General features: G+C 70.6%; 47 protein-coding genes, 2 tRNA genes and 3 pseudogenes (2 of these 52 running past the window's edge). 20 read left to right on the plus strand and 32 right to left on the minus strand.

Features of this window, described 5'->3' with window-relative positions; all coding sequences use genetic code 11:
* A protein-coding gene (locus HNQ79_RS09510) for an alpha/beta fold hydrolase (protein WP_185029052.1) crosses the window boundary here: on the minus strand, positions 1-933 show its 5' portion. It extends 114 nt beyond the left edge of the window; 933 of the gene's 1,047 nt are visible here — the first part of the coding sequence; the start codon lies at positions 931-933; the stop codon falls past the left edge of the window.
* Complete coding sequence (locus HNQ79_RS09515; RefSeq protein ID WP_185029054.1) at positions 930-2,489, minus strand: flavin-containing monooxygenase; 1,560 nt, start codon at positions 2,487-2,489, stop codon at positions 930-932. Before HNQ79_RS09515 ends, HNQ79_RS09510 begins: the two co-directional genes overlap by 4 nt.
* Positions 2,490-2,690: 201 nt before the next feature.
* On the opposite strand from HNQ79_RS09515, the gene HNQ79_RS09520 reads away from it, so the two are divergent.
* Positions 2,691-3,362 (plus strand): MerR family transcriptional regulator, encoded by a 672-nt coding sequence (locus HNQ79_RS09520; protein WP_185029559.1) that lies wholly within the window; start codon positions 2,691-2,693, stop codon positions 3,360-3,362.
* Positions 3,363-3,568: 206 nt separating this feature from the next.
* On the opposite strand, the gene HNQ79_RS09525 is transcribed toward HNQ79_RS09520, so the two are convergent.
* Positions 3,569-4,366 carry an exodeoxyribonuclease III gene (locus HNQ79_RS09525; RefSeq protein WP_185029056.1) on the minus strand — a complete coding sequence of 266 codons (798 nt, stop codon included), beginning with the start codon at positions 4,364-4,366 and terminating at the stop codon, positions 3,569-3,571.
* Between the two features lie 61 nt (positions 4,367-4,427).
* Between HNQ79_RS09525 and HNQ79_RS09530 the strand changes: the two genes are divergently transcribed.
* Entirely contained in the window at positions 4,428-4,961 is a 534-nt protein-coding gene (locus HNQ79_RS09530; protein ID WP_185029058.1) for a GNAT family N-acetyltransferase, read from the plus strand.
* 310 nt (positions 4,962-5,271) lie between these two features.
* On the opposite strand, the gene HNQ79_RS09535 is transcribed toward HNQ79_RS09530, so the two are convergent.
* The 7 genes from HNQ79_RS09535 to galU form a co-directional block, all read right to left on the minus strand.
* Positions 5,272-5,345, minus strand: a tRNA-Ala gene (locus tag HNQ79_RS09535).
* A gap of 75 nt (positions 5,346-5,420) precedes the next feature.
* On the minus strand, positions 5,421-6,794 hold the full coding sequence (locus tag HNQ79_RS09540) for a SepX/GlpR family protein (RefSeq protein ID WP_185029060.1): 1,374 nt from the start codon (positions 6,792-6,794) through the stop codon (positions 5,421-5,423).
* A gap of 137 nt (positions 6,795-6,931) precedes the next feature.
* Positions 6,932-7,537 (minus strand): GNAT family N-acetyltransferase, encoded by a 606-nt coding sequence (locus HNQ79_RS09545; RefSeq protein ID WP_185029062.1) that lies wholly within the window; start codon positions 7,535-7,537, stop codon positions 6,932-6,934.
* A 17-nt stretch (positions 7,538-7,554) separates the two neighbouring features.
* A complete protein-coding gene (locus HNQ79_RS09550; RefSeq protein ID WP_229923555.1) occupies positions 7,555-8,079 on the minus strand; it encodes a MogA/MoaB family molybdenum cofactor biosynthesis protein in 525 nt (174 codons plus the stop codon).
* Positions 8,080-8,360: 281 nt separating this feature from the next.
* Positions 8,361-8,840 (minus strand): cyclic pyranopterin monophosphate synthase MoaC, encoded by a 480-nt coding sequence (gene moaC, locus HNQ79_RS09555; protein ID WP_185029064.1) that lies wholly within the window; start codon positions 8,838-8,840, stop codon positions 8,361-8,363.
* 106 nt (positions 8,841-8,946) lie between these two features.
* Entirely contained in the window at positions 8,947-10,305 is a 1,359-nt protein-coding gene (glp, locus tag HNQ79_RS09560; RefSeq protein WP_229923536.1) for a molybdotransferase-like divisome protein Glp, read from the minus strand.
* Positions 10,306-10,308: 3 nt separating this feature from the next.
* Positions 10,309-11,211 carry a UTP--glucose-1-phosphate uridylyltransferase GalU gene (gene galU, locus HNQ79_RS09565; RefSeq protein ID WP_185029066.1) on the minus strand — a complete coding sequence of 301 codons (903 nt, stop codon included), beginning with the start codon at positions 11,209-11,211 and terminating at the stop codon, positions 10,309-10,311.
* An 82-nt stretch (positions 11,212-11,293) separates the two neighbouring features.
* Here galU and HNQ79_RS09570 point away from each other — a divergent pair, with 82 nt between their 5' ends.
* Positions 11,294-11,968: a 5-formyltetrahydrofolate cyclo-ligase gene (locus HNQ79_RS09570; RefSeq protein ID WP_373312565.1), complete on the plus strand. Its 675-nt coding sequence runs from the start codon at positions 11,294-11,296 to the stop codon at positions 11,966-11,968.
* Positions 11,969-12,048: 80 nt separating this feature from the next.
* Here the strand turns inward: HNQ79_RS09570 and HNQ79_RS09575 are convergent, their stop codons facing one another.
* Positions 12,049-14,925 carry a penicillin acylase family protein gene (locus HNQ79_RS09575; protein ID WP_185029068.1) on the minus strand — a complete coding sequence of 959 codons (2,877 nt, stop codon included), beginning with the start codon at positions 14,923-14,925 and terminating at the stop codon, positions 12,049-12,051.
* Between the two features lie 231 nt (positions 14,926-15,156).
* Here HNQ79_RS09575 and HNQ79_RS09580 point away from each other — a divergent pair, with 231 nt between their 5' ends.
* The 6 genes from HNQ79_RS09580 to mscL all read left to right on the plus strand — a co-directional run bounded on the left by HNQ79_RS09580 (position 15,157) and on the right by mscL (position 20,922).
* Positions 15,157-16,689 (plus strand): potassium/proton antiporter, encoded by a 1,533-nt coding sequence (locus tag HNQ79_RS09580; protein WP_229923535.1) that lies wholly within the window; start codon positions 15,157-15,159, stop codon positions 16,687-16,689.
* A gap of 227 nt (positions 16,690-16,916) precedes the next feature.
* Entirely contained in the window at positions 16,917-18,209 is a 1,293-nt protein-coding gene (locus tag HNQ79_RS09585; protein WP_373312564.1) for an MFS transporter, read from the plus strand.
* A gap of 66 nt (positions 18,210-18,275) precedes the next feature.
* Positions 18,276-18,608 (plus strand): FmdB family zinc ribbon protein, encoded by a 333-nt coding sequence (locus tag HNQ79_RS09590; RefSeq protein WP_185029087.1) that lies wholly within the window; start codon positions 18,276-18,278, stop codon positions 18,606-18,608.
* A 79-nt stretch (positions 18,609-18,687) separates the two neighbouring features.
* Positions 18,688-19,560 carry an S-methyl-5'-thioadenosine phosphorylase gene (locus HNQ79_RS09595; RefSeq protein ID WP_185029088.1) on the plus strand — a complete coding sequence of 291 codons (873 nt, stop codon included), beginning with the start codon at positions 18,688-18,690 and terminating at the stop codon, positions 19,558-19,560.
* A 291-nt stretch (positions 19,561-19,851) separates the two neighbouring features.
* Positions 19,852-20,298, plus strand: coding sequence for an RcpC/CpaB family pilus assembly protein (locus tag HNQ79_RS09600; RefSeq protein WP_308437343.1), 447 nt, complete (start codon positions 19,852-19,854; stop codon positions 20,296-20,298).
* A 156-nt stretch (positions 20,299-20,454) separates the two neighbouring features.
* Positions 20,455-20,922: a large conductance mechanosensitive channel protein MscL gene (mscL, locus tag HNQ79_RS09605; protein ID WP_185029090.1), complete on the plus strand. Its 468-nt coding sequence runs from the start codon at positions 20,455-20,457 to the stop codon at positions 20,920-20,922.
* 13 nt (positions 20,923-20,935) lie between these two features.
* Here mscL and HNQ79_RS09610 read toward each other — a convergent pair whose 3' ends face one another.
* From HNQ79_RS09610 to HNQ79_RS34470, 8 genes are all read right to left on the minus strand, one after another.
* Positions 20,936-21,139, minus strand: a complete 204-nt coding sequence (locus HNQ79_RS09610) for a hypothetical protein (protein ID WP_185029091.1) — start codon at positions 21,137-21,139, stop codon at positions 20,936-20,938.
* Between the two features lie 52 nt (positions 21,140-21,191).
* Positions 21,192-22,622 (minus strand): MFS transporter, encoded by a 1,431-nt coding sequence (locus HNQ79_RS09615; RefSeq protein WP_185029092.1) that lies wholly within the window; start codon positions 22,620-22,622, stop codon positions 21,192-21,194.
* A 5-nt stretch (positions 22,623-22,627) separates the two neighbouring features.
* On the minus strand, positions 22,628-23,074 hold the full coding sequence (locus HNQ79_RS09620) for a hypothetical protein (protein ID WP_260421557.1): 447 nt from the start codon (positions 23,072-23,074) through the stop codon (positions 22,628-22,630).
* Complete coding sequence (locus tag HNQ79_RS09625; RefSeq protein WP_185029093.1) at positions 23,071-23,757, minus strand: Rieske (2Fe-2S) protein; 687 nt, start codon at positions 23,755-23,757, stop codon at positions 23,071-23,073. The genes HNQ79_RS09620 and HNQ79_RS09625 overlap by 4 nt, the downstream gene beginning before the upstream one ends.
* Positions 23,754-24,353, minus strand: a complete 600-nt coding sequence (locus HNQ79_RS09630) for a 4Fe-4S dicluster domain-containing protein (protein WP_185029094.1) — start codon at positions 24,351-24,353, stop codon at positions 23,754-23,756. The genes HNQ79_RS09625 and HNQ79_RS09630 overlap by 4 nt, the downstream gene beginning before the upstream one ends.
* A gap of 6 nt (positions 24,354-24,359) precedes the next feature.
* Positions 24,360-26,693, minus strand: a complete 2,334-nt coding sequence (locus HNQ79_RS09635; protein WP_229923534.1) for a molybdopterin oxidoreductase family protein — start codon at positions 26,691-26,693, stop codon at positions 24,360-24,362.
* Positions 26,690-27,826, minus strand: coding sequence for an MFS transporter (locus tag HNQ79_RS09640; RefSeq protein WP_229923533.1), 1,137 nt, complete (start codon positions 27,824-27,826; stop codon positions 26,690-26,692). The genes HNQ79_RS09635 and HNQ79_RS09640 overlap by 4 nt, the downstream gene beginning before the upstream one ends.
* Positions 27,827-28,190: 364 nt before the next feature.
* The gene (locus HNQ79_RS34470; protein WP_308437342.1) at positions 28,191-28,484 is read right to left on the minus strand and encodes a radical SAM protein; all 294 of its coding nucleotides are present in this window, start codon (positions 28,482-28,484) and stop codon (positions 28,191-28,193) included.
* Between HNQ79_RS34470 and HNQ79_RS09650 the strand changes: the two genes are divergently transcribed.
* From HNQ79_RS09650 to HNQ79_RS09660, 3 genes are all read left to right on the plus strand, one after another.
* Positions 28,476-29,675 (plus strand): low temperature requirement protein A, encoded by a 1,200-nt coding sequence (locus HNQ79_RS09650; protein ID WP_185029095.1) that lies wholly within the window; start codon positions 28,476-28,478, stop codon positions 29,673-29,675. The genes HNQ79_RS34470 and HNQ79_RS09650 overlap by 9 nt on opposite strands.
* Positions 29,676-29,688: 13 nt before the next feature.
* Entirely contained in the window at positions 29,689-30,795 is a 1,107-nt protein-coding gene (locus tag HNQ79_RS09655) for a P1 family peptidase (protein ID WP_185029096.1), read from the plus strand.
* Positions 30,796-30,943: 148 nt separating this feature from the next.
* A complete protein-coding gene (locus HNQ79_RS09660) occupies positions 30,944-31,807 on the plus strand; it encodes a DUF6227 family protein (protein ID WP_185029571.1) in 864 nt (287 codons plus the stop codon).
* 188 nt (positions 31,808-31,995) lie between these two features.
* Here HNQ79_RS09660 and HNQ79_RS09665 read toward each other — a convergent pair whose 3' ends face one another.
* From HNQ79_RS09665 to HNQ79_RS09680, 4 genes are all read right to left on the minus strand, one after another.
* Positions 31,996-34,104, minus strand: coding sequence for a PTS fructose transporter subunit IIABC (locus HNQ79_RS09665; protein WP_185029097.1), 2,109 nt, complete (start codon positions 34,102-34,104; stop codon positions 31,996-31,998).
* A 121-nt stretch (positions 34,105-34,225) separates the two neighbouring features.
* On the minus strand, positions 34,226-35,182 hold the full coding sequence (pfkB, locus tag HNQ79_RS09670) for a 1-phosphofructokinase (protein ID WP_185029098.1): 957 nt from the start codon (positions 35,180-35,182) through the stop codon (positions 34,226-34,228).
* A gap of 160 nt (positions 35,183-35,342) precedes the next feature.
* On the minus strand, positions 35,343-36,104 hold the full coding sequence (locus HNQ79_RS09675; protein WP_185029099.1) for a DeoR/GlpR family DNA-binding transcription regulator: 762 nt from the start codon (positions 36,102-36,104) through the stop codon (positions 35,343-35,345).
* Between the two features lie 180 nt (positions 36,105-36,284).
* On the minus strand, positions 36,285-37,961 hold the full coding sequence (locus HNQ79_RS09680) for an MFS transporter (protein ID WP_185029100.1): 1,677 nt from the start codon (positions 37,959-37,961) through the stop codon (positions 36,285-36,287).
* 63 nt (positions 37,962-38,024) lie between these two features.
* Between HNQ79_RS09680 and HNQ79_RS09685 the strand changes: the two genes are divergently transcribed.
* A complete protein-coding gene (locus HNQ79_RS09685) occupies positions 38,025-39,008 on the plus strand; it encodes a helix-turn-helix transcriptional regulator (RefSeq protein ID WP_229923531.1) in 984 nt (327 codons plus the stop codon).
* A 207-nt stretch (positions 39,009-39,215) separates the two neighbouring features.
* On the opposite strand, the gene HNQ79_RS09690 is transcribed toward HNQ79_RS09685, so the two are convergent.
* Entirely contained in the window at positions 39,216-40,211 is a 996-nt protein-coding gene (locus HNQ79_RS09690) for a sigma-70 family RNA polymerase sigma factor (protein ID WP_185029102.1), read from the minus strand.
* Between the two features lie 457 nt (positions 40,212-40,668).
* Here HNQ79_RS09690 and HNQ79_RS09695 point away from each other — a divergent pair.
* Positions 40,669-41,297, plus strand: a pseudogene (locus tag HNQ79_RS09695) (questin oxidase family protein); the annotation flags it as partial.
* Between the two features lie 140 nt (positions 41,298-41,437).
* Entirely contained in the window at positions 41,438-41,965 is a 528-nt protein-coding gene (locus HNQ79_RS09700) for a MarR family winged helix-turn-helix transcriptional regulator (protein WP_185029104.1), read from the plus strand.
* A 48-nt stretch (positions 41,966-42,013) separates the two neighbouring features.
* Here HNQ79_RS09700 and HNQ79_RS09705 read toward each other — a convergent pair whose 3' ends face one another.
* Both HNQ79_RS09705 and HNQ79_RS09710 read right to left on the minus strand, forming a co-directional pair.
* The gene (locus tag HNQ79_RS09705; RefSeq protein ID WP_185029106.1) at positions 42,014-43,555 is read right to left on the minus strand and encodes an MFS transporter; all 1,542 of its coding nucleotides are present in this window, start codon (positions 43,553-43,555) and stop codon (positions 42,014-42,016) included.
* Between the two features lie 78 nt (positions 43,556-43,633).
* Positions 43,634-44,344, minus strand: coding sequence for a TetR/AcrR family transcriptional regulator (locus tag HNQ79_RS09710; protein ID WP_373312575.1), 711 nt, complete (start codon positions 44,342-44,344; stop codon positions 43,634-43,636).
* 301 nt (positions 44,345-44,645) lie between these two features.
* On the opposite strand from HNQ79_RS09710, the gene HNQ79_RS09715 reads away from it, so the two are divergent.
* Complete coding sequence (locus HNQ79_RS09715) at positions 44,646-46,094, plus strand: M6 family metalloprotease domain-containing protein (protein WP_185029110.1); 1,449 nt, start codon at positions 44,646-44,648, stop codon at positions 46,092-46,094.
* A 97-nt stretch (positions 46,095-46,191) separates the two neighbouring features.
* A tRNA-Arg gene (locus HNQ79_RS09720) sits at positions 46,192-46,264 on the plus strand.
* A 167-nt stretch (positions 46,265-46,431) separates the two neighbouring features.
* On the opposite strand, the gene HNQ79_RS09725 is transcribed toward HNQ79_RS09720, so the two are convergent.
* The 3 genes from HNQ79_RS09725 to HNQ79_RS09735 form a co-directional block, all read right to left on the minus strand.
* Positions 46,432-47,967, minus strand: coding sequence for a DEAD/DEAH box helicase (locus HNQ79_RS09725; protein ID WP_229923530.1), 1,536 nt, complete (start codon positions 47,965-47,967; stop codon positions 46,432-46,434).
* A 227-nt stretch (positions 47,968-48,194) separates the two neighbouring features.
* Complete coding sequence (locus HNQ79_RS09730; RefSeq protein ID WP_185029111.1) at positions 48,195-48,398, minus strand: cold-shock protein; 204 nt, start codon at positions 48,396-48,398, stop codon at positions 48,195-48,197.
* Between the two features lie 399 nt (positions 48,399-48,797).
* Positions 48,798-51,188, minus strand: coding sequence for a D-alanyl-D-alanine carboxypeptidase (locus HNQ79_RS09735; RefSeq protein WP_185029113.1), 2,391 nt, complete (start codon positions 51,186-51,188; stop codon positions 48,798-48,800).
* A gap of 206 nt (positions 51,189-51,394) precedes the next feature.
* Between HNQ79_RS09735 and HNQ79_RS09740 the strand changes: the two genes are divergently transcribed.
* The 3 genes from HNQ79_RS09740 to HNQ79_RS09750 all read left to right on the plus strand — a co-directional run bounded on the left by HNQ79_RS09740 (position 51,395) and on the right by HNQ79_RS09750 (position 53,761).
* Positions 51,395-52,192 (plus strand): GOLPH3/VPS74 family protein, encoded by a 798-nt coding sequence (locus HNQ79_RS09740; RefSeq protein ID WP_185029115.1) that lies wholly within the window; start codon positions 51,395-51,397, stop codon positions 52,190-52,192.
* 290 nt (positions 52,193-52,482) lie between these two features.
* Positions 52,483-53,358, plus strand: coding sequence for a helix-turn-helix domain-containing protein (locus HNQ79_RS09745; protein WP_268253567.1), 876 nt, complete (start codon positions 52,483-52,485; stop codon positions 53,356-53,358).
* Positions 53,359-53,554: 196 nt separating this feature from the next.
* A complete protein-coding gene (locus tag HNQ79_RS09750) occupies positions 53,555-53,761 on the plus strand; it encodes a DUF397 domain-containing protein (RefSeq protein ID WP_185029118.1) in 207 nt (68 codons plus the stop codon).
* Between the two features lie 118 nt (positions 53,762-53,879).
* Here the strand turns inward: HNQ79_RS09750 and HNQ79_RS33585 are convergent.
* The 3 genes and pseudogenes from HNQ79_RS33585 to HNQ79_RS09760 all read right to left on the minus strand — a co-directional run.
* Positions 53,880-54,112, minus strand: a pseudogene (locus HNQ79_RS33585) (hypothetical protein); the annotation flags it as partial.
* Positions 54,078-55,180, minus strand: a pseudogene (locus tag HNQ79_RS09755) (ADP-ribosylglycohydrolase family protein); the annotation flags it as partial. The pseudogenes HNQ79_RS33585 and HNQ79_RS09755, both read right to left, overlap by 35 nt.
* A gap of 216 nt (positions 55,181-55,396) precedes the next feature.
* Positions 55,397-56,598 carry the 3' portion of a flotillin family protein gene (locus HNQ79_RS09760; protein ID WP_185029120.1) on the minus strand. 238 nt of this gene lie beyond the right edge of the window, so only the last 1,202 of its 1,440 coding nucleotides appear in the window; its start codon lies off the right edge, out of view — the gene reads right to left on this strand; the stop codon is at positions 55,397-55,399.

Raw genomic sequence — 56,598 nt, forward strand, 5'->3', positions numbered from 1 at the left:
CGCACCGGCCGCACCCGCGACCACATACGTGCGCACCAGCTCACGGAGTTTCCCCGTGACGACCTCCGGCGCCTCCACCGGCGTCATGTGTCCGACCCCGGTGAGCAACGTCAGCCCGAGCGAGTGCGGCAGCGCGGCCTCGATCTCCCGCGCGTGAACCGGCGGCGTCAGCCGGTCGTCGGCGCCCGCGACGAGAACGACAGGCACGCTCAGCTTCCGCACGTGCGCGGCCAGTTCCAGCTCCGCGAGTACGTGCGACCAGGCGACCCGCGCGTCCGTCGGGCACGCGTGCACGATGCGTGCGCACTGCGCGACCCGGTCCGGGGCCGTGCCGCGCGCCATCGTGGCGTACTTCAGTACGGCCTTGGAAACCGGCGTCACGGGCCCGAGCGGCGCCCGCGCGCCCAGCACGGCGCGCGTCAGCCGCGTCCGCAGGCCACCGGCCCGCAGCGGCAGCACCAGCGACTCGGCGACGAGCCGCGAACTGCCCGTGCTGCACAGCAGAACCGCCGCCGTGCGCCCGGCGACACCGGGCCGGTCGGCCGCCGCCATGAGCGTCATGCCGCCCATCGAGTGCCCGGCGAGCACGGCCTTCTCACCGGGGGCGAGCGTCGCGGCGAGCACGGCTTCGAGATCGTCCGCGAGGGCGTCCGTGGAGCAGGTAACCGAGGCGGGGGTACGGCCGTGGCCGCGCTGGTCGTACGCGACGACCCTGAACTCCGGCGCCAGCTCGCGTATCTGGGCGTCCCAGAACCGGATGGAGCACGTCCATCCGTGCGCAAGCACCACCGTTGGTGCGCCCTCGTTCCCGTACACCTCGACGTGCAGGCGCGCCCCGTCGGCGGAGGTGACGGTCAACTCCCGCACGCCGAGGTCGGGTCGGGGTATCTCCTTGCTCGCACCCTTGGGGATACGTCGGCCGGTGCGGCTCATGCCACGGCCCCCTCGGCGACGGTCCCGGCCCCGGACCCGGCCGCAGCCACCGTCTCCGCCGATGCGTCCGATGCGTCCGCCGTCCGTACCACCTCGTACTCCGCCAGGTTGACTGCCCTCGTCGCGCGCCGGAACTCCGAAGTGGTTCCCGGCCACACGGTGGTGTTGCGGCCGTTGGCGTCCAGGTACCAGCTGTCGCAGCCGCCGGTGTTCCACACGGTGCGCTTCATCCGTTCCTGCACGCGCCGGTTCCACGCGCCGACGGCGGAGGGGCGCGCGGTCAGGGCCACCCGGCCGCCGAGCAGGTCCAACTGCCGCAGGTAGTCGGCCAGGTAGCTGAGCTGCGCCTCGATCATGAGGATCATCGAGGAGTTCCCCAGGCCGGTGTTCGGACCGATGATCGTCATCCAGTTGGGGAAGCCGGCCGCGCTCGCTCCGCGCAGCGACTGCATGCCGTCCTTCCAGGACTCGGCGAGCGTGATGCCGTCCGCACCGACCACCCGGTCGGCAATCGGCATGTCGGTGACGTGGAAGCCGGTACCGAAGATGATCGCGTCGACCTCCGCCTCCGTGCCGTCGGCGGCGACCACGGTGGAACCACGGACCTCGCTGAGTCCGGAGGCGACGACGTCGACGTTCTCCTGGGCCAGGGCCGGGTAGTACGTGCTGGACAACAGGATGCGCTTGCAGCCGATCCGGTACGAGGGCGTCAGCTTGGCCCGCAGCGCCGGGTCCTTGATGGCCCTGGCCATGTTGGCCTTGGCCATGTTCTCGACGAAGCCGAGTTCACGGGGCCGTTTGGTGAAGGCCTGCACCTGGAGTTCGCGAATGCCCCACAGCAGGGCGCGCCGCGCCTTGGCCGTGGCCGGGACCCGCCGGTGCAGGCTGCGTTCGGCTCCGCTGATCGCGCGGTCCGCCCGCGGCATCACCCACGGGGGCGTCCGCTGGAACAGCGTCAGCCGGCCGACCCGGGGCTGGATCGACGGCACGATCTGGATGGCGGAGGCCCCCGTTCCGACCATTGCGACGCGCTTGCCCGTGAGGTCGTAGTCGTGGTCCCAGCGCGCCGAGTGGAAGACCTTGCCGGGGAAGCTGCCGAGGCCGGGGACGTCCGGCGTCTTCGGGTCGGACAGCGGGCCGGTCGCCGAGACGACGACGTCCGCGACAAGAGTCCCGCCGTGGGCCGTCTCGATCCTCCACCACAGCTTCTCGGAGTCCCACGTCATCATCGTCACCTCGTGGCCCAGCCGGATGTGCGGCCGCAGACCGAAGGTGTCCGCCACGTGCTCCAGGTAGGCCCGGATGTGCTCCTGGCCCGAAAAGGTGCGCGGCCACTCGGGATTGGGCGCGAAGGAGAAGGAGTAGAGGTGCGACGGCACGTCGCACGCGCACCCCGGGTAGCTGTTGTCGCGCCAGGTCCCGCCGACCGCGTCCGCGCGTTCCAGGACCACGAAATCGGTGATTCCCTCCCGGCGCAGCCGGACGGCCGCCCCCAGACCACCGAACCCGGACCCGATCACCGCCACTCGTACATGCTCGTGCTCGAACTCGGCCATGCCCGACGCCTCCCGCACTCGACATCCACCATCGCGCCAGCAATCACTGGCATGGTGGGGAGCGTAGAGCAGCGGCGTACTGATCGGTAGGGGTCCGGCGCGAGAAAGTTACCGGGGGTACGACATAGGCTTCCGGGCGTGGAAGAAGCATCCGGACCGACCGAACCGCAGGCCGCGCAGCGCGCATCGCGCGAGTACCGCATGGAGGAACTGGCCGAAAAGGCCGGCATCCCCGTACGCACCCTGCGCTTCTACCGCGAACGCAAACTCATCCCCCCGCCACGCCGCGAAGGCCGCATCGCCTGGTACAACGACCACCACCTGGCCCGCCTGCGCACCATCGCCGCTCTGCTGGAACGCGGCCACACGCTCACCGGCATCGCGGACCTCGCCGCCACCTTCGACAGCGGCCGCGACGTCGGCGAACTCCTCTCCCTCGGCACCCCGGGAACCCCCAGCACCCCGGGTGTCCCGGGCATCGCGGACGCCCCCGGCACCCCGGGGGCCCCCACGGAGGAGGTCCCGGTCCGCCTGAGCCCCGAACAGCTCGCCGACTACTTCGAGGGCGAGGTCACCCCGGAGAACCTGGCATCCGCGATGGCCCTCGGCTACCTCGCCGTCGACGGCGACGAGGTCGTCCACATCAGCCGCCGCCTGCTGGACGTGTCGGCCGCGCTGGTACGGGAGGGCGTACCGCTCTCCGAGGTGATGGCGGCCGGCCTCCGGGTCCGCGAGCACGCCGACGTCCTCGCCCAGGTCTTCATAGACCTGGTCACTACGTACGACGCGGACCCGCGGCGCCTGCGCCCGCTCGCCAAGAGCGTCGTGGAGGCGGAACTGTCCCTGGCCCTGGACCGCCACCTCGCCCCCTGACGGGCCTTGCGCGCAGGGGCGCCGCCGCGCGGACGGGACCTCCTGGACGGCGCCTCCCCCACGCGTCGAGCGCCGCCCGGACGGACGGGGCCTCCCCCGCGCGCCGAGCGCCGCCCGGACGGAGCGCCCGCTGGACGGGACTTCCCACAGGGCGAACGCCGCCCCGGGGGTCGGTGCGGGGCAATGCATTCCGGACGCCGCCCCGCCTACCTCTCGTACACCACCGTCACGGGCGCGTGATCGCTCCACCGCTCCCCGTGCGTCGCCGCGCGCTCGACCCACCCCTTCACCGCGCGCCCGGCCAGTCCGCCCGTCGCCACGTGATAGTCGATGCGCCACCCGCTGTCGTTGTCGAAGGCCCGCCCCCGGTACGACCACCACGAGTACGGACCCTCGACGTCCGGATGCAGCGCCCGTACGACATCCACGTACCCCGCCTCCTCGAAGACCCGCCCGAGCCATTCCCGCTCCTCGGGGAGGAACCCGGACGACTTCCGGTTCGCCTTCCAGTTCTTCAGGTCGGCCTCCCGGTGGGCGATGTTCCAGTCGCCGCACACCACGACCTCGCGCCCGTCCGCCGCAGCCCGCTCCTTGAGCCCCACCAGGTAGAGCATGAATTCGTCCATGAACCGGTACTTCTCGTCCTGCTTCTCGGTCCCGACCTCACCCGACGGCAGGTACAGGCTCGCCACCGTCACACCCGGCAGATCGACCTCCACATAGCGACCGCTCGCATCGAATTCCTCGCTGCCGAACCCGATCCGCACCCGCGTCGGTTCCTGCCGCGAGTACACCGCGACCCCGGCCCGCCCCTTCGCCGCGGCCGGCGCGAACACCACGTGCCAGCCCTCCGGCGCCCGCACCTCCTCCGGGAGCTGCTCGGCCTCCGCGCGCACCTCCTGAAGGCACACCACATCGGCGTCGGACCCCGCCAGCCACGGCACGAAGCCTTTCTTGGCGGCGGCCCGCAGGCCATTCACGTTCACAGAAGTCACAGTCAGCATCCGAAAACCCTACCGACCCACCACTCGCCATCCGTCCGAGCACCACTCGTACGCTCGTTCCATGGACATCCGCCCCATCGCCTACGACCATCCCGACGCGGTCAAACTCAACGACCAGGTGCAGCTCGAATACGCGGAGCGCTACGGAGAGAGCGACATGACCCCGCTCGACCCCGCGATGTTCACCCCGCCCCGCGGTCTGTACCTGATCGCGTACGACAACGAAGGCTTCCCGGTGGCCACCGGCGGCTGGCGCGCCCAGCAGGCGGGCGAGGAGAACTACGCCGACGGCGACGCCGAACTCAAGCGCATGTACGTCGTTCCCGCGGCCCGCGGCAGAGCCCTCGCCCGCCGCATCCTCGCCCTCCTCGAAGCCGACGCGCGCGCCGCCGGGCGCACCCGCATGGTCCTGGAAACCGGCACCGAACAACCCGAGGCCATCGCCCTCTACCTCTCCGCCGGCTACACCCAGGTCCCGCAGGCAAACCGCTTCGGCCTCTACCGCACGACCGACGAAAGCCGCTGCTTCACCAAACCCCTGACCCGGCAGCTCCCGACGACACCGATACCCGCGCCACGCAAGCCGCTGCCGTAACTCCCGCCACGAACTCCCGTCGCGACGAGACGTCCGGACCGCTCCCTCCCGGCCGATCCGTCCCGGTACTCCGGTACACCCGGTAGACCGGTACACCCGTCCCGTGGGCATAGCGCCGTACCGTGCCGCCGCCCGGCAGCAACCGCCCAACGCAGTGGCGGCGCAGCGTTCCTGACGCGGCAGCGCAGAAACCCGCGGCGGCGGCACGTGGGACTCCCGGCGCCCCCGGAAACGACGAAGTCCCGCCCGATCAGATGATCGGACGGGACTCGTGAACCGCTGACGAGCTGACTCGCGAACGGTCCGGTTGTGGACCTGTGGGGATTTGAACCCCAGACCCCCTCGATGCGAACGAGGTGCGCTACCAGACTGCGCCACAGGCCCTTGCAACGAGATGAACTCTAGCACCTCCTGCGGGGTGCTTGGAAATCCGTTCCTACGCCCCTCACCTGCGGCGGGTCACTCGTTGGCGGCGCGGGGGCGTTCGTCGTCATCGTCGTACTGGTCGAACAGCGGGGTGCGGCCGCGGTCGCGGGAGCGACGGCCCGCGGAGGGGAGTCGTTCGGCCTCGGACGGGACGTCCTCGACGGGCGGCGTCGGGTCGGCGGTGCTGGAGCGGGCGGCGCTCCAGGTGTCGGGAGCGCCGAGGTCGAGATCGCCGTTGGCCCGCGGGGCGACGGGGGCGGTGACGTACGTGGGGAGCGGAACGGGCACCGGCTCCCAGCTCTCGCCGCGGGCGGCACCTCGTTCGCGCTCGCGCTGCTGGTCGACCCACTCGGCGTGGTCGGTCTGCTCGACCAGGGCCCGTCGTCCGGCCTCCTGGGGGGAGACGGCGGGGGCGGGCTCCGGTTCGGGGCGCTCACCGGGCTCGGGGCGGCGGTACGGGTGGGCGTGCTGCTGGCGGGGATGGCGCTGGTGCGACTGCTGGTGGGGCTGGTGTGCGTGCTGGTGGGGCTGGTGCGTGTGCTGCTCACCGGGGGCGGTCGGCGTCTGCTGCTGCGGCGGTGCGGGGCGGCGGACCTGCTGGGTGCGCTGTTCCCGCAACTGCTGGGCGGCGAGTTCGGCGCGACGGCGGTCCATGGTGAAGACGAACCGGCGCTTCTCCTGGCCACGCAGGTGCACGATGTACGCGCTGAGCAGGACGGCCGGAATGCCGGGCGCCCAGAGGTAACCGAGGCCGCCGACGGCGGCGACGATCGTGCCGAGGGTGAACGCGGCGAAGAGCATCACAGTGGTGCGTCGGCGGCGGGCGAGCACCTTGGAGCGGCGGGCACGCTCGGCGGAGGCCGACTTCTCCCGGGCCGACTGGGCACCGACGGGCTTCTCGCGCTGCGGTTCGGGCTCGCGGGCGGACTGCTCACGTGACGAGTGGTCACGTGCCGAGTGACCATGTGACGGATGGTCGTGGGCCTGAGGGTCGCGTGCCGGTTCGGGCTCGGGTACGGATTCCCGTACCTGGGCCTTCGCGTGCTCGCGCGCGGGCTGCCGACGGGGCGGGGCCGGGTGTTCGGTCCTGGCCGGGGGCGCCGCGAAGGCGCGGACGTCGACCGAATCGGTCACCGGGTCCGCACTGTTCTGGGCGTCGGGGTCACCGGGCTCCCTACCGTCCGCACCGTCCGGGTCGCCGTGGGCGTCCTCGGCGTCGCGCTGCCGGAGCTCCTTGGCGTACCGGCGCTCCATGGCCGCCCGTCCGGACAGCAGTCGGATGGCGGTGCTGAAGCGTTCCGTCGGACGGGCCTCGTTGAGTTCGTCCTGCCGGCGGAGCCACATCGGCACCAAGTAGGCGGCCCAGGCCCCGACAATGACTGCGTAGATCAGGCCGCTGCTGCTCACACCCCACACCGTAGAGGTGCCCGAAGGGAGGCATCCGCCAATTGGGCCGGTGTGTCGTACGTATCTGTCTGATATTCCGAACTTTTTAGCCGCACGGGATTCCAGCCACGGAGAAATTCGAACATATATTTCATTCCCTAGTGATCGCTCTGCGAGGTGGAGCGGCGCCGCCACCGGCCGAGGACGCCTTCGGGCACCTCCTCCGAGGTCAGGGCGAAGACCAGGTGGTCGCGCCAGTCGCCGTCGATGTGCAGGTAGCGCGGGCGCAGACCCTCCTCGCGGAAACCCAGCTTTTCGACGACGCGACGGCTGGGACCGTTCTCCGGGCGAATGCACACCTCTACGCGGTGCAGGCCGACGCTGCGGAAACAGTGGTCGACGGCGAGCGCCACCGCGGTCGGCATGACGCCCCGGCCGGCCACGTCCCGGTCGACCCAGTAGCCGACGTGCCCGGAGCACATGGAACCCCAGGTGATACCGGCGACGGTGAGCTGGCCGACAAGTCGACCTTGGTAGTCGATGACGAACGGCAGCATCCGGCCGGCGTTCGCCTCCGCCCGCAGATGGCGCACCATCTGGCGGTACGTCGGGCGGTGGGTGACCGGGCCCAGCGGTGCGGGCGGCGGAATGGTCGCCTCCCACGGGCGGAGCCAGTCACGGTTGCGCCGGTTGACCTCGCGCCAGGCCCGCTGGTCGCGCATTTTTATCGGACGGAGGGTGACGTCGCCGTCCACCAGCTCCACGGGCCAGACGGAGCCGTTCAGCGGGGACCCCCGGAGGAACCGGCGGGTCCGGTGGGCCTCGGGTGGTCACCGCCGCGGAGCTGGTCGACGGCGTGCAGCAGGATCCGGTCCAGTACCGCGAGGCCGTCACGGACGCCGCCGGTGGAGCCCGGCAGGTTGACGATCAGCGTCGTACCGCCGCCCGCCACGCCCGCCAGGCCGCGGGAGAGCGACGCCGTGGGAACGTGCGGGCGGCCTTCGGCACGGATGGCCTCGGGGATACCGGGGATCTCGTGGTCGAGGACCTTGCGCGTGGCGTCGGGGGTGCGGTCGGTGGGTGAGATGCCGGTGCCGCCGGTGGTGACGATCGCGTCGTAAGCGGCGGCCACGCCGTCCCGCAGGGCCGCTTCGACGGGATCGCCGTCGGGGACGACCACCGGTCCGTCGACGGTGAAGCCCATCCGGGTCAGTCCCTCGGCGACGAGGGGGCCGCCCTTGTCGGCGTAGACGCCGGCGGAGGCCCGGTTGGAGGCGGTGACGACGAGGGCGCGGTACGGGCGCACATCGGGGCCGGCGTGCGCGGGGTCGCCCGGTACCTGCGACTGGTAGCCGGGTTCGGAGACGGGCCCGGGAACGGTCCGCGGGTGCGCGTGCGCCTCGGAGACGGGCGCGTCGGTACTCACCGGGGAGTCCGGGGCGAGGGCGGTGACGCGGGTGGCGACCCCGGAGCCCTCCGTTCCGGGCGGGCCGACGGTGGCGACGGACGGACCCGTGGCGTCTGCCGACGCGGCCGGCGACGCGGCCTCCGTGGAGTCGGTCGGGGAGAACGTCAGGTGCCAGGTACTCATGAGCGGTTCCAGTCGCCGGACTTGCCACCGGTCTTCTCCTCGACCCGTACGTCCGTGATGACCGCGGCCTTGTCGACGGCCTTCACCATGTCGATCACGGTGAGGGCGGCGACGGTGACGGCGGTCAGGGCTTCCATCTCCACGCCCGTACGGTCCGTGGTCTTCACGGTGGCGAGAATCTCGACCGCGTCGTCGGCAACCGACAAGTCGACTTTGACGCCGGAGACCGCGAGCGGGTGACAGAGCGGGATCAGGTCGGGGGTGCGCTTGGCACCCATGATGCCGGCGATGCGGGCGGTGGCGAGGGCGTCGCCCTTGGGGACGCCCTCGCCCCGGAGGAGTTCGATCACTCGCGGTGCGACGAGAACGCGGCCGCTGGCACGCGCGGTGCGGGTGGTCACGTTCTTCTCGGAGACGTCGACCATCCGGGCCGCGCCGGCCTCGTCGATGTGCGTCAGCCTGCTCTGCGTACTCATGTCTCCGCCTCGCGTTCCGGCGCCGGTCGTTGCCTCGGCAGTCGTGGGCAGACGTTGGCAGTCATTGCCACGGCGCAGCGGCAGACACCGTACCGCCACCGGCGGGTCATTGCGTGAGCAGGACCACCTCGACTTCCGTGCCGGGCTCCACGGCGGTGGTGTCCTCGGGAACCACCAGCAGCGAATCCGCGTGCGCGAGAGCGGCGATCAGGTGGGAGCCGGAACCGCCCACCGGAGTGACAGTGCCCGCGTCGGCGTCGTACGTCGCGCGGAGGAACTGGCGCTTCCCGGCGGGTGACGTCAAGGGCTCCGACGCCTCCAGTTCGGCGCGGACCGTCGTGCGGTGGACGTCCTGCAGCCCCATCAGGGCGCGGATGACGGGGCGGACGAACAGCTCGAAGGAGACGTAGGAGGAGACCGGGTTGCCGGGGAGCGCAAGCAGCGGGGTGTGGTCGGGCCCGATTGAGCCGAAGCCCTGCGGCTTGCCCGGCTGCATGGCCAGCTTGCGGAAGTCGACACCGCTGCCGGGTTCGTCCTCGTCGGCTACGGAGGCCAGGGCTTCCTTGACCACGTCGTACGCGCCGACGCTGACGCCGCCCGTGGTGATCAGGAGGTCGGCGCGGACGAGCTGGTCCTCGATGGTGGCGCGGAGTTCGTCGGCGTCGTCGGTCACGGCGCCGACGCGGTAGGCGATGGCTCCGGCGGCTCGGGCGGCGGCGGTGAGGGTGAAGCTGTTGGAGTCGTAGATCTGGCCAGCCTCCAGCTTCTCGCCGGGCTGGACGAGCTCGGACCCGGTGGACATCACGACCACGCGGGGCCGCGGACGGACCAGCACGGAGGGCCGGCCGATCGCGGCGAGCAGGCCGATCTGGGGCGGGCCGAGCACCGTACCGGCTGCGAGGGCCGTGTCGCCGGCCTTGACGTCGCTGCCGGCCGCGCGGACGTACGCGCGGGCTTCGGCGGGCCGGTGGACGCGGACCTCGCCGGTGGAGTCGTCGGGGTGGGTGCCCGCCGCGCGCATGGTGGTGGCGGGGCCGCCGCCGCTGCCGCCGTCGGTCCACTCGACCGGAACGACCGCCTCCGCGCCGGGCGGCAGCGGGGCGCCGGTCATGATGCGGGCAGCCTCGCCGGGACCGACGTTGATCTCCTGGGCGCCACCGAAGCCCGCCGCCACGTCACCGATCACCGTGAGCACGGCGGGGAACTCCGCGCTCGCGCCGGTGATGTCGGCCACCCGGACCGCGTACCCGTCCATCGAGCTGTTGTCGAAGGGCGGCAGCGCGAGCGGAACGGTGACGTCCTCGACCAGTACGCAGCCCTGCGCGTCCGGGAGTTGCAGCTCGATGGGCTCCAACGGCTGGATCGCGCCGAGCACGTCGTCCAGGTGCTCGTCCACCGACCAGACGCGGTCGGGTCCGCCGCTGTTGTCGGGGGCGTTGGCGGACGGTACTTCGGTTGAGCTCACTTGCTACATCTCCTCGGTGACGTAACTCCGCAGCCAGGTCTTGAAGTCCGGGCCCAGGTCACCACGTTCGCATGCGAGTCTGACAATCGCCCGAAGATAGTCCCCGCGGTCCCCGGTGTCATAGCGCCGCCCCCTGAAGACGACGCCGTGCACGGGGCCGCCGACCTTCTCGTCCTCGGCCAGCGTCTGCAGGGCGTCGGTGAGCTGGATCTCGCCGCCGCGGCCGGGCGCGGTCTCGCGCAGGACGTCGAAGACGGCCGGGTCCAGGACGTAGCGCCCGATGATGGCGAGGTTGCTGGGGGCCTCCGCCGGTTCGGGCTTCTCGACGAGGCCGGTGACCTTGACGACGTCGCCGTCGTCGGACGGTTCGACGGCCGCACATCCGTAAAGGTGGATCTGCTGGGGGTCGACCTCCATGAGGGCGACGACGCTGCCGCCGTACGTCTGCTGGACCTCGACCATGCGGGCGAGGAGGGGGTCGCGGGGGTCGATCAGGTCGTCGCCGAGGAGGACGGCGAAGGCTTCGTCGCCGACGTGCGGGGCGGCGCACAGCACCGCGTGGCCCAGGCCCCGGGGGTCGCCCTGGCGGACGTAGTGCATGGTCGCCAGGTCACTGGACTCCTGCACCTTGGCGAGGCGATGGGCGTCGCCCTTCTTGGTAAGGGCGGACTCCAGCTCGTAGTTGCGGTCGAAGTGGTCCTCAAGAGGGCGCTTGTTGCGGCCGGTCACCATGAGGACGTCGGAGAGTCCGGCCCCGGCGGCTTCCTCGACCACGTACTGGATCGCGGGCTTGTCGACGACGGGCAGCATCTCCTTGGGAGTGGCCTTCGTCGCAGGAAGGAAGCGGGTGCCGAGTCCCGCGGCCGGGATGACAGCCTTGCTGATTCTGCGGTGCGCCTGATTCATGCTGGAACGATATCGGCTGCTGCAGCACGGAAGGTCGGCTTCCGGACACTTTGTTGCTGTATGAGCGAATAGTGGAGGTCAAATGGCTTCGAGTGAGGAAGAGATGACCACAACGGCGGCTGCGAAGTCCGTACTGCGCCGAGAACTTCTGGCTGCGAGACGCCTGTTGTCCGAGGAGGACGCACGGGAGGCCGCCGCGGTTCTCGCCCGGCGCGCGGGGGAACTGCCGGAACTGGCGGAGGCACGCACGGTGGCCGCGTACGTCTCGGTCGGCCGCGAGCCCGGCACGCGCGTACTGCTGGAGGAGCTGCACGCGCGCGGGGTGCGCGTACTGCTGCCCGTACTGCTGTCCGACAACGACCTTGACTGGGCGGCGTACGAGGGCATGGACGGGCTTGTACGGGCGGGACGCGGCCTGTTGGAGCCCAGCGGGCCGCGCCTGGGCGTGGAGGCCGTACGGGAGGCTGAGACGGTGTTGCTGCCGGGGCTCGCGGTGGACGGGCGCGGAATGCGGTTGGGGCGCGGCGGCGGGTCGTACGACCGGGTGCTGGAGCGCCTGGGGCGCGGGGCGGCTCAGGAGGCACGCGCGCACGCACGCGTGGCGGCGACGGCAGAGGCGCGGGCGCCGGAGGGCGGGGCACGGCTGGTGGTGCTGCTGTACGAGAACGAGGTGGTCGCGGAGGTTCCGGCGGAACCCCACGACCACCCCGTTCATGCGGTGGTGACGCCCGGCGGCGTACGCCGGTTCGGGCAGTGACTGCCCGGCGGGTGGTGGCTTGCGGGCGGGTAGTGGCTTCGGGGGCGTGGGGGTGACCGCGAGGCGGGTCACCCGACGCCCTAGGCCGGCTTGAGGACCAGGGTCTCGGTGGTGCTCTTGTCGACGGCTTCCTTGCTGAATGGCCAGTCGAGCAGTTCACCCTTGGCCCACAGGTCCGTCTGGTCGCTGTAGTTCGGGCTGTACGCGTGGCCCGAGGCGCCCGTGAGGTTGATCCAGCGGGACTTGTCGAGGGCTCCGAGGTTGACGACCATGCGCATCGAGGGGACCCAGACGACTTCGTAGCCGGCGGCCGCGTTCCAGCCGGTGGCGTTGACGGTGGCCTCACCGCCGCCCAGGTTCCACGGGCCGCGGTTGAGGAGGTGCTGGACGACACCGGGGCCTTCGACGCCGAGGGTCTGGTTGGTCAGCGTGAGCTGGTGCAGCCGGCCCCACTCCCAGGTGCTGATGTCCTTGCCGAGCTTGGCGGTCAGCTCCCAGCGGGCGTCCTCCATGGCGCGGGCGAACAACTCGTCACGGGTGGTGGTGGCCTTGTCGGTGCGGGAGGCGGGCGAGGACCACCAGTCGCTCTTCTCGTCCTTGACGAGCTTGCGGACGACCTCGAACCAGCGGTCGCCTCCGTCGGGCTGCGCGGTGTCGCCGTCGCGCTCGCCGCACTCCCGGGTCGGCTTGGCGAGGTCGTCGACGGGGCCGGAGCCGTCGGCGGAACGCACGTACAGGCAGGAGCCCTCGACCCGCAGCTCCTTCGGCAGCTTGTTGCCGAAGGAGAGCCGCAGGATGTTGCGCCAGACGCCGTTGAAGTAGGCGGCGGCCGCCGAGTCGGACTCCTGGGTGTAGTCCCAGCCTTCGAGGAGCTTCTGCGCCTCACGGATGTACGGGTCGGAAATGTCGATTTTCAGCAGGTAGGGCGTGAGCAGCTTGGCGATCTCGCTGCTGTTGTCCATCTGCATGGTGCGCATGTCGTCCGAGCTGATCTTGCCGCCGTCCTTGGTCTTGGACTCGATCAGGTCGTTGATGCGCTGGGAGCGGGCGCCGTAGCCCCAGTCCTTGGTGAGGAAGAGCTTGTCCTTCTTGGGATCGATCACGGCCTGGTTGGCAGTGACGATGTAGCCGCGCCTGGGGTTGTACTCGTACGGCAGCTCGTCCTGGGGGATGTAGCCCTGCCAGCCGTTCCTCGACAGCCAGCCCGCGGCGGGCATGCTGCCGTCGCGGCCGCCCTTGCGGACGGGGATCGAGCCGGGGGCCTGGTAGCCGATGTTGCCCGCGGTGTCGGCGTAGATGAGGTTCTGCGACGGCACCTCGAAGTGCGCGGCGGCGGCGCGGAATGCCGTGAAGTCCTTGGCCTTGTTGAGCTCGAAGACGGCGTCCATGGACTTGCCGGGCTCCAGCGCCGTCCACTTCAGGGAGACGGCGTAACCGTTGCCGCGGTCGGGAGCGGCGTTGTCGACCGGCGCCTTCTGGCCGACCGTCTCGATCTGGGGGTCGCGGTCCGAGACCAGCGGGCCGTTCTCGGTGGAGCGGACGGTGATCTTCTTCGGTTCGCCGCCGGCGACCTTGATGGTCTCCTCGCGGGTTCGGAACGGCTTCTCCTTGCCGTCGTACAGGTAGGTGTTATTCGGGCCGACCTTCTCCAGGTAGAGGTCGGTGACGTCGGCACCCAGGTTGGTCATGCCCCAGGCGATGTTCTGATTGTGGCCGATGACCACGCCGGGCATGCCGGAGAAGGTGTAGCCGGCGACGTCGTACTGGCACTGTGCGCTGACCTGGCGGCAGTGCAGGCCCATCTGGTACCAGAGCGACGGCATCTGCGGGGCGAGGTGCGGGTCGTTGGCGAGGAGCGGTTTGCCGGTCGTCGTCTTCGAGCCGGAGACGACCCAGGAGTTGGAGCCGATGCCGTTGCCGTTGGGGCCGAGCATGGCGGGGACCTTGTCGAGGGCTTCGGAGACGCGGGAGAGCTGGGTGTTGAGGTTCTGGGTGGCGCTGCCGACGGAATCGCCGCTTCCGCCGGTGCTGGCGCCCGTGCCGGTTCCGGGGGTGCTGCCGGTGCCGACGCCTGTGCCCGTGCCGGTTCCGGCGGTGCCTGTGCCGTTGTTGCTGCCGATGCCGGTCCCGTTGTTGGTGCCTGTGCCGACGCCGGTGCCTGTGCCGTCGGCGGACAGGCCGTTGCCGCCGCTGCCGGACTCGGCCTTGTTCTCTTCGACGATCGGCTTGTTCCGGTCGAAGGGGTAGGCCGGGTACAGGTCGGCGATCTGCTTCTGGTCCAGACGGCCGGCCAGCAGCGAGCGGTCGATCTCGTCCTGCATGTTGCCACGCAGGTCCCAGGCCATCGCCTTGAGCCAGGCCACCGAGTCGACCGGTGTCCACTCCTCGGGCGTGTAGTCGTACTTGAAGCCGAGGGCCGCGTACTCCACGGAGATGTCCTTGTTGGAACGCCCCTTGAGGTACTGGTTGACCCCGGACGCGTACGCCTGGAGGTACTTTTTCGTCTCGGGCGACAACTTGGTGTCGTACTCCCGCTGCGCGACCTGCCGCCAGCCGAGCGTGCGGAGGAAGGCGTCGGTCTCGACCTGACCTTCACCGAACATCTCCGAGAGACGACCTGACGTCATGTGCCGGCGGACGTCCATCTCCCAGAAGCGGTCCTGCGCCTGGACGAAGCCCTGGGCACGGAAGAGGTCGGCGTCGGAGGAGGCATAGATCTGCGGGATGCCGTTGGCGTCGCGCTTCACGTCGACCGGCCCCGTCAGGCCGTCGAGCGTCAGTTCGCCGCTGGTCTGAGGGAACGAGGCCCGCACGGTGCTCACGCCCCAGTACGCGCCGAAACCGACGCCCGCGACGATCGCCAGCACCAGCACGATCACGAGCAGACGAACGCGGCCCCCCCTCTTCTTCTTGCCGGTGGGGGCGGCTCCGGAAGGGTCTGTGGTGGTGGCGGGCATCGCTGTCCTTCGCGGGGCAGGGTGGTCCTGGAGTGCTGGAGCAACCATAGGCGCAGCCCCGTACCGCTCCCGACTCGGTCTCCGGAACACCTCGTGGGAGAGCAGCGGAGCGGCGTTAAGGAAACATCAAAGATTAGGTAAGGTAATGAAACTACCTCGCCGTCGGAAGGAACGATCCGGCAGGCCCCAGGAAAGGACCGGCCCCTGACTGTCCACCAGCTCAACGAACTGATGCTCATCTGCGCCGTCGTCCTCCTGGTCGCTGTCGCGGCCGTGCGCCTGTCCTCCCGCAGCGGCCTCCCCAGTCTGCTGATCTACCTCGGAATCGGTGTCGCACTCGGTCAGGACGGCATCGGCAACGTCGCGTTCGACAACGCCGAGCTGACCCAGGTGATCGGCTACGCGGCACTCGTCGTGATCCTGGCCGAGGGCGGCCTGGGGACGAAGTGGAAAGAGATCAAACCGGCGCTTCCGTCGGCGGTCGTCCTGTCGACATTCGGTGTCGCGGTGAGCGTGGGAATCACCGCGGCCGGCGCGCACTACCTGGTCGGTCTCGACTGGCGGCAAGCGCTGATCATCGGCGCGGTGGTGTCCTCGACGGACGCCGCGGCGGTCTTCTCCGTGCTGCGCAAAGTGCCGCTGCCCGGCCGACTGACCGGTGTCCTGGAGGCGGAGTCGGGGTTCAACGACGCTCCGGTGGTGATCCTGGTCGTCGCGTTCTCCACGGTGGGCCCCGTAGACAGCTGGTACCACCTGCTCGGCGAGATCGCGCTGGAGCTCGCGATCGGCGCGGCCATCGGCCTCGCGGTGGGATGGCTCGGCTCACTCGGGCTGCGCAGCGTCGCCCTGCCCGCCTCCGGCCTGTATCCGATCGCCGTGATGGCCATCGCGGTGACGGCGTACGCGGCGGGAGCGCTGGCGCACGGCTCGGGCTTCCTCGCCGTCTACCTGGCATCAGTGATCATGGGCAATGCCGGGTTGCCGCACTGGGCGGCGACCCGCGGCTTCGCCGACGGGCTCGGCTGGATGGCACAGATCGGCATGTTCGTGCTGCTGGGGCTGCTGGCCACGCCGCACAAACTCGTTGCCGACATCTGGCCGGCGATCATCGTCGGTCTTGTCCTGACCATGGTCGCCCGGCCCGCGTCCGTCCTGCTGAGTCTGCTGCCGTTCCGCACGTCGATGCGCGAACAGGCACTGCTGTCGTGGGCCGGCCTGCGCGGGGCGGTGCCCATCGTGCTCGCCACCATCCCCATGGTGAGCGGCATCGAGGGCAGCGACCAGATCTTCAACATCGTTTTCGTCCTGGTCGTCGTCTACACCCTGGTGCAGGGGCCGACGCTTCCCTGGGTGGCAAGGCGGCTGCGCCTCCAGGAGTCGGAGGACACCGCGGCCGACCTCGGTATCGAATCCGCGCCGCTGGAGCGGCTGCGCGGGCACCTGCTGTCGGTCTTCGTCCCCACGGAGTCGCGGATGCACGGCGTGGAGGTGGCCGAACTGCGGCTGCCGCCCGGTGCCGCCGTCACCCTGGTCGTCCGCAACGGCACCAGCTTCGTACCGCAGCCGACGACCGTCCTCCAGCGCGGAGACGAACTGCTGGTGGTGGCCACCGACCCGGTGCGGGACGCGGCCGAGAGGCGGCTGCGCGCGGTCGGCCAGGGCGGCAAGCTGGCGGACTGGCTGGGCACGGGCGGGGAACCAGCTCCGACCCCCACCGGAGGAAAAACAACGAAAGCAAGGCCCTTTACTCGGAAGCACCTGTAACATGAAGGTGAATTGATCGACCAACTCTGCCTGACGCAGAGCTGGCGCGACCGCACGGCGGCCGCCCCTGCCGCTTGAACCCGTGGCAGGGGGCCTGGTACCTACCGCCGGTCCTGCGCAAGAGGACAGCTCTCGGCGGATCCCGCACGCGATGCGTGCCCATGTACGGCGACATGTCGCCCGTAAATGCAAGGGGAGCGCTACCAGGCGGCAGAAAGGCAAGGGCCGTGACGAACACGGTCACGACCGACGCCACCGCACCCAAGAGCGGCAAGCGCCCCAGCTACGGGCAGCTGCTGCACACCCCCGGGGTGTGGGGCTACCTGATCCCAGGCTTCCTGGCCCGGCAGCCCTTCGCGATGCTGACCATCGGCATCGTGCTGCTGGTGCAGCACACCACCGGCTCGTACGGCAGCGCCGGCATCGTCGCTGCCGTCACCGGTGTCTCCATGGCGCTGTTCGCCCCGCAGAGCGGAAAGCTCGCCGACCGCTTCGGACAGCGGGCGGTACTGCTGCCGGGCGTGCTGGTGCACGCGGCATCCGTCGGCGCGCTGGTCACCCTGGCGCTCTCCGATGCGCCGATGTGGGCGCTGTTCGCGGCGGCGGTCCCGGCCGGTGCCTCGGTACCGCAGGTCGGTCCGATGGTGCGGGCGCGCTGGGCGGCGAAGCTGGACGGCTCGCCGCTGATGTCGACAGCCGCGGCCTTCGAATCGGTGACGGACGAGTTCACCTTCGTGGTCGGCCCCGTGCTGGCCACCGCCCTGTGTACAGGCGTGCACCCGGCGGCAGGTCTGATCGCCGAGGCGACCCTGACCCTGGCGGGCGGCCTGTTCTTCGCGGCGCAGAAGCGCTCCCAGCCGGCCCCCAGCCACACCAAGGGCGAAGCGCGCGTCAAGCACGCTTCCGCGCTGTCCGTGCCGGGCGTGCGCGTCCTGGCGGTCGCCTTCCTCGGCATCGGCACCGTCTTCGGTGGCATGCAGGTCTCGCTGACGGCTTTCTCCGAGGAGATCGGCAACCCGGGCATCAACGGGCTGCTGTACGGAGTCTTCGCGGCCGGAAACATGCTGGCCGGCGTCGCTTGCGGCACCATCGCCTGGAAGGTGGGCCCGCGCCGCCGCCTGATGACCGGCTACGCCGGCCTGACACTGTTCGCATCTGGACTGTGGGCCGTGCACTCCGTGCCCCTGCTGGCCGGACTCGGTCTTCTGGTCGGCCTGTGCATCGCACCCGCGCTGATCACCGGCTACACGATGGTGGAGACGCTGGTCCCGGCCACCGCGCGCACCGAGGCATTCACCTGGCTGACCGGCGCGGTGGCGTTCGGACAGGCCATGGCCGTGACGGTCGCCGGGCGGCTCACCGACGCCTTCGGGTCGACTGCCGGTTTCCTGGTCCCGTTGGGCGGCACAGCGCTCGCACTCACCGTGCTGATCGTGCTGCGCTCGCGACTGCTGCCGCCCTCGACCGGAAGGGTCGCGGCGCGTGGCATGGGTCACCGCGTGCCGGTCACGGTGGACTGATCCAGCGGAATACGTCACTATGGACCGTCGTTAGCACTCAACGAGTGAGAGTGCCAGGAGGAGCAAGTGCCGACCTACCAGTACCAGTGCACGGCGTGTGGCGAAGGCCTTGAGGCCGTTCAGAAGTTCACCGACGACGCACTGACCGAGTGCCCGAACTGCCAGGGACGCCTGAAGAAGGTCTTCTCTGCGGTCGGCATCGTCTTCAAGGGCTCAGGTTTTTACCGGAACGACAGCCGTGGCTCGTCGTCGAGCAGCACGGCGGCGTCCTCGGCCTCAAAGGCCGCTGCGTCGTCCACGTCGGGCAGCACATCGGATGCGAAGCCTGCGGCTTCGTCGTCGACGTCGTCCTCTGCGAGTTCGTCGAGCTCCTCCTCGGGGTCCTCCTCGGCCGCCTGAGAATCGTTTCTTCCCGGAGTCCCCGCCGTTCCGGACGGCGGGGACTCCGGCGTTTCGAGCCGGGGCTAGGGTGACGGCCATGGCGAACACAGCGCAGGCACCGACCACGCGGAACGAGAGCTGCCAGGCGGAGATCGGCGTCATCGGCGGCTCGGGCTTCTACTCTTTCCTGCAGGACGTGACCGAGGTGGAGGTGGACACCCCCTACGGCCGCCCCAGCGACTCGTTGTTCCTGGGCGAGATCGCCGGCCGGAAGGTGGCGTTCCTCCCTCGGCACGGGCGCGGCCACCACCTGCCGCCGCACCGGATCAACTACCGGGCCAACCTGTGGGCGCTGCGCTCGGTGGGCGCACGCCAGGTGCTCGGGCCGTGCGCGGTGGGCGGTTTGCGGGCAGAGTACGGGCCGGGCACGCTGCTGGTGCCGGATCAGCTCGTCGACCGTACGAAGGCCAGGGCGCAGACGTACTACGACGGTGAGAGCGCCGTCGACGGGAAGCTCCCCGAGGTCGTGCACATGTCGTTTGCCGACCCGTACTGCCCGGTGGGCCGCACGGCGGCGCTGGCCTCGGCGCGCGGGCGGGACTGGGAGCCGGTGGACGGCGGGACGCTAGTGGTCGTCGAGGGCCCGCGCTTCTCGACCAGGGCCGAGTCGGTGTGGCACGCGTCGATGGGCTGGTCAGTGGTCGGCATGACCGGCCACCCCGAGGCGGTCCTCGCGCGTGAGCTGGGGCTTTGCTACACGTCGATGGCGCTGGTCACCGATCTGGACGCGGGCGCGGAGACGGGTGAGGGCGTCAGTCATGAAGAGGTGCTGAAGGTGTTCGGTGCGAATGTCGACCGGCTGCGCGGTGTGTTGTTCGACGCGGTGGCGGGGCTGCCCTCGAACGCGTCGCGGGACTGCCTGTGCGCGCATGCTCTGGACGGGATCGAAACGGGGATCGCGCTTCCCTGAAGTTGGCGGAGGGCCTCCCGGTATGCCTCGCGAGTATGAGGGAGTTGTCCACAGTCAGAGGTCTGTACACAGGCTCCAGCGGGACGGGCAGGGAGCGGGGATCGTGAGTAGTGCTCAGTCCGAGCACCCCTTGCGACCAGGTGGTGATCCTTCATGTCCTCCCCTTCGCTTCCGCCCTCGTTGCTCCCCTCGCTCCCTCTTTCCCTGCCCCCGCCCGAGCCGTTCGGTGTGCCGGAGTTCGCGCCTCTGCGGGTACGTGGCGGCGGTGGCCGGCACAGGTTGGGGCGGGCCTTGCGGCGCAGGCGACGGGTGGTGGCGGCGGGGCTTGCGGTGACCGCCGCGGTGCTGGTGTTCTCGGCGCCGCATGTCTCGGAGCGTACGGAGGCGCACATGGAGGCCTCCGGTTCGGACGTATCGGCCGGCCGCCGGGCGGTTGTGCCTGCGGAGTTGGTGTCCGCGCCGGTGCGGATCGCGGACGCGGCGACGGTTCGGCTGTTGCGACGCGGGGACCGGGTGGACGTGATCGCGTCCGTCAACTCAGCTACTGGCGCGGAGAGTTCGGCGGCGAGGGTGGTGGCGTCGGGGGTACGCGTGGCTGATGTGCCGAGGCCGGGAGAGATGTCCTGGGACGGTACCCCGGACGGCGGGGCCTTGGTGGTGCTGTCCGTCTCCCGTGCCACCGCAACGCAGTTGGCAGGCGCGGGATCGACGTCGCGACTGGCGGTGACACTGTGCTGACCATTTGCGTTTCTTGCGCAGTTCGTGCACCGAATTGCACTGACGAACAGTGTGGTCACCGATACGGGTTGGCAGATTGGACAGCGGCCACAGGTGCTGCCTTAAGTGGCGGAGAAGTCTGCTCAGCCCCCTGCACATGCGAAAAGAGGCTCATTCGTGAGCGACGAGAAGACCAGCCTGCTGGAAGGCTTCAAAGCCTTCCTGATGCGCGGCAACGTGATCGATCTCGCGGTTGCTGTGGTCATCGGTGCTGCGTTCACCAACATTGTGAACTCGATCGTCAAAGGCGTGATCAATCCCCTTGTCGGCGCCTTCGGCACGCAGGATCTGGAGAAGTACAGCTCCTGTCTCACCACGTGTGGGAAGGCCCCGGACGGCACGGTCGAGGGCATTCAGATCATGTGGGGCTCCGTGCTCAGCGCGGCGCTCAGCTTCCTGATCACCGCGGCCGTCGTCTACTTCCTGATGGTGTTGCCGATGGCGAAGTACCTCGCCCGGCGGGCCGCCCGGGAGAAGGCGAAGGCAGCAACCGAGGAGGTCATGGAGGCCACCGAGATCGAGTTGCTGAAGGAGATCAGGGACGCCCTGGTCGCGCAGCGCGGGTCGGGGCGAAGCAACCCGTAGGGTCTCGTCCGGATCAGACGTGGTGCGGCGGCTTCTCGTCGAGGAAGCGGGCGAGGTCCGTCGTACCACCGCTCGCCGTGGGCCGATCGCCCCAGCCCCGGTCCGAGTCGTCCGACGACTGCTGGTCCAGCGGATCGTCGAAGATCAGCCCGGGTTTGCGGCCCGTCTCCGGTTCGGGGCGGGCCGGGGCGGGGGCGGCGTGGTCGGAGGTGTTCATTCCTCAAGGGTACGGCGGACAGCCGACCCGCCCCGCGGAGCCGGCCGCCCGGTCAGCTGGGGGCCTCGGCGCCTTTACGGGCGTAGAACCACCAGCAGACGACCAAGCACGTGACGTAGAAGGCAACGAACACCCAGAGCGAGTTGACCACGGGGAAGTTCGCGAACATCGCGGGGATGAAGAAGAAGCCGTAGGCGGCGATACCGGAGCTGAAGCCGGTGACCGCGCCCGCCTCCATCTCGGACTGCTTGAGCGCCGCCACCCGCGCCTGTTCGCCCTTGCCCTCCGCGTCCTGGAGGTGCTGTTCGCGGAAGATCACCGGGATCTGCCGGAAGGTCGAGCCGTTGCCCAGGCCGCAGAAGAGAAACGCGACGAGGAAACCGGCGTAGAAGACCCAGAAGTTGCCGTTGTCACCGCTGTGCGGGAGAGCGGTGATGACGACCACCAGGGCGATTCCCATGCCGACGAAGGACAACACGGTGACGCGGGCGCCGCCCATTCTGTCCGAGAGCCAGCCGCCGCCCCAGCGGGCGAGGGCCCCGACAAGCGGGCCGATCCAGGCGTACGTGGTGGCCGAGTAGTCCGGATTGATCGGCGTGAACGTGGTGTGGATCAGGTTGGGCAGGGCTGCGGCGAAGCCGATGAACGAGCCGAAGGTCCCGACGTACAGCCAGGTCATCAGCCAGTTGTGCTTACGCCGGAAAATGATCTTCTGCTGGCTGAACGGGGCTGCGGCGACTTTGAGGTCGTTCATCAGGAACCAGGCGAGCAGGGCCATGATCACCAGCAACGGTACCCAGAGGAACGCGCCGTTCTGGAGCCAGACGTCCTCACCGGTCTCCCGGCTCTTCAGCGGGCCGCCGGCCGGAGCCAGAAGCACCGCGGCCGTAATGACCAGCGGAGCGACCAGCTGGACGACGGACACACCGAGGTTGCCGAGGCCACCGTTCATGCCGTTGGCGTTGCCCTTTTCCCGTTTGGGGAAGAAGAAGCCGATGTTCGCCATCGAGGAGGCGAAGTTCGCGCCGCCGAGACCGCAGACCGCTGCGATGAGCACCATTTCCCAGTAAGGGGTGCCGGTGTCCTGGAGTGCGAAGCCGAGCCAGAGCATCGGGGCAATCAGGATGATCGTGGAGAACGCGGTGAACTTGCGCTCGCCGAAGATCGGCCCGATGAAGGTGTACAGGATCCGGAAGGTACCGCCGGTGATGCCGGGGATGGCGGTCAGCCAGAAGAGCTGGGACTTGGAGTAGTCGAAGCCGACGTCGGCCAGTTTGACGACGGTGACCGACCACACCTGCCAGACGACGAAGCCCAGCATCAGTGCGGGAACCGAGACCCACAGATTGCGCTTGGCGACCCTGCGGCCGGTGGTCCGCCAGAAGGACTCGTCCTCGGGACGCCAGTCGTTGATGGTCGTGCCCGGTCCGTACGTGTCGGCGCCGGTCCCTTGGCCTTCCCCGGTGGATGTTGCCGTCGCCATGGAGGTCACCGGTCCTTGGGGTCGAGGAGCCAGAGGAGGAGGACGGCGAGGAAGGAAAGACAGAGGAAGCCCGCCCCCCACCAGGCGGTGCTGGTGTCCCCCTTCATCCACTCGTTGACGGTGATGGTCAGGGCCCAGAGCTGGCCGATCACCACGGACAGGGCGAGTACCAGGCGGGCGGTGAGCTTGGCGGAGCGCTCCGGCTCCTGTTCGGACCCCGCACCCGGTCCCGGCCCGGTGTGACGGACTCGGGGGTCGCCGTAGCCGCTGGTGGCCCGGATCTGCGGGTAGCGCTCACGCATGGGCCGGTTGAGGCGAGGGTCGGCGCTGCCGGGACGGTAGTCAGGGCGGGCCGGGGCGTCGGCGGGGGTGTTCGGGAGAGGCGGTGCGCCGGCGGAGGTCTCCGGGTGCGGCGGGCCACCGGGGCTGGGGGGCAGGTGCGGGTGGGTCATGTCTGCCTGCTCTGCTGGCGGGGGTCGACACCGGGGGCCTGCTGGGTGGCAGCCCCTGGGCAGCCGACGCGGGCGGCGAAGTCCGGTCGTTCGTCAAGGAGCTGGCGGCACAGGCCGGCTTCCACGCTCTCGCCGGAACGGGTCGTACCGATCGCCCAGATGCTGCCGTTCTGTTCCTCGACGACGACGACCTTGGGCAGCCCGCGGGGCGGTGGCCCGGCGGTGACCTCGCCGGTACGGGCGTCGAAGATCCCCTCGTGACAGGGGCAGTAGAGCTCGCCCTCGCGCCCGCGGTCCTTGCGCCACAGGACGGCACAGGCGAGGTGGGTACAGACCGCGGAGTAGCCCACGAGTGAGCCGTCCTCCAGGCGTACGGCGACGGCGCGGTCCTCCTCGCCGGGGTAGCGGAAGGAGAGCGACTCGCCGGGAGGCAGCCCGTCGGCGATCTTCTTCGCCTGGGGAACGCCGCCTCCGGCGGGTTCGCCGTGCCGGTGCAGCACTCCGCCGGCGACCGCCAGGCCGCCGACAGCGAGGCCGCCGGAGACCGTAGCGACGATGCGGAGGTAGTCGCGACGGGTGGTGAGGGAGTCGGCGCTGATCCGGTCGTGCAGGGCCGCTTGGGCGTCGCCCGCCCCCGGAGGGGTCTCGATGTCGCCCGGCGAGGGCGGCTGGACGGTACTCATCGGACGTCGATTCCGTTCACCTCGACGACCGGGAGCCCGCCGGGCACCGGCCACTGGACCTTGTCGGCGGGGACGACCATCGCGACCCCGGTGGAGACCATCACGTCCCCGAACGCGAACGAGTCGGCGACCTGCACGCCGGGCCTCTCGGCCTGGAGCTCTTCGAGCGTGCCGTAGAAGAGCGCGCCGGTCGGGCAGACCGTGGCGCACATGGGGGCGAGACCGTAGGCGGTGCGGTCGTAGCAGAGGTTGCACTTCATCTGGAGCTTGGCTTCCAGATCGATCTTGGGTACGCCAAAGGGGCAGGCGTTGACGCAGTTCGCGCAGCCGATGCAGCGGGTGGTGTCCGCCTGCTGCACGACCCCGTCGGCGGTCACCAGGATCGCGTCGGCGGGACACACCTCGGCGCAGGGTGCGACCGGGTCCTCGCAGTGCATGCAGACGGTGGGCAGCGAGGCGACGGACTGGCCGGGCTCGGTGTAGTCGAGGTGGATCATCGACTTGCCGCGGTGGGAGTCGCATTCGCGGCAGGCCGAGACGCAAGCCTGACAGCCGATGCAGCGACCCGGGTCGATGAAGATTGTTTTACCCATCATGGCTGGTCAGCGCCTCTCTTCTGCGGTCGCCCGGCCCTGTGGGGCGGTGGGCGGCAGGATGTCGGTGCGGGAGACCTGGGTCTCGGGGTACGCCTGGTGGCCGGGGGCGACCGGTGGTCCCGGGACCTCGTCGACGTGGTCCGCGCGCTCGATGCGGCAGGCGCAGACCTTGTACTCGGGGATCTTGGACCGTGGGTCGAGGGCGTCGATGGTGAGGACGTTGGCGGCCGTGGGGGCGGGCCAGTGGTAGGGGACGAAAAAGGTGTCCGGACGGATCGCCTCCGTCACCAGCGCCGGGAAGACCGCGCTCCCCCGCCGCGTGACGACGCGCACCGGGTCCCCGTTCTTGAATCCGTGCGAAGGGTGCACCTCCACCCACGGGCGCGGGGTCTGCTCGACGAGTGCGCCCAGGCGACGGGTCTGGTTGCCGGAGAGGAAGTGCGCCACGGTGCGGCCGGTGGTGAGCGACATCGGGAAGTCGTCGTCGTACGGGTCCATAGGCTGGTGCCACTCGACGACCTGGAGGTGGATCTTGCCGTCGGGGTGGTACGTCTTCCCGTCCTCGAAGAGGCGTGGGGTACCGGGGTGGCCGATGTCCGGGCAGGGCCAGGCGATGCCGCCGGTCTCTTCCAGGCGCTCGTAAGTGATGCCGTAGTAGTCGTTGACGGTGCCGGCGGAGGCGGTGCGCAGTTCCTCGAAGACCTCGCGGGACCCGGCGAAGGCAAATTTGTCACCCGTGCCGAGACGTTGGGCGAGCTGGCACATCACCCAGGTGTCGGTGCGGACGCCGACCGGGGGTTCCTGGGCCTTGTTGTGCTTGACGACGCGGGCCTCCGCGTTGGCCATCACGCCTTCGTCCTCGGCCCAGGTGGTGACGGGGAAGACGACATGCGCGTTGGCGGCCGTCTCGGAAAGGAAGAAGTCGAACTGGGCATGGAACTCCGTTGCGTCGTACCCCTCCTTCACCACCCGGTAATTGGGGAGGGAGACGAAGGGGTTGTTGCAGACGCCGATCAGTCCGCGGATCTCGCCGCGCTGCATCTGCCAGACCATTTCCATCATCGAGGTTCCGGCGGGAGGTAGTTCGGACTCCTCAATGCCCCAGATCTCGCAGATCTGCCGGCGGTGTTCGTCGTTCATGATGGAACGTCCGCCCGGCAGCAGGTCGGATTTCTGGCCGTGTTCGCGGCCGCCCTGCCCGTTGCCCTGGCCGGTGATGGTGCCGTAGCCCGCGCCCGGCTTGCCGATGTGGCCGGTGGCGACGCAGAGGTTGATGACGGTCAGGCAGTTCTCCACGCCCTGCGAGTGGTGTTCGATGCCGCGTGCGTGCCAGGCCATCGCCTTACCGGCGTTCGCGAAGGTGCGGGCGACCTGCACGACCTGCGAGGCGGGGATCCCGCAGATCTCGGCGGCGCGTTCCGGCGGGTACTCCGCGACTTTCTCCTTGACCTCCTCCCAGCCGGTGGCGTGGGCGGCCAGGTACGCCTCGTCGACGAGGTTCTCCCGTACGACGACGTGCAGGACGGCGTTGAAGAACGCGGCGTCCGTACCGGGCTTGAGGGCGACGTGGATGTCTGCGGTACGCGCGATGGCCGTCTCGCGCGGGTCGATGACGATCAGGGTGGCTCCCCGGTCCCGGGCTCCCCACAGGTACTGGGTCATCACCGGAAAGCACTCGCCGACGTTGGAGCCGGCGATGAGCAGGCAGTCGGAGAGGAGGATGTCGGAGAACGGGTTGCCCGCGCGGTCGATGCCGAAGGCGAGTTTGTTGGCGCCGGCGGCGGAGACCATGCACAGGCGACCGTTGTAGTCGACATGTCGTGTTTTGAGGGCGACGCGGGCGAACTTGCCGACCAGATACGTCTTCTCGGAGAAGAGGCTCGCACCACCGAGCATGCCGAACGCGTCGTTCCCGTACGTCTGCTGGATGCGGCGTACCTCGGACGCGGTGAAGTCGAGGGCCTCCTCCCAGGAGACCTCGCGGAACTCCTCGTCGCGCGAGCGGCGCATCAGCGGTGCGGTCAGCCGGTCGGGGTGGTTGACCTGCTGGTAGGCGTTGATGCCCTTGGGGCACAGCCGCATCCGGTTGATGTCGTGGTTGCGCGGTTCGACGCCGAAGACCTTGCCGCCCTTGTCGACACGCAGGTACATGCCGCACTGCACGCCGCAGAAGCAGCAGTGGGTGGGGACGAGGGTCTCGCCGTTCTGGTCGGCGTGCCACTGGTCCGCCGGGATGCCGCCGGCGTCGCGGAAGCCGCGGGTGCCAGGAGGTGCGATGGACGGGTCCAGCGGGACGTGCGCCCGTACGGTCGGTCCCAGCGGGACGTCTTGCGCGGTCACTTGAAGCCCTTCTTGACGTGCGAGAGGTAGGCGTTGCCGCGCAGCTCGCGCTTGCAGCGCGGGCAGTACTCGGCCCACTGGGCGAAGTCGAGCTTCAGGTCGCGCATGGTGGATTCGAGGTTCTCGACGTACGGCGCGGTGTCGATCGGGGTGTCGCAGCGGCGGCAGCGGAAGATGTCGTCGTTCTGCCGGGCGGTGTACTTGAACAGCTGCATACCGACGGCGGCCGGCCGTTGCACGATGTGGAAAAACTTCCCGAACGGGATGTAGATGAGTGTGAAGACCACCGACACCATGTGCAGGAGCGCGAGGAACTCGTAGCCGCCGCCGTGCAGGAAGATCGACGAGAAGGTGAGCAGCAGGCCGGTCACCGAGATGATGATCAGGGCGATGAGCGGTACGAGGTCGTAGGCGAACCGCTGGCCGGTCATCGCGCCGCGGTCCTTCATGCGTCGCCACAGGAAGTACGAGGCGCCGGGGATGACCAGGACCGCGGCGATGTCGAGGCCGTGGAACATCAGCCAGCCGAGGATGTTCGCCGAGTTGAAACCGAGGATCTTGACGCCCCAGACGCGCATCTCGTAGCCGGGGCCCGAACCGCTGCCGGAGGTGAAGGTGAACCAGCCCCAGGTGAGTGGAAAGGTGATGGCGGCGGCCAGCAGACAGCCCCAGAACATGAGCTGGTGTGCCGCCCAGCGGGCGTGCGAACGGGCCCCGAGGAACTTCTGGAAGCCGAGGTAGGTGGCGATCATCCTGGGCAGCGCGGTGGGCGCCTTGCGGAAGTTCTCGGCGGAGAAGAGGCTGCCCCAGCCCTTGGTGAAGAGGCGGCGGGCGCCGGGGGCGGAGACCCAGACGGTATACCGGTAGGCCACGCCGAAGGCGAGGAAGACGGTGGCCACCGCGTACGGCAGGAGCGCGGAGTCGAAGTCCCTCAGCATCCGGCTGCCGAAGTAGATGGCGAGGATAAGAAGTACGGAGACCACGGTGCCGGCCAGCGTCGCTCTTCGGGTGACGGAGGACGGGGCGGCGGAGGCGGCGGACAACGAGGGGACGGCGTCCACCGGTGACCTTCCCGTGCCGTCGGGGCTCGGGGAGGGGGGCGCGGGCGGCGGCGAGGGCATGGGCTCGGTCACGCACTCAAATTAGGGCGAATACGGACCTCTCACCCGCTGGGTGAATCAAATGGCGCACAGACCGTGTGCCGTGAAGATCTCGCGGGCGGCCGCGCCGCGACCTACGCCGGCCGGTAGAGGGAGTGCCGCGGAGCGGGAAGGTATTGCCCAGGGCATCCCGCTTCGCCTCGCCCAGCTTGTGGAAGGGCAGGATGTCGACACGGGAGACGACGCCGAGGGACGCGGCGCAGGCGGCGACTCCGTCGGTGTTCGCGCGGTCGTCGGTCGGTCCGGGGACGAGAACGAACCGTACGTGGATCTACTTGTCCAGGTCGGCCAGGCGGCGGGCGAACGCGAGCATTGGAGGCGAGTTTCGGCCGGTGACCTAGGTGTACGTGGCCGGGTCGCAGGACTCGATGTCGAGAAGGACGAGGTCGGCGTCGCGGAGCAGTGCGTCGGTGGCACGTGCGCCGAGGTAGCCGGAGGTGTCGAGTGCGGTGTGCAGGCCGAGCTCGTGCTTGCGGCGGTGGAGGAGTTCGCCCGCGAAGACCGGCTGGAGGAGGGTTTCGCCGCCGCTGAGGGTGGCGCCGCCGCCCGCCGCGCGGATGAACGTCGTGTACTTGGCCGCCTCCGCGCGCGCCCGGCCGCCGCCTCTGGTCTCTTGGTACGCATGACCCACCCCACCGCGCCCGCCGGGCTTCTGCGCCGGATGACGTCACGCAGTCCCTACGAGCAGCACCGCGCCGCCACCCCCCTGGAACTGTTCTTCGACCTGTGTTTCGTGGTCGCCGTCGCCCAGGCCGGGGTCCGGCTGGTGCACGCCTTCGCGGAAGGCCACTTCGGCTCGGGCGTACTCGGCTACGTCCTGGTCTTCTTCGCCATCTGGTGGGCGTGGGTGAACTTCACCTGGTTCGCCTCCGCCTACGACAACGACGACGTGTTCTACCGGCTGGCGGTGCTCGTACAGATCGCGGGCGTCCTGGTGCTGGCGGCCGGGGTGCCGCGCGCCTTCGACGACGCCAACTGGGCGGTCTGCATCGCCGGCTACGTGGTGATGCGCCTCGCGATGACCTGCCAGTGGCTGCGGGTCGCCCGGCACAACAGCGGGGCCGAGCGCGCCACCGCCCTCAAGTACGCCGTCGGCCTCGCGCTCGTCCAGGTGGGCTGGTTCACCGTTCTGTTCGTGCCCGAGGGCACGCGGCTCTACCTCTTCGTGGTGCTGGCCGCCGCCGAACTGAGCGTGCCGCTGGTCGCCGAGCGGGGCTTCCACACCGCCTGGCACCCGCACCACGTGGCCGAACGCTACGGCCTGTTCACGATCATCGTCCTCGGCGAGACGGTGACCGCCGCCACCGTCGCCGTGCAGGAGGGCCTGGACGAACACGAGGCGCTGGGGGAACTGCTGTCGATCGCCGGCGGCGGCCTGCTGATCGTCTTCGCCGCCTGGTGGATCTACTTCGCCGCACCCGCACAGGAACGTCTCACCTCGATGAAGCGGGCGGTGCAGTGGGGCTACGGTCACCTGTTCATCCTCGGGTCGGCGGCGGCCATCGGTGCGGGCATTGAGGTGGCGGTGGAGCAGGTGACAGGGCAGGCGCACATCTCCCCGGTGGCGGCGACCGGCACGGTGACGGTCCCGACCGCACTGTTCCTGTTCACCGGCTGGTTCCTGCAGGCGCGCCACGTCAAGCGGGACGTGGCGGAGAAGGCGCTGATGCCGGTGACGGTCCTCGCCGTCCTGGCCTGCACCTTCCTGGGCACCTGGGGGGTACTGGCGGCCGGCCTGGTGATGTCGGTGACCGTGGCGTTCGGCGTGGCGCTGTCCGCCCGGCCCGACTCCGACGCCCTTCGCAAGCCCCGAGCGGCGTGATACGCAAGGCACCATGGCAGACCTCACCGGCAAGCCGGGACCGAACGACGCACTGACGGACGTGGCCGGACTACGGGTCGGCCACGCGCGCGTGGCGGCAGCGCACGCCCTGACCGGCACCACCGTCGTCCTCGCCCCCGAGGGGGGAGCGGTCGCCGCCGTGGACGTACGGGGCGGCGGCCCCGGTACACGGGAGACGGACGCCCTGGATCCGCGCAACCTGGTTCAGCGCACCGACGCCGTCGTGCTGACCGGCGGCAGTGCCTATGGGCTCGACTCCGCCTCGGGGGTGGCCGGCTGGCTGGAGGAGCGGCAGCGCGGGTTCCGGATCGGGCCCGACCCGGCGCAGGTGGTGCCGGTGGTGCCCGCGGCGTGCCTGTTCGACCTGGGGCGCGGCGGCGACTGGCGGGCCAGGCCGGACGCGTCGACGGGGCGGGCGGCCGTGGTGGCCGCCGCGGGTACCGACGTGGGCGTTCCGGTGGAACAGGGCGTGGTCGGGGCCGGTACGGGGGCGGTGGTCGGCGGGCTGAAGGGCGGTGTCGGCACGGCGAGTGTGCGGCTGGCCTCCGGGGTGACGGTGGCGGCGCTGGTGGTGGTCAACGCGGCGGGTTCGGCGGTGGATCCGTTGACCGGGGTGCTGTACGGGGAGTACCTCCAGGGGCGGGTCGACTATCCCGCCGAGGAGATTCATCAGGAGGCCCTGGGGCGCGTGCGGGCGGCGCGGGAGGAGTCCGGGCGCCGGTACGCCGCCTCCGTGCGCCCGCCGCTGAACACGACCCTCGCGGTCGTCGCCACTGACGCCGGACTGACCCGTGCCCAGGCGCAGAAGCTGGCGGGGACGGCGCACGACGGCTTCGCGCGCGCCCTGCGGCCCGTGCACTTGCTGACGGACGGGGACACGGTGTTCGCACTGTCGACGGGGGCCGTTCCGCTGCTGCCGGGGGACCAGGGACCGGCGTTCGTGGAGCAGTTGACCGCGGCTGCCGTCAACGAGGTGCTGGCCGCCGGGGCGGACACGGTGACCAGGGCGATCGTGAAGGCGGTGCGGGCGGCTTCGGGGGTCGACGGGCCGGGCGGGATTTTCCCCGCGTACCAGGACCTGTACGCCGCGGGCCCGTGAGAGGAGAAATTGGGGGAGACCGGGGGCGGTTTGCGGGAACCTCTCGTACGCCGCCCTTCGTTTTCCTGCAAACCGGGGCGCGATGTCAGACCTAGTGGCTACTTTGAGTACCACGAGCATTACCCGCGGCGACGGCCTGGAGAAGTCCTTGAACGATCCGCACGAGTACGAGAGCGACGGCCTCGAAACGACCGAGGATCACCTCGGACGGCTCCTGGGCCGCGCGCTGAACTCCTTCGACCTGCCCGACGAGACCGTGGAGCGGTTGGACACGGCGTTGGCGCACAGCTCGTCGCTGCGTTCCTCGCACCACAGCGCCGGGCTGCGCCGGTCCCTGTACCGGCACGCCTTCCTGCTGGCCGACGGCTCCTCGCTCACGCTCTGGGAGCTGGTGCACAACGCGGGTCGTGACCGCAGCACCGAGCACGAGCTGTACGTCGACGTGGGCGAGGCCAGGCTTGCCGCCAATCGGCTGCCGAGGGAAGCCGGTTCGCCCGCGGGCGACCTGCCGCTCCCCTCGGAGTACGGGGACGGCTCCGTCGGCTTCTCGCCCCACGGCTTCTCCGACGACCTCTGCGACGGCTTCTCCGACGACCTGTCGTGCGGTCAGGCGGGCGGGGTGGAGACGGATCTGGAGACGCTGGCCGGACTGCTGGCCCATCCGCACCGGCAGGCCAGGCGCGCCTACGTACCGGACGAGTCTGCCGACCACGCGCGCCGCGTCCTGCGCCGCGCGGAGAACGCGGACCGGCCCGGTCCGGAAACCGCCCGGCTGCTCGCGGACGCGCTGGCGCACGAGATCACGCAGGTGTACGGCCGGCAGTGCCGCATCAAGGGGAGGGCGGTGGGGTTCACGCTCTACGAGCACGCGTTCCTGTTGCTGGACGGCAGTGAGGCCAGCGTGTGGGAGGTCGAGCACACAGCAACCCCCGACGGCCGGCACATGTGTGAGGTGTACGCCGACGAACGGACCGCCCGCGAGGCGATGGAGCCTCGCGGACGGGTGGGCTGACCGGTGACTGTGATTCGGACGCGCGGCACATCGGACGGTTGATCACCGGGTGGGCACCGGTGGGCGACCCACGGACAGGCGCAACACCGGGCGATTGATCCTCGGGTCGGTTGGTCAAGGGGCGCGTTGACCAACCCGGCCGACCGCGCGCTCCTGGGCCCGGGGTGCGGTTTCGTACGGTGTCGGCGTCAGGCCGCGACGGCCGACTTCGCGTCGGCCTCGGTCCCCGCCTCGTGCCCGACGGCGGTCCCGGGCTGCTTGCGCATGCCCTTCAGCAGTACGACCAGGCCCGCCGCGACACCGACACCGGCCGCGATCGCCACCACGTAGAGCAGCGGATTGCCGATCAGCGGGACCACGAAGATGCCGCCGTGCGGGGCGCGCAGAGTGTTGTCGAAGGCCATCGTCAGCGCGCCGGTGACCGCGCCACCCGCCATGGAGGCCGGGATGACCCGCAGAGGGTCGGCCGCCGCGAACGGGATCGCGCCCTCGGTGATGAAGGAGGCCCCAAGCACCCAGGCGGCCTTGCCGTTCTCCCGCTCGGTCCTGGTGAAGAGCTTGCCGCGCACTGTGGTGGCGAGCGCCATCGCGAGGGGCGGAACCATGCCCGCGGCCATCACGGCGGCCATGACCTTGAGGTTGCCGTCGCTCGCTTCGGCGGAGAGGCCGCCGATGGCGAACGTGTAGGCGACCTTGTTGAAGGGACCGCCGAGGTCGAAGGTCATCATGAGGCCGAGGACGATGCCCAGGACGATCGCGTTGCTGCCGTTGAGCCCGGACAGCCAGTCGGTCAGCGCCGACTGCAGCTTGGCGATGGGTTCGCCGACCACCAGGAACATCAGGAAGCCGACGACGGTCGACGACAGCAGCGGGATCACGACGACCGGCATGATCCCGCGCAGGGCGGCCGGAACGCGCACCTTCTTGATGGCCATGACGACCGCGCCGGCGAGGAGACCCGCCACCAGGCCACCGAGAAACCCGGCCTTGATCGTCACGGCGATCGAGCCGCCGACGAAACCGGGCACGAGTCCGGGCCGGTCGGCCATTCCGTACGCGATGTATCCGGCGAGCACCGGGATCAGGAAGCCGAAGGCGAGCCCGCCGATCTGGAACAGCAGCGCCGCCCAGCTGGTGTGGTCGCCCCACGCGAAGTGCTCCATCACGGAAGGCGCTTTGTCGATCTGGTAGCCGCCGATGGCGAACCCGAGAGCGATCAGCAGACCGCCGGCCGCGACGAACGGCACCATGTAGCTGACGCCGGACATCAGCCACTTGCGCAGCTTGGCACCGTACCCCTCCCCCGCCTCCCCCGACTTCTCGACCGGGCTGCCCTTCGCGGGTGCGGTGGAGAGGTCGCCGCGGGCTGCTTTCTGCCGGGCTTCGGCGATGAGTTCCAGTGGGCGGTTGACGCCCGCCTTCACTCCGACGTCCACCGTCGGCTTCCCGGCGAACCGCTCGCGGTCCCGTACCGGCACGTCGTGCGCGAAGATCACCGCGTCGGCGGCGGCGATGACGGCGGGGTCGAGACGGGTGAATCCTGAGGATCCCTGGGGCTCGACGGTGAGCTGGACCCCGTCCCGGTTGCCGGCCTGCTCCAGGGCTTCGGCGGCCATGTAGGTGTGCGCGATGCCGGTGGGGCAGGAGGTGACGGCGACGATACGGAACGGCTCGGCCGCCCCCGCATCGAGAGGCGCCTCCCCAGCGGAAGGAACCTCCGCATCGGAAGGCGCCTCCGCTGCGGAAGGAGCCTCGCCGACGGGGGAAGTCTCCTGGGCGGGAGGTGCTGCGGAGGTCGGCGTCGGGGCGGCCGGGGGTGCCGTGGAGGCCGGAGCCGCGCTCGCCGCCTCCGGCGCTGCGTCCCCACGGATCAGCGCGGCGGCCGACTCCGCGTCGCCCGCCGCCCGCAGCGCGTCCCTGAATGCGGCGTTCATCAGGTGTCGCGCCAGGCTGGAGAGAATCGTCAGGTGCGCGTCGTCCGCGCCGGCCGGGGCCGCGATGAGGAAGATCAGGTCGGCCGGGCCGTCGGGGGCGCCGAAGTCGACCCCGGCGGTGCTGCGGCCGAAAGCCAGCGTGGGCTCGGTGACGTGTGCGCTGCGGCAGTGCGGGATGCCGATGCCGCCCTCCAGGCCGGTGGGCATCTGCGCCTCGCGGGCGGCGACGTCGGCGAGGAAAGCGTCCAGGTCGGTGACCCGGCCGAGCCCCGCCATCCGGGCGGCCAGCGCTCGGGCCGCCTCCTGCTTGCTCTCGGCGGCCAGGTCGAGGTCGACCAGGTCCACGGTGATCATCTGGCTCATCGCGGGCTCCTTCGCACGGATGCGGAATCGGGGAAGGCAGGGAGGGGAGCGGGGGTGCGGGCCGGGCGCACAGGAGCACTCACTGCGCCTGCGGTACCCGCGCTTTGTGCTCTGGTCGCGCTCATCGCGCGTACTCCGCGGGTTGCGTCAGTACGCGGTCCAGGGGGATGTCGGCCGTGACCGTCACGCCCGCGGGGTCCAGGTCGTCCGGGGTCGGCATCACGCTGCCCGGCAGCTGTACGGCCGCCGCACCGTGCGCCACCGCCGCCGCCAGCGCCCCGGGGCCTTCGCCGCCCGCCGCGAGGAACCCGGCGAGCGAGGCGTCCCCGGCGCCGACGTTGCTGCGTACCGCCTCCACGCGCGCGTGGCCGAAGTACGTACCGGAGTCGGCGACCAGGAGCTGGCCGTCGGCACCGAGGCTGGCGAGCACGGCGCGCGCGCCCCTCCCGCGCAGTTCCTCGGCCGCCCTGAGCGCCTGCCCAACCGTCTTGAGCGGACGCTCAACCGCCTCGGCGAGTTCCTCGACGTTCGGTTTGACCACGTCGGGGCGTTCGCGCAGGGCCGCGAGGAGGGAGGGTCCGGAGGTGTCGAGTGCGATACGGGCGCCCGCCTCGTGCGCGCGGGCGGCCAGGGCCGCGTACCACTGGGGTCCGAGCCCGCGCGGCAGGCTGCCGCAGCAGGCGATCCAGCTCGCGTCGGCCGAGTGCGCGCGTACCGCGGTCAGCAGTGCCTCCGACTCGGCGGCGGTCAGCTCGGGTCCGGTCGCGTTGATCTTGGTGAGGGTGCCGTCGGGTTCGGCGACGGCGATGTTGGAGCGGGTCTGCCCGGTCACCGGGACGGGTGCCACCTCGATGCCCTCGGCGCCCAGGAGTTCGGCGACCAGTGCACCGGGTGCGCCGCCCAGCGGGAGGACGGCGAGTGTGCGGTGACCGGCCGCGGCGACCGCACGCGAGACATTGACGCCCTTGCCGCCCGGATCCATCCGGTCGCAGGTCGCGCGCAGGACTTCGCCGCGCATGAGGGCGGGGACCTCGTAGGTGCGGTCCAGGCTGGGGTTGGGGGTGACGGTGAGGATCATGGGGCTCGCACTCGTTTCGGGCGCACCGGGCCGGCCGGTCGCGCCGGGTCGTTCCATCGCACCGGGCCGGTCCACAGCACCGGATCGGTCTGGCACCCCGGGTGGGTGGGCCGCGCGGGACCGGTCGGTCGTGCCGAAGCGTTCACCTCTGCGGGGCTGTTCAGACACGTCGGACCTCCGTTCCGGCCGCTTCGATGGCGGCGGCGTCCGCCGCGCTCAGTCCCGTGTCGGTGATCAGCAGGTCCACATCCGTCAGGCTGCCGAACCGCGCGAAGTGCTCCTGACCGTGCTTCGCCGAGTCGGCGAGCATGACGACCCGGCGCCCCGCGGCGATCACCGCCCGCTTCACGGCGGCTTCGGCGAGGTCAGGAGTGGTGAGGCCGTGGGCGAGGGAGAAGCCGTTGGCGCCGAGGAAGACGACGTCGGCGCGGATCTCTCCGTACGCCCGCAGCGCCCAGGCGTCGACGGCCGCGCGCGTGCGGTGGCGGACCCGCCCCCCGACGAGGTGCAGATCGATGCCGGGGTGGTCGGCGAGGCGGGCGGCGACCGGCAGCGAGTGCGTGACGACGGTCAGGCCGCGCTCCAACGGGAAGGCGGCGGCCAGCCGGGCGGCGGTGGAGCCCGCGTCGAGCGCGACGCTGCCCTCGTCGGGCAGTTCGCCGGTCGCGGCCCGCGCGATGCGGTCCTTCTCGTCGGCGGCGGTGGACTCGCGTTCGGCGAGGTCGGGCTCGAAGTCGAGCCGTCCGGCGGGAATGGCGCCGCCGTGCACGCGTCGCAGCAGGCCGGCCCTGTCGAGGGCCTTGAGGTCGCGCCGTACGGTCTCGGCGGTCACCTGGAAGGTGTCCGCGAGGGAGAGCACATCGACCCGGCCGCCCTCGCGGGCGAGACGGAGGATCTCCTGCTGACGCTCCGGTGCGTACATGTGGCTTTACGTCCGTTCCGTGCCCGACCCTGTGGATTACACGCCAGAGTATGCCTACGACTGCCGCAAGTAAACTCATTCGGGCATCCGCCGCAACGGGTCGGGCAGCAGAAAGGGTGGGGGCCCGTGCCGGTCCGTCTCCGGACCGGCACGGGCCCCCACCCTCCCGCGGTACGTCGCTCACACAGTCAGCGCCGCTTCCTTCTCCCCGGCTATCGCACCGGGTCCGGTGCGCGCGCCGGGTACGTCGAATCCGCCGGGTACGTCGCCCGCGCCCCCCGCACCGGTCGGCGCGTCCGGCCCGCCCTCACTCCGTGCCGTCTTCCTGGGCAGCGCGAACATCAGCAGGAAGATCACGACCATGACGCCCACGACCCAGCCCATCGCGTGCTGGAAGGCCTCCGCGTAGGCGGTGGGCACCGCGCTCTGCGCACCCCGGGCCGCCTCGGCCTTGTCGTCGACGAGCCCGAAGAAGACCACCGACACCAGACCGATGCCGAACGCGTTGCCCGTCTGCCCGGTCGTGTTGATCAGTCCGGACGCCGAGCCCGCGTGCTCCTTGGGCACCTCGGAGAGCACCGCGTCCGTCAGCGGCGCCACGATCAGCCCCATGCCGAGGCCCATCACGATCAGCGGCAGCGCCATCTGCCAGGAGGTGATGTCCGCGCCGAAGTGTCGCGCTTCGAAGATGTACAGCAGCATGCCGACCGCCATCGTCAGCGCACCCGCCTGCAGCACCTTGCGCCCGAAGCGAGGGACCAGTTTCTGTACGGAGAGGCCGGCGGCCACCGACACGGCGATCGAGAACGGGATGCCGGTGACACCCGCACGCAGCGCGCTCCAGCCGAGGCCGATCTGCATGTACAGCGTCCACACCATGAAGAAGATGCCGCTGAAGACGCCGAAGGTGAGCTGCACGGCGATGCCCGCGGCGAAGCTCTTCACCCTGAACAGCGACAGTTCGACCAACGGTGAGCCGTCCCTGCGCGTCTTCGCCTTCTCGTACGCGACGAAGATCGCGAGCACGCCCAGGCTGCAGGCCATGGACACGTAGCCCCACACCGGCCAGTCCAGCTCGCGGCCCCGGATCAGGGGGTAGATCAGCGCGAGGAGGGCGAGGGTCACCAGGCCGACGCCCGGCAGGTCCAGGCGCAGCGCCCGGGGTGCCTTGGACTCGGTGATGAACTTGTGGCCGAGGATCAGGCCCGCGATACCGACCGGCAAGTTGATCAGGAAGATCGGCCGCCATTCCAGACCGAAGAGGTTCCACTCGGTGAGCAGCGCGCCGAGCAGCGGACCCATCACCGCGCCGAGGCCGACGATCGCGCCGAACAGGCCGAAAACCTTGCCGCGTTCGTGGGCGGGGAACGTGGCGTGCACGATGGAGAGCACCTGCGGGACCATCAGGGCCGCCGTCGCCCCCTGGAGGATGCGCGCGGCGACCAGGATGTCGGGGTTCGCGGCGAAGCCGCAGAGCGCCGAGGCGACGGTGAAGCCGCCGATGCCGATGAGGAACAGCCGTTTCCGGCCGTAGATGTCACCGAGCCGGCCGCCCGTGATGAGACCGGCGGCGAACGCGAGGGCGTAACCGGCGGTGATCCACTGGATCGCGCTGAAGGACGCACCGAGGCTGCCCTGGATGCTGGGGATCGCGATGTTGACGATCGTGACGTCAACAAGGTCCATGAAGGCGGCGGTCATCACGATGGCGAGCGCGAACCAGCGGCGGCGGTCGGCGGGTGCGCTGCCCGACGGGGCGGGCCCGGCGGCGGAAGCGGGGGTGGGAGTGACGGCGGAAGCGGCGACGGCGGGTATCGGAGACCCTGCGGGGGTCTCCGACGGAGGTGCTGGAGTCATGCCGACGACATTAGTCCCTATATAGGACACAGAATGGCCCACATCGCGCGCATCCTTGACGTCATGACCGACACACCGGCACGGCTGCTGCAACTGCTCTCGCTGCTCCAGACCCCCCGCGAATGGCCGGGCAGCGAACTCGCGACCCGGCTCGACGTCTCGCGCCGCACGGTGCGCAGGGACATCGACCGGCTCCGCGACCTGGGCTATCCCGTCCAGGCGTCGATGGGTGCGGAGGGCGGGTACCGCCTGGTGGCGGGCAAGGCGATGCCCCCACTGGTTCTCGACGACGACGAGGCGGTGGCCATCGCGGTGGGGCTGCGGGCCGGGGCCGGGCACGCCGTGGAGGGCATAGAGGAGGCGTCGGTACGGGCGCTGGCCAAGCTGGAACAGGTGCTGCCGTCACGGCTGCGCCACCAGGTGGCCGCGCTCCAGGCCGCCACGGTCCCGCTGACCGACGGCGACGGCGCGAGCATCGACCCGCGGACACTGACCGTGATGGCGGGAGCGGCGGCCGGCCAGGAGCGGCTGCGGTTCGGCTACCGCTCGGGCGACGGTACGGCGTCCAAGCGCCTCGTCGAGCCGCACCGCCTGGTCAGCACGGGGCGCCGGTGGTACCTGGTGGCCTACGACATCGACCGCGAGGACTGGCGCACTTTCCGGGTGGACCGGGTCGGCGAACCCTTCGCGACGGGTGCGCGGTTCGTGCCGCGCGGGGTGCCGACGGGCAACGCGGCGGACTTCCTGCGGCAGTCGATGCACAGGATGGGTGACGGGCGACCGGAGTCGTACCGTCTCGTGGCGACGTTCGACGCGTCGGCGGAGTTCGTGGCGGCGCGGCTGCCTGCCTCGCTGGGGGCGCCGGTGGCGACCGGCGACGAGAGCTGCCGGCTGGAGACGGACTTCGGGGATTCGGTGGAGTGGCTGGGGGTGCGGCTGGCCATGGTGGGCTGCGAGTTCGCCGTTCAGGAGCCGCCGGAACTGGTGGACTGCCTGGCGGCGCTGGGCGACAGGATCAGCCGCGCGGTCACCAGACGGGAGGGATGAGCCAAGGGCTGAACCCCTGCCCTGCCCGCACGGCAGTTGGGGGTGATCCCTTGCCCTCTACGGTGTTACGGGGCCACCCCATTGCCCGTACGGCAATTGCTCGCACCCCGGCCAGTCCGGCGCCGGGGCGCCTTGCACCGGAGAGGATGCGGCAACCTGACGGACCCCGCGTCCCGGATCCGCCCCTGCCGCCGCAGCAGTCGCCGGTTACGCCGCCGCGTCGAAGCCCGTGTCGCGGGCCATCTTCTTGAGCTCCAGCAGGGCGTGCTTCTCTATCTGCCGGATGCGCTCGCGGGTCAGCCCGTGCTCCTTGCCGACCTCGGTAAGCGTGCGCTCCCGGCCGTCTTCGATGCCGTACCGCATGCGGATGATCGACGCCGTGCGCTCGTCGAGCTTCCCGATGAGGTCTTCGAGCTCCTCGCTGCGCAGCATGGACAGCACCGACTGCTCGGGCGAGACCGCGGAGGTGTCCTCCAGCAGGTCGCCGAACTGCGTGTCACCGCCGTCGTCGACCGGCATGTTCAGCGAGACGGGGTCACGCGCCCAGTCCAGCACGTCGCTGACGCGCTGCGGCTTTGAGTCGAGCTCGCGCGCGATCTCCTCGTGCTCGGGGTCGCGCCCGTTCTCCCGGTTGAACTCGCGCTGCACGCGCCGGATCCGGCCCAGCTCCTCCACGAGGTGGACGGGCAGGCGGATGGTGCGTGACTGGTCGGCGATGGAGCGGGTGATGGCCTGGCGGATCCACCAGGTCGCGTACGTGGAGAACTTGAAGCCCTTGGCGTAGTCGAACTTCTCGACCGCGCGCACCAGGCCGGCGTTCCCCTCCTGGATGAGGTCGAGCAGCGGCAGGCCACTGCGCGGGTAGCGTCGGGCGACGGCGACGACAAGGCGGAGGTTGGACCGGATGAACAGGTCCTTGGCGCGCTCACCCGCCTCGTACAGCGCCTCCAGCTCCTCGCGGGAGGCACCCGCGGCTTCGGAGTCCGCGATCTCGCCGTCGAGGATCTGGCGTGCGTACACACCGGCCTCGATGGTCTGGGACAGCTCCACTTCCTTGGCGGCGTCGAGCAGCGGCGTCCGTGCGATCTCGTCGAGGTACATGCCGACCAGGTCGCGGTCGGCGATCTCCCCGCCTACGGCGCGAAGGCTGCTGGCCCGGGTCGATCCGGTCGATGACCGACGGGCGACGGCACGGGTTGCCATGCTTGGTGCTCCCTTGCGTGAGTAGGTCGCGTGTGGTGTGACTGTGGCTGCCGGGACACCTTCCGGGTTCCCCGCTTCCAATGGATCCAACGGTTGGAATCGGGACAGAATTCCCCGCACCCGCGCTCAATTTCCTGATCTTGCAGTACCCTGTCGCCCCACCGCGGCGGACTCTTGCCCTACATCACCACAGAAACGCAGGTCAGCCCGGGTGTGGCGGCGTTGCCGACGGAGCTCGCAGAGTTCTACAGCCACTTCATCGCCGAGGCCTCGATCACGTCCGCCACAGCCACTTCACGCCCGACGAGCGTCGTCCGCGGCTGCCCTCCCACCCTGAAGACGGCCCCGGCCGGCCGATGGTTGCTCGCGATGTCCGGACTGCCGGGGTGGGGCCCGTCCCGCGTCCTAGGTCTGCAGCCCGTTACGGAGCGCGCGCCGGCCGCCTACTGTCCGCCGCATGGACACCACCGGCATCCACGACGAGGCCCTGGCTCGCCTGCACTGCTCGGGTCCGGAGCGGCTCGGCCGGCTCTCCAACCACGCGCCGATGGCCGTCGAGGCGCTCGCCGCCCGCGGCCGGGCCGCCGCCGTGCACCACTGGCTCGACCTCTACGCCCGCAAGCTGGAGGACTTCCCCGCCGGCCACGCGCGCGTGACGCACGCGAACTGGCCGCAGGCGCTGGGGGACCCGCGCCGGGCCGCCGACTGGATCGCGTACTTCCGTGAGCTGCTCGCGCAGCGGCCCTGGCGCGACGTCCTCGCCGAATGGTGGCCGCGGCTGCTGCCCGGCATGTACGGCGGTTCCACGCACCCGGTGATCCGGGTCGGCCACGCGGTGCGCGGCCTGCTCGCGGGAGGCGGAGGCGACGCGGAGACCGTCGATGCCACCGCGCCCCGGCTGGTCGAGCTCGCCCACGGCCTCGGCTACTGGGCCGCCCGCCACCACCCCGCCCCTGCGGTCCTCCCCCTGCCCGAAGCGGCCGACGCCGTTCGTGCCCTGCACGCGGTACCGCCCATCGGTGTACGGACGGAGGCTTCCCGGAGCGCCTCGCGCGCGTCACGCACATGCCCGGGTGGGCGGCGTCGCCGGTGACGGTGTTTCACGCCGTCGAGCTGACCGGGCCAACGACCTGAGGGCGTGCCCGCCGGGGGCGCAGGGCGTGCGCGCTCGGCACACCGGGTCAGTCTAGTTTAATCTTCAAGTAGATGGCCTTACAGTGGAATGCATGAGCACCGACAAGAACGCGACCCGCACAGATGCGCCCCCGGCCGGGCCGCGCTGGCTCAACGACGAGGAGCAGCGGGTCTGGCGCGCCTACGTCCACGCCACCACCCTCCTCGACGACACCCTGGACCGCCAGCTTCAGCGCGACGCGGGCATGCCGCACGTCTACTACGGCCTGCTCGTACAGCTCGCCCAGGCCCCGGGCCGCAAGCTGCGGATGACCGAGCTGGCGAAGAACGCAAAGATCACGCGCTCCCGGCTCTCGCACGCGGTCGCCCGGCTGGAGAAGAACGGCTGGGTACGCCGCCAGGACTGCCCCTCCGACAAGCGTGGACAGAACGCTTTCCTCACCGAGGAGGGCTACCGCATCCTCGTGCAGGCGGCCCCCGGGCACGTGGAACTCGTACGCAGGGCGATGTTCGACCGGCTGAGCTCCGGGCAGGTGCGGCAGCTCGGCGAGATCATGTGCACGATCGCCGACGGCCTGGAGCCGACGGGCACGGGCGCGGATCTGCCCTGGCTCCGCTGAGGCCGCGACTCCTCGGCGGAACCGGGGCAGCTCCCGGACAGGTACAGGTCAGTGCGCGACCACCGGGATCCTCAGCTCGTCCTCGGCGTCCTGACCGTCGCCGGAGGCCACCGGGTGCGTGCCCGGCCGTCCGGTGTTGATCAGCGTCAGCGCGATGCCGGCCGAGACGACGAGGATGCCGACGGCCCACCAAATGGCACTGGCATAGCCGTGCACCATTGCCTGCGCCCGGAGCAGCTGCTCGCTGGTGGCGCCGGCCGCGTGGGCGGCGACGTACGCGGTGGTGGCACTGGCCGCGATGGTGTTCAGCAGGGCGGTGCCGATCGCGCCGCCCACCTGCTGCGAGGTGTTGACCATGGCGGAGGCGACTCCGGCGTCCCGCGCCTCGACGCCGTGCGTGGCCAGCGACATGGCGGGCATGAACGCCGTACCCATGCCGAGGCCCAGCAGCAGCTGCGCGGGCAGGATCAGTCCGGCGTACGAGGAGCCGATCTCCAGCTGCGTGAGCAGCAGCATGCCGAGCGCGGCGGTCAGGAAGCCCGGCCCCATCAGCAGGCGCGGCGGCACCCGGGTCATCAGGCGGGCGCCGATCTGGGTGGAGCCCGTGATCATGCCGACGATCATCGGCAGGAACGCGAAGCCGGTCATGACCGGCGAGTACCCCTTGACGATCTGGAGGTAGTACGTCAGGAACAGGAACAGCCCGAACATCGAGATGACGGCGAGTCCGAGCGAGAGGTAGACCCCGCCCCGGTTGCGCTCCAGCAGGACTCGCAGCGGCAGCAGCGGGTGCTTGACCTTGGCTTCGACGGCCACGAAGGCGGCCAGCAGGACGACAGCGGCGGCGAACGTCCCGAGGGTCATCGTGGCCGTCCAGCCGTCCGCCTCGGTCTCGGCGAGCGTGAAGGCGTACACGAGGGCCACGAGGCCGGCCGTGGACAGCAGTACGCCGGGGATGTCCAGCGGGGAGCGGTTGCGGCCACCGGCGGGCTCGCGGACGACGAAGTACGCGCCGACGCCGGCGACGACCGCGAAGGGGATGTTGACGAAGAAGGTCCAGCGCCAGTTCAGGTACTCGGTGAGGAAACCGCCCAGGATGAGGCCGACCGCACCGCCGCCGCCCGCGATGGCGCCGAAGATGCCGAACGCCTTGGCGCGCTCCTTGCCGTCGGTGAACGTCACGGCCAGCAGGGAGAGCGCGGCGGGTGCCAGCAGGGCGCCGAAGACGCCTTGGAGGGCGCGCGAGCCGAGCATCATCGCCTCACCGGACGCGGCGCCGCCGAGCGCGGAGGCCGCAGCAAAACCGGCCAGGCCGATGACGAAGACGCGCTTGCGGCCCCACAGGTCGGCGAGCCGTCCGCCGAAGAGGAGCAGCCCGCCGAAGGCGAGCGCGTAGGCGGTGATGACCCACTGGCGGTTGGCGTCGGAGATGCCGAGGTCCTGCTGCGCGGAGGGCAGCGCGATGTTCACGATCGTGGCGTCGAGCACCACCATCAGCTGCGCGAGCGCGATGAAGACGAGCGCTTTCCAGCGGTTCGGATCCGGTATCGCGGTCCCCGTCTTCGACAGGGGAAGGTCTGTTTTTGGCATGGGAGTGGCCACCTAGGAAGTTAAAGACAGAAAAAAGGGACGGTTGCCGCGTCGGTGAGGGCGCGGGAGGTCGTGCTTCTACTGGGGTCGGCGGAGGTCTTCGAGGGTTGCCGCACAGCCGGGAAGTGCGGAGCGTGCGGGAGCTTCGAGGCCGTCGAGGAACAATTGCAGGTGGCGGTGGACGAACTGGTCGAAGTCCACGCATCCGCTGCCGGGCAGTGGGCGGGTGAGCTGGGACAGCGCCACCATGAGGTCTCCGACGGCGACGTCGGCACGGAGGCGGCCGGCCTTGCGGGCCCGGCCCATGAGGTCCTCGACGGCCACTTCGAGGCGCTCGCGTCCGGCGAGCAGGTCCGCGTGCTGGGCGTCGAAGCCCTCGGCGAGCATGGGGCACAGCGCCCCGATCCGCTCGTCGGCGGCCTCGTGCACGAAGCGCCGCAGCGCCCCGAAGGCGTCGCCCCGCTCCTCGGCGATCTCCATGACCGCGGACTCGGCGATCTCCGCCGTGCGGGACAGCACGGACACCACGACCTCGTGGACGAGGTCCTTGCGGTCGGGGAAGTGCCGGTAGAGCGTGGCGTTGCCGACGACCGCCCGGCGGGCGATCTCGTCGAGCGGCACGTCGGGCCCGAACTCGACGAGCATCTCGCGCGCCGCGCTGACGATGCGCTCCCGATTGCGCAGCGCGTCGGCGCGCGGACGCCCCCCGCGCCTCCGCGCGACGGACGCACCGCTCCGCGCCTCCCCGCACGCGCCGCTGCGCGCGGCAGAGGTACCGGCTTCGCTGATGGCCACGACTCTCCTTCCGACTGCCGCTCCCGTACGGGACGTGTAACGGCCCGCGCAGAAACGGGGACGTCTTCCCCGTTTCCCGCGGTCTCACCTACAAACGGGGAGACGCTCCCCGTTTATTTCCACCTGGCACTCCTGGGTTTCTGTGACCCGCATCACACGAACCGCGTCCGGAAACCCACCATCGGCCCACCCAACGCGCGCCGTCGCGCCACCCGCCGGAGGGTGGGCGAACAGGAGCAGTCGAGACTGTCCGGGACGGCACGGACGGGGCTGCGCGGAGCGGAAGGCGACCTCGATGCAGCACCCCCGCCCCCGCCCCGACATACCCGACGGCCCCCACCCGCCCCCCGCGCCCCATGCCGCCCCGTCCCGGGAACCCCGCACCGACCGCCGCACCCGTCGCTCACCTCGCCCGCGTCACCCCCGCGCTCTCAGCGCCCTGACCGCCGTGGCCCTCGCCACCGTGGCCACCGCGAGCACTCCCCTCGCCGACTCCGGCCGCGCCTCCTGGGGCCCCTCCGGAAACCCACGCGCCGCCGACACCGCCGACGCGCCTGGCCTGCTCCACGCGAAAACGGAACCCGCGGGCCCGCCCGGCTCCCTCGAAGCGGCCGAGGCAGCGGCCCGGCCGTGCCGTCTCACCGGCACCCGGGGCATCCAGATGTCGGAGGGCATGCCCACACCCTCCGGCTACTCCCGCTCGACCGGCGAGGTGCGGGCCCTCAACCTGATGATCGACTTTCCGGATGCCCCGGGGCAGGGCAGCGCGCTCGACCGCTTCCAGGAGTTCGCACCGCAGACCGCCGCCTGGTTCGACGCCAGCAGTTACGGCCGCCTGCGCTACGTTCCCGAGGCCCCGGTCACCGAGTGGCTGCGCATGCCGTTGGCCTTCTCCGAGTACGGGATAGAGCGCGGCGCGCCCTTCGAGCCCGGCTATCAGCAGCTCGTCCGGGACATCGTGTCCCTGGCCGACCCCCAGGTCGACTTCTCCGCCTACGACTTGGTGAACATCCTGGTCACCCCGAACGCCGGCCCCTCGGCCCTCGACACGGTCCTGTCGGTCACCTTCTCCGGCAACCACGAGGCCCCCGTAGCCGACGGCGTCCCGCTCGCCAACACGTCGTTCGTCTACAGCCGGCAGGACGACGGGTCCGGTTCGTACGCCGAAACCGGCTTCCGCGTCCTGCCCCACGAGAACGGTCACGTCTTCGGCCTGCCCGACCTCTACACCGAGGACGGCGGCGGCTCGGTCGGGCACTGGGACATCATGTCCGAGGACTGGGGCGCCAACAACGACATGCTCGGCTGGCACAAATGGAAGCTGGGCTGGTTGGACAGCCGTCAGATCGGCTGCGCCGCCCGGGGCGGCACCACCGACCTCACCCTGGCCCCGCTCGCCTCCCCCGCCGACGGCCGCAAGCTCGCCTTCGTCCCCCTCACTCCCAAGACCGGCTACGCCGTCGAGGTCCGCACCCGCGCCGGCAACGACGAGGCCGTCTGCAAGCCCGGCGTCCTCATCTACCGCGTCGATGCCGACGTCGACACCGGAAACGGCCCCATCACCGTCGCCGACCACACCCCGGGCAGCGCCGGCTGCACCCGCCGCCCCAACGTCCACCTCGAACTCTCCGACGCCACCTTCACCCCCGGCGCCTCCTTCATCGACGCCGCACGCGGCGTCCGCATCGACGTCCTGGACCGCGACCACTCCGGCAACCACCGCATCCGCATCACCCGCCCCTGACCCCAGGTACACCCCCACCCCCGCAACGCCCTCCCCTTCGAGCGAGCCGCCCCGTCCATCCGCTAACCTGTCCTGAGCTGTCCCCAGGGGCAGTGTCGCCTCCGTAGCTCAGGGGATAGAGCACAGCTCTCCTAAAGCTGGTGTCGCAGGTTCGAATCCTGCCGGGGGCACAGCGAGAGGGGCCGGTACCCGGGGTGTGATTCCCGGGTACCGGCCCTTCGCTGTACTGTCCTTCGCTGTACTGGCCCTTCGGCATGATCGCGACCACGCCACTCACGCCCCGCCGGGCGGCGGCCGGCCCGTGCACGATTGCGGGCCGGGCCCCCGAAGCCGTGGGTTACGAAGCCCTGCGCACCGCAGCCGCCTTGCGGGCCGCGGCCATCTCCGCCGACTCTCGGCGTCCGCGCGAGGGGGCCGGGGAGCGGCGGGCGCGCGGAGCACGGGTGCGCGTCTCCTCCGGGGCGGAGGACTTCGGGGCGCGGACCGGTACGCCCGACGGCGCCTGGGCGCCGGTGATCCGGCTCAGTTCCGCGTCGCCGGAGCGGACGGCAGCGGTCTGCGGGTGGATGCCGGCTTCGCGCATCAGCCGGTGCAGGTCGCGGCGCTGGCCGGGGGTGACCAGGGTGACGACGCGTCCGGACTCACCCGCGCGGGCGGTGCGTCCGCCGCGGTGCAGGTAGTCCTTGGGGTCGGTCGGGGGATCGACATTGACGACGAGGTCGAGGTTGTCGACGTGAATGCCGCGCGCGGCGACGTTCGTGGCCACGAGGACGTTGACCTCGCCGGTCTTGAAGCGGTCGAGAGTACGGGTGCGCAAGGGCTGCGACTTGCCGCCGTGCAGGGCCGCCGCGCGTACCCCGGCGTCCTGAAGGTCCTTGGTGAGGCGGTCGACGGCGTGCTTGGTGTCCAGGAACATCAGGACGCGGCCGTCGCGGGCCGCGATCTCGATGGTGGTGGCGTGCTTGTCCGCGCCGTGCACTTCGAGGACGTGGTGCTCCATCGTGGTGACCGCGCCCGCCGACGGGTCCACGGAGTGGACGACCGGGTCGGTGAGGAACGTACGCACCAATTTGTCGACATTGCGGTCGAGGGTGGCGGAGAAGAGCATCGTCTGGCCGTCCTCCCTGACCTGCTGGAGCAGTTCGGTGACGTCCGGCATGAAACCCATGTCGCCCATCTGGTCCGCTTCGTCGAGGACCGTGATGCGCACCTGGTCCAGGCGGCAGTCGCGGCGCTCGATGAGGTCCTTGAGACGGCCGGGGGTGGCGACGACGACGTCAGATCCGCGGCGGAGCGCGGAGGACTGCCGGCCGATCGACATGCCGCCGACCACGGTGGCGATGCTGAGGTTCAGGGTCTTCGCGTACGGCGTGAGCGCGTCCGTCACCTGCTGCGCCAGCTCTCGCGTCGGTACGAGGACGAGCGCGAGCGGCAGCTTGGGCTGGGCGCGCCTGCCGTACGCGGCCGTACGGGTGAGCAGCGCGAGGCCGAAGGCGAGGGTCTTGCCCGAGCCGGTACGGCCACGGCCGAGGACGTCGCGTCCGGCGAGGGCGTTGGGGAGGGTCGCGGCCTGGATCGGGAAGGGCTCGGTGACGCCTTCGGCGACCAGTGCCCGCTGCACGCTGTCCGGCATGTCGAGTTCGGCGAAGTCCGTGACCGGGGGCAGTGCGGGGGTGACGGAGACCGGAGGGGCGAACTCGCCCTTCAGCGGCACCGGACGGCGCGACCGGCCGCCACCACCGCTGCTGCCACCGGTGCGGTTGCCGCCACGACCGCCGACGCCCGCGGCAGCACGTGTGCCGCTCCCGCCGCCGCTCTTCTTGCCTGCGCTGGTGTCACGGTTACCGCCGAAGCGGGCGTAGTTCGTACTCACGGAGATTCCTCCTCGATACGGCACGCATCGAGGAAAAGCCGGTCCCGCCGGGCGGGCCGCATTTCAAGAACGAGCCGAAATGAATTAAAAACAAAAAGTAGGTCCGGTTCGTATGAACAACGAACGGACCCGTTTGATTCCCTCAGGCGCAAAAACGGGCTGGGACCTGCACCCGAGGTGCAGGTCCCAGCCGCGCTGTCACCGCTGATCAGGCACGAAGCCGATGATCAGGCGGGGGTGATGTTCTCCGCCTGCGGGCCCTTCTGGCCCTGCGTGACGTCGAAGTTCACCTTCTGGCCTTCCTGGAGCTCACGGAAGCCAGAGGTGGCGATGTTCGAGTAGTGGGCGAAGACGTCGGCGCCGCCGCCGTCCTGCTCAATGAAGCCGAAGCCCTTTTCCGAGTTGAACCACTTCACGGTGCCAGTAGCCATGTCAAATCTCCTTCGGGGTGAAAACCCGGGGAACACACACTGTGCATGTCCCACGTCGCGCGATGATGACCCCGTCCGGGAGAAAAGCACCGGAAATACAAAAGAAAAGTGCGCCCAACGGAGACGAATGTGACGAATCCGAGGAGAGCACTTGTAAGTCTTTTCGGGAACCACAACTGCAACTACGAAAACCGTAGCATGCCGCGAGCCTCTCGGCACGGCGAGAAATGAAGAAGTTCGTCCACGCCTCGTCACCCCGCGGAGTGCGCGGATGAATGTACCCCCGAGTGCGCGAACCTAACCTCCTTCGCCGCACCGATGTGGCGGGGACGCCCGGAACGCACGGGGCGCGGGTGACGTGCGTACGTCACCCACGCCCCCGCCCCCGCCCCGACCGGGTCACCCCAGCCGGGTCAGCTTCGCTCCGATGCCCGGCTCCGCCAGGTCGCTCTGCAACGCCACCGGCGCCCGGACCTGCCCCGGACCGGTACCGACCGTGACCTCGCCGACCACGTCGCCCTTCTTGCCGGTGTGCGGCACGGACTTGCCGGCCGCGGCGCCGATCGCCAGGTCGACCTTCAGCCCCGGCCAGCCCACCGCCTTGAGGTCCTTCGTCGCGACGACCTGCGTCCTGCCGCCGAGCCCGTCGTCCACGTATCCGACGACGTCGCCCTTCTTGACGACCGTCGCCGACGTGACGGCCTCCTGGGCCTTCTGGATCAGCTTCAGGCTGTCGAAGATCGCCTTGTCGAGCTTGTCGTCCAGCACGGCCCCGCTGGTCTGATGCATCACCGCGCCGATGATCCTGCGCGTCTCGCCGTCGACGACCGTGCTCGCCGTGAACAGCAGGTTGCCGCCCGCCGGCGTCGTCGAGCCGGTCTTGATGCCGTTGACACCCGGCTTCAGCAGGATCTTGTTGTTGTTGTAGATCTTCTTCGGCAGGCCCGGAATCTCGACTTCCGGCATGTCCACGATCTCGCGGAAGACGTCGTTCTTCATCACTGCCCGGCCCAGCTTGATCTGGTCGACCGGGGTGCTCACGGTGCCCGTGTCGAAACCGCTGGAGTCGGTGTACTTGGTGTTGGTCATGCCGAGGTCCTGGGCGGCGGCGTTCATCTTCTCCAGGAACTTCTCCTCCGAACCCGCGTCCCAGCGGCCCAGCAGCCGCGCCACGTTGTTGCCCGACGGGATCATCAGCATCATGAGCATCTGCCGCTGCGTGTACTCCTGACCCGCCTTGACCTGCGCCGTCGACTCGTCGCCCTTCTTGCCGTCGTCCTCGGCCTGCTGGTCGACCTTGATCTTCGGGCCGTTCTCCTTGCCCTTGATCGGGTGATCCCTGAGGATCACGTACGCCGTCATGACCTTCGCCACGCTCGCGATCGGCGCGGGTTTCTGCGGGCCCTCGGTGCCCAGGCTGCCGACACCCTCGACCTCGATGGCCGACTGCCCCTCGCCGGGCCACGGCATCTCGGTCCTGCCGCCTTCGAAGGTGTACGACGGCGTGGCGCTGAGCCCGAGCTCGGCGTCCGGCGGCGGACGCAGGAGCTGCACGGCCGCGAAGACGATCACCAGGAGCAGGAGCAGCGGCGTCCAGATCTTGACCCGGCGCACGGTCGTCCGTACCGGCGTCTCCGGCGGCGCGGGCTTGTTGGTCAGCTCGGCGAGCAGGTCGAGCGGCGGCTTGGGGGGCAGCGGCTGCTGCTTGGTCCGCTCGGCCTCCGGGAGCCCCGGGGCACCGGCTCCCGCACCGGCTCCCACGGCGGCTCCCGCACCGGCTGCCGGTCCGGGCCGCCGGTCCGCGGGACGCGCCTGCGCCCCCGTACGGGCCGCCGGACCGAGCTGCTGTCCGGTCCGGTCCGGCCGGGCCGGCTGCCCCGGCCGCGCGGCGGTCTCGCCGGGCCTGCGGGGTGGGCCGGCCGGTCGTTCGTCGGCGGGCTTGAGCGGTACGAACGTGCTGGTCCGCTCGACGTCCGACTCCGGCTCGGCTCGCGTTCCGCCCTTCGGGTCCTTGGCGGGGAGCTTGAGCATGGCCGTCGGCTGATCGACCTCCTCGGCTGCCGGAGCGGGCGGTACGGCCTTGAAGACAGCGGTGGCCTGATCGGTCCCGCCGTGGTCCTCCCCCGCGTCGGCGCCGTCACCGGCACTGCCGTCGGCGGAGTCGCCGCCCTTGGCGGGAGCGGGCTCGGCGGAGGCGCCGCCCTTGGTGCGAGCGGGCTCGGCGGAGTCGCCGCCCTTGGTGCGAGCGGGCTCGGCGGAGGCGGGTTCGGCAGCGGCGGGCTCGGCCGGCAGGTCCTCGGCCGGGACGTCCTCGGCGTCGAGAGCGTCGGCGTCGTCCGGGGCCGCGTCGTCCGCGGTCGCCGTTGCGTCCTCGTCCGGTTCGTCCGCCGTGGCCACCCAGGCGGCCACCGCCGCGCGAAGACGGGAGTCGTCGGGCTCGCCGGGCTCAGCGGGGCCGGAACCCTTCTCGGGTTCCGGGTCCGGTTCAGCTGATGCTCCGGGCGGTCCGTCATCACCGTCGGCGCCCACCGCCGTCCGCGCCCCCGCGGCGGAACCGGGTTCGGGTTCGGGCGCGGATCCGGGCTCCGACGCCTGGTCCGCCCGTACGTCCGGAACGGCTGCCGCGTCCGCAGAAGCGTCCGCTTCCGCGCTCACGGGGCCGTCCGCAGCCCCTTCCGTGGACTTCGCCGACCTCTCGCGGAACATCGCGAGCCGGGGATCGCGTTCGTTGTCAGCCGTCTCCCCCGACGACTTCCGCTGCTCCGACCTGCCGGGGGACTCGCCCGCCACCGATGCCTCCTGAACGCCAACACGCCGTGTACGGGGGCCGCCCCCCGCCTGTCCGATCCATGAACCAGTGTCCCGCTACGGGCACCGGACCCCTGTGCTAGACGAGAACGACATACCTACTGGTTCCCGTCCAAAGCACACAGGCACTCTCGACAGATGAATGTGAGAGGGGTCACCCTGTCATTCATCCACGCGGGGAGGCATGGATGGGCAGGAGCCGCAGAACAATTCCGGAGGAGCTTCTGTTGCTCGCTCTGGACCCGGCAACGGGTACCACAGCGCAGCCGCAGTCGCTCGACCTCGGCCTGGCCGGGGCACAGCTAGTGGAGCTGGCTCTGGCAGGACGGATAGCCCCTGACGGGGATCGTATCGCCGTGGTGATGCCACGGCCGACCGGAGATCCGACACTGGACTCCGCACTGGAACTGCTGCGCCGTCGCGGCAGCCCGGTTCGGGCGGTCCACTGGATCGGCGGGCCCCGGCTGGGGCTGCGCCAGATCTATCTCGCGCATCTGGAGCGCTGCGGCATGGTGCATGCCGTCTCGGGCCATATGTGCGGGGTCTTGCCGACGACTCGCTATCAGGCGACGGACACGGCAATCAGCCGGGACATCCGTGCCCGGCTGGACAGTGCGATCCGCACCGGCGTTCCGCCGGACCCGCGGACCGCGGCGCTCGCCGCGCTCGCTCACGCAGTGGGGCTCGGCAAGCACCTTTACCCCGGCAATGAGGGCCGGTCGTCCAGGTCCCGTCTGCGGGACCTGATTCGGCACGACCCGATGGGCGGACTCGTGGCGCACGCCGTGATGGACGTCCAGAACGGCGTGGCCGCACAGCCGCGTCGTGCCGCACCCGGCACCTCCGGCGCTCCGGGCAGTCCGGGCGGCGGCGGCAACGGAGGCGGCGGCACGCGTCAGCCGGCGCACCCGTCGGAGCGGGCGGCGTCACTGGCCATGCAGCAGCAGCCGCATCGCGGCAGCATGGCGAGGGCGGTCGCCCACTGACGCACCGCACACCGAACAGGCATTGACGCACCACCCGTTGCACACCGCCGCACCGTCGTCCCCCAGGGCCCGGTTCGGAAGCCGCACCCAGCGCGCGGGGCACGTGGACCGGCCGTCCGGAAGGAGGGCCGGTCCACGGCCCCGCGCGTGCGCGTTTTCGCGGCCCGTGCCGGTACGGACGCGTGCCCGTCGCCCCACCCTGTGTTGACGTTTACCAGCGCGCCCAAGCAAGTTGGTGGCAGTCTGCTGGTCAAGAGACAAGCGCAGCACGCAGCCGGAGGTGCAGTTCCGTGGCGTCCCCCAATGTCAATCCCACCGTCAGGCGACGCCGACTGGGTCAGGAGCTGCGTCGGCTCCGCGAGTTAAAAGGCATGACGGCGGAAGGGGTCGCCGAGCGGCTCCTGGTGTCCCAGTCGAAGATCAGCCGGCTGGAGAACGGCCGCCGCAGCATCAGCCCGCGGGACGTCCGCGACCTGTGCGGGGTGTACGAGGTGGAGGATCCGAGGGTTGTCGAGTCGCTGATGCAGATGGCCAAGGACTCGCGCCAGCAGGGCTGGTGGCACGCGTTCGGCGACATCCCGTACAGCGTGTACATCGGCCTGGAGACCGACGCCGACAACCTGCGCGTGTACGAGCCGCAGGTGGTGCCCGGACTGCTGCAGACCCCGCAGTACGCGGAGGCGGTCATCTCCGGCAGCCTGCCCGAGACCACCCCGGAGGAGTGGGCCAAGCGCGTCGGTGTCAGGCTGCGCCGGCAGGAGCGCATCACCACGACCACATCGCCGCTGCGCCTGTGGGCGGTGATCGACGAGGCGGCACTGTGCCGGGTGGTCGGCGACCGGCACCTGATGCTGGCGCAGCTGGAGCACCTGCAGGAGCTGTCCAAGCTGCCCCATGTCACCATCCAGGTACTGCCGTTCAGCGCCGGTGCGCACACCGGGCTCAGCGGTCACTACGCGATCCTGGAGTTCCCGGAGACGACCGACTCCAGCGTCGTCTACATCGAGGGCGTGACCAGCGACCTGTACCTGGAGAAGACGCCCGACGTGCAGAAGTACACCGGAATGTACGAGCACTTGAGGGCGAAGGCGCTGAGCACGGAGGAGTCCCAGCGGCACATCGAGAGGATCGCCAAGCGGTACGCGAGCGGGGAACCGGCCGCCTGACCCGTCGGCCCGACGACCTCGGGCGCGTACCGTACACCCTTCTCCCACACCGCCGGTAGAGCCTCCGGAATATGCCATCCGGTCGAGTGAACCGCTCCTGTGGACACGGGAGTTGAGGCGTAGCGTCGATCACGCCAAGCAAGCCCGTTGGCAGCTCGAAAATGACCGACGCACGACTGGTGAAGGCGGTAGGGACATGGCAATTCTCAAGGGCGCGACGGCCGAGTGGACGAAGTCCTCGTACTCCGGTGGCAACGGAGCGTGTGTGGAAGTGAAGTCCCCGGCGGTGCACGCCATCGACGTGCGGGACTCGAAGGCCCCCGAGGGCCCCTCGATCTCGTTCGTCCCCGGTTCGTGGACCTCGTTCATCACGGAAGTCGGCCAGGGCTCCTTCGGCCGCTGACGCGCCGAGCGACGAGCGCGCCACACAGGCACCACCTGTACGACCGCAGAGCCCTCTCGACTGGCCCGCCGTCCTGGCCGAGGGGGCTCCTCGTCGTCACCACCCCGTCGCGGAGAACCTAACGGAGCCGATCGACGTACCGGTCCGTCCCCATCACCGTCGGGACGAACGGCGCCACCAGTTCCACCCGCCCGAGCCCCGTTCCGGCGACCGCCTCCCCGTGTCCGCCGAAGCGTTCCCGCCACTGCTCGCACGGGGGAACCACCGCAGCGTCAGCCGGGTGCCGACGCCCTCGACCTGATGGACGGGTACGGACTCACGCGCGCGGGTAGCGGGCCAGCCAGCCGGGCGCGCTGGTCGTCGGGCCGTGCAGGGCCGGGCCCTGGGTCATCTCCATGGCGAAGTCGTCGGCGAGTTCGAGGACGGTGGGCCGGCCCTCCAGTTCCGCGACCCAGTCCGGGGGCAGGGCCGTCTCGCCGTGCATCGCGCCGAGCAGCGCCCCGCAGAGCGCGCCGGTGGTGGCGGACGCCCCGTCGTGGTTGACCGCGAGCCGTAGCCCGTGCCGGAGGTCCGCTCCGACGAGGGCGCAGTACAGCGCCACGGCGAGGACCCCCTCGGGCGTCCGCGCGTCGCCGAGGCCGGCCACCTGCTCGGCGGTGGGCGGGCCCTGCCGTACGGCGTCCAGGGCGGCCCGCAGCGCGTCGGTCACGCTCTCGTGCCCCGGACGTGCGGCGAGCTGTCCAGGGCCCGCTGGACGGCCGTGGTGGGGCCCTCGCCACGGGTCAGGCCGTGCACGAGGACGGCGAACGCGCCGGAGGCGAGGAGCGAGGCGGGGCTGCCGTGGGTCTGCGCGGCGCATTCCGCGGCGAGCTGGAAGACGAGCTGCGGATCCCAGCCGACCAGCAGCCCGAAGGGTGCGGAGCGGGCGACGGCGGCCGGGGCGGCCGAGCCGGGGTTCCTGGGGTCCGCCAGGGTGCCCATGGTGGGCTCCCGGAGGGCTCCCAGGGTGTCGCGGCCCGGCGATCTGCGCTGGTACAGCCATTCCTCGCGGGCCAGCCAGCCGTCGTCGGCGCGGCGTTCGTCGGGGCCCCAGTCGTGCTGGGTGGCCGACCAGCGGAGGTAGGCGCGGTAGAGGTCGGTGGGCGGGTGCCAGGCGCCGGTGTCGCGGCGGACCTGGGCGCGGATGAGACCGTCCACGGTGAAGAGGGTGAGCTGGGTGGTGGCGGTGATCGCGCCGCGTCTGCCGTACGCGGGGAGCAGGTCGAGCACTCCGGCAGGGCCGTGCGCCTGGCGTATCTCCGCGAGGGGCAGGGGGTCGACGGCCGCGCCGAGTGCGTCGCCGACGGCGCCGCCGAGGAGGGCGCCGCGTACCCGGCTGCGGAAGTCCTGCTGTTCGGCGCGCCCCCAGACGACGGCGGCCGTTCTGCCGGGGGAGCCTGGTGAGGGTGCAGGGCCGGCGGGGGCGTGGGCGGGGGCGGTGGCGCCGGTGGGGGCTGCCGCACTGCTGGCACGACTGCTGCTCATGGCGCGCCACGGTAGCCGATCGACTTGTGGCTCCCCAGGCCCCGTAACGGTCGGTTACAGGTCCTGAGGAGCCACGGGTCGGTCAATTGTGTGCAGCTGGTGCTCGGCCAGTCAGTCGGTGATCGGGATCTGACCGTTGGGCGTGTTGGACGCGCCGGCCGGCTCCGCCGCCGCGGGGCCGGCCTTCTTCTGCGCGATGCCCTTCAGCAGTTCGCCGAGGTCGACGCCGGTGGTGGAGCTGAGCAGCTCCATGCCCTGGGCGACGTTGTCGGTGACCGTACGGGAGAGCTGGGAGGCTCCGTCCGTGGAGATCACCGTCATCTTGTCGATGGCGCTGAGCGGCTCGGCCGCCTTGGCGACGACCTGCGGCAGCGCCTCCACCAGCATCTGGATGACGGCGGCGTCGCCGTACTGCGCGAAGGCGTCCGCCTTCTTCTGCATGGCCTCGGCCTCCGCCGAACCCTTCGCGAAGATCGCGGCGGCCTCGGACTCGCCCTCGATGCGCACGGCCTCGGCGAGCGCCGCACGGTGCAGCTTCTCGCCCTCACCGGTCAGGCGGGAGCGCTCGGCGTCCGCCTCGGCCTGCTTGACCAGCGCCACCTTGCGCGCCTCGGCCTCCTGCTCCGCCTGGTAGCGGGCGGCGTCGGCGGGCTTGCGGACCTTGGTGTCGAGTTCGCGGTCGGTCAGCGCGGCCTGCCGCTGGGCGACCTTCTCCTGCTCGGCGAGGACTTCCTGCTGGCGGGCGGCGTCGGCGAGGGGACCCGCGGCGTTCGCCTTGGCGGCGGCGGCCTCGGTCTCGACGCGGATCTCGGCCTGCTTGAGGTAGAAGGTCCGCTCGGCGATGGCGATCTCCTCGGCCGCCTTCAGCCGGGCCTGCTCCGAGGCCCGCTTGGCGATGGCCTCGGCGATGTCGGCCTCCTGGCGGGCACGGGCGGCCTCGGGCCGGCCCAGGTCCTCCAGGTAGGAGCCCTCGGTGGTGATGTCCTGGATCTGGAAGGCGTCCAGGATGAGGCCCTGCCCGGACAGGCTGGCCTCCGCCTCCTCGGCGACCTGGCCGGCGAACGCGGCCCGGTCCCGGATGATGTCCTCGACGGACATCCGGCCGACGATGGCGCGCAGGGCGCCGGAGAGCACTTCCTGCGTGAAGCCGACGATGCCGTCCTGCTGCTGGAGGAAACGCTGGGCGGCGGCCCGGATGGCGTCCTCGTTGCCGCCGACCTTGACGATCGCGACGCCTTCGAGGTTGGCCTTGACGCCGCGCAGGGTGACCGCGCCGCGCACGGCGATCGGGATGTGGCGGCTGGACAGGTCGA

This window comes from Streptomyces candidus, from assembly GCF_014207445.1.
GTDB classification, from domain to species: Bacteria; Actinomycetota; Actinomycetes; order Streptomycetales; family Streptomycetaceae; genus Streptomyces; species Streptomyces candidus.

What these genes read in the sequence shown, in the direction of transcription:
- HNQ79_RS09515 (WP_185029054.1), bottom strand. Translation starts at nt 2,489, where the DNA reads ATGGCCGAGTTCGAGCACGAGCATGTACGAGTGGCGGTGATCGGGTCC.
- HNQ79_RS09520 (WP_185029559.1), top strand. Translation starts at nt 2,691, where the DNA reads ATGGAGGAACTGGCCGAAAAGGCCGGCATCCCCGTACGCACCCTGCGC.
- HNQ79_RS09525 (WP_185029056.1), bottom strand. Translation starts at nt 4,366, where the DNA reads ATGCTGACTGTGACTTCTGTGAACGTGAATGGCCTGCGGGCCGCCGCC.
- HNQ79_RS09530 (WP_185029058.1), top strand. Translation starts at nt 4,428, where the DNA reads ATGGACATCCGCCCCATCGCCTACGACCATCCCGACGCGGTCAAACTC.
- moaC (WP_185029064.1), bottom strand. Translation starts at nt 8,840, where the DNA reads ATGAGTACGCAGAGCAGGCTGACGCACATCGACGAGGCCGGCGCGGCC.
- galU (WP_185029066.1), bottom strand. Translation starts at nt 11,211, where the DNA reads ATGAATCAGGCGCACCGCAGAATCAGCAAGGCTGTCATCCCGGCCGCG.
- HNQ79_RS09570 (WP_373312565.1), top strand. Translation starts at nt 11,294, where the DNA reads ATGGCTTCGAGTGAGGAAGAGATGACCACAACGGCGGCTGCGAAGTCC.
- HNQ79_RS09575 (WP_185029068.1), bottom strand. Translation starts at nt 14,925, where the DNA reads ATGCCCGCCACCACCACAGACCCTTCCGGAGCCGCCCCCACCGGCAAG.
- HNQ79_RS09580 (WP_229923535.1), top strand. Translation starts at nt 15,157, where the DNA reads ATGCTCATCTGCGCCGTCGTCCTCCTGGTCGCTGTCGCGGCCGTGCGC.
- HNQ79_RS09595 (WP_185029088.1), top strand. Translation starts at nt 18,688, where the DNA reads ATGGCGAACACAGCGCAGGCACCGACCACGCGGAACGAGAGCTGCCAG.
- HNQ79_RS09610 (WP_185029091.1), bottom strand. Translation starts at nt 21,139, where the DNA reads ATGAACACCTCCGACCACGCCGCCCCCGCCCCGGCCCGCCCCGAACCG.
- HNQ79_RS09615 (WP_185029092.1), bottom strand. Translation starts at nt 22,622, where the DNA reads ATGGCGACGGCAACATCCACCGGGGAAGGCCAAGGGACCGGCGCCGAC.
- HNQ79_RS09620 (WP_260421557.1), bottom strand. Translation starts at nt 23,074, where the DNA reads ATGACCCACCCGCACCTGCCCCCCAGCCCCGGTGGCCCGCCGCACCCG.
- HNQ79_RS09625 (WP_185029093.1), bottom strand. Translation starts at nt 23,757, where the DNA reads ATGAGTACCGTCCAGCCGCCCTCGCCGGGCGACATCGAGACCCCTCCG.
- HNQ79_RS09630 (WP_185029094.1), bottom strand. Translation starts at nt 24,353, where the DNA reads ATGATGGGTAAAACAATCTTCATCGACCCGGGTCGCTGCATCGGCTGT.
- HNQ79_RS09650 (WP_185029095.1), top strand. Translation starts at nt 28,476, where the DNA reads ATGACCCACCCCACCGCGCCCGCCGGGCTTCTGCGCCGGATGACGTCA.
- HNQ79_RS09655 (WP_185029096.1), top strand. Translation starts at nt 29,689, where the DNA reads ATGGCAGACCTCACCGGCAAGCCGGGACCGAACGACGCACTGACGGAC.
- HNQ79_RS09665 (WP_185029097.1), bottom strand. Translation starts at nt 34,104, where the DNA reads ATGAGCCAGATGATCACCGTGGACCTGGTCGACCTCGACCTGGCCGCC.
- pfkB (WP_185029098.1), bottom strand. Translation starts at nt 35,182, where the DNA reads ATGATCCTCACCGTCACCCCCAACCCCAGCCTGGACCGCACCTACGAG.
- HNQ79_RS09675 (WP_185029099.1), bottom strand. Translation starts at nt 36,104, where the DNA reads ATGTACGCACCGGAGCGTCAGCAGGAGATCCTCCGTCTCGCCCGCGAG.
- HNQ79_RS09680 (WP_185029100.1), bottom strand. Translation starts at nt 37,961, where the DNA reads ATGACTCCAGCACCTCCGTCGGAGACCCCCGCAGGGTCTCCGATACCC.
- HNQ79_RS09685 (WP_229923531.1), top strand. Translation starts at nt 38,025, where the DNA reads ATGACCGACACACCGGCACGGCTGCTGCAACTGCTCTCGCTGCTCCAG.
- HNQ79_RS09690 (WP_185029102.1), bottom strand. Translation starts at nt 40,211, where the DNA reads ATGGCAACCCGTGCCGTCGCCCGTCGGTCATCGACCGGATCGACCCGG.
- HNQ79_RS09700 (WP_185029104.1), top strand. Translation starts at nt 41,438, where the DNA reads ATGAGCACCGACAAGAACGCGACCCGCACAGATGCGCCCCCGGCCGGG.
- HNQ79_RS09705 (WP_185029106.1), bottom strand. Translation starts at nt 43,555, where the DNA reads ATGCCAAAAACAGACCTTCCCCTGTCGAAGACGGGGACCGCGATACCG.
- HNQ79_RS09715 (WP_185029110.1), top strand. Translation starts at nt 44,646, where the DNA reads ATGCAGCACCCCCGCCCCCGCCCCGACATACCCGACGGCCCCCACCCG.
- HNQ79_RS09730 (WP_185029111.1), bottom strand. Translation starts at nt 48,398, where the DNA reads ATGGCTACTGGCACCGTGAAGTGGTTCAACTCGGAAAAGGGCTTCGGC.
- HNQ79_RS09740 (WP_185029115.1), top strand. Translation starts at nt 51,395, where the DNA reads ATGGGCAGGAGCCGCAGAACAATTCCGGAGGAGCTTCTGTTGCTCGCT.
- HNQ79_RS09750 (WP_185029118.1), top strand. Translation starts at nt 53,555, where the DNA reads ATGGCAATTCTCAAGGGCGCGACGGCCGAGTGGACGAAGTCCTCGTAC.